At 60.0% G+C, this 43,787-nt stretch carries 40 protein-coding genes; 13 read left to right on the forward strand and 27 right to left on the reverse strand.

What is annotated here, in order from left to right; translation table 11 throughout:
• Positions 1-93: 93 nt before the first annotated feature.
• The 17 genes from JWQ61_RS12275 to JWQ61_RS12355 form a co-directional block, all read right to left on the reverse strand.
• Positions 94-1,515: a mannose-1-phosphate guanylyltransferase/mannose-6-phosphate isomerase gene (locus tag JWQ61_RS12275; RefSeq protein WP_304360774.1), complete on the reverse strand. Its 1,422-nt coding sequence runs from the start codon at positions 1,513-1,515 to the stop codon at positions 94-96.
• 2 nt (positions 1,516-1,517) lie between these two features.
• Positions 1,518-2,648 (reverse strand): NDP-sugar synthase, encoded by a 1,131-nt coding sequence (locus JWQ61_RS12280; protein WP_304360775.1) that lies wholly within the window; start codon positions 2,646-2,648, stop codon positions 1,518-1,520.
• Between the two features lie 70 nt (positions 2,649-2,718).
• Entirely contained in the window at positions 2,719-3,453 is a 735-nt protein-coding gene (locus JWQ61_RS12285; protein ID WP_304360776.1) for a WecB/TagA/CpsF family glycosyltransferase, read from the reverse strand.
• Between the two features lie 66 nt (positions 3,454-3,519).
• A complete protein-coding gene (locus tag JWQ61_RS12290; RefSeq protein ID WP_304360777.1) occupies positions 3,520-4,995 on the reverse strand; it encodes a lipopolysaccharide biosynthesis protein in 1,476 nt (491 codons plus the stop codon).
• 44 nt (positions 4,996-5,039) lie between these two features.
• On the reverse strand, positions 5,040-5,876 hold the full coding sequence (locus tag JWQ61_RS12295; protein ID WP_304360778.1) for a glycosyltransferase family 2 protein: 837 nt from the start codon (positions 5,874-5,876) through the stop codon (positions 5,040-5,042).
• A 33-nt stretch (positions 5,877-5,909) separates the two neighbouring features.
• Positions 5,910-6,917 carry a glycoside hydrolase family 5 protein gene (locus tag JWQ61_RS12300; RefSeq protein ID WP_304360779.1) on the reverse strand — a complete coding sequence of 336 codons (1,008 nt, stop codon included), beginning with the start codon at positions 6,915-6,917 and terminating at the stop codon, positions 5,910-5,912.
• On the reverse strand, positions 6,914-7,996 hold the full coding sequence (locus JWQ61_RS12305; protein WP_304360780.1) for an acyltransferase: 1,083 nt from the start codon (positions 7,994-7,996) through the stop codon (positions 6,914-6,916). The genes JWQ61_RS12300 and JWQ61_RS12305 overlap by 4 nt, the downstream gene beginning before the upstream one ends.
• A 30-nt stretch (positions 7,997-8,026) precedes the next feature.
• Positions 8,027-9,148, reverse strand: a complete 1,122-nt coding sequence (locus tag JWQ61_RS12310; RefSeq protein WP_304360781.1) for a glycosyltransferase family 4 protein — start codon at positions 9,146-9,148, stop codon at positions 8,027-8,029.
• Positions 9,138-10,439 (reverse strand): polysaccharide polymerase, encoded by a 1,302-nt coding sequence (locus tag JWQ61_RS12315; protein ID WP_304360782.1) that lies wholly within the window; start codon positions 10,437-10,439, stop codon positions 9,138-9,140. Before JWQ61_RS12315 ends, JWQ61_RS12310 begins: the two co-directional genes overlap by 11 nt.
• 17 nt (positions 10,440-10,456) lie before the next feature.
• Complete coding sequence (gene epsG / locus JWQ61_RS12320) at positions 10,457-11,329, reverse strand: chain length determinant protein tyrosine kinase EpsG (protein ID WP_304360783.1); 873 nt, start codon at positions 11,327-11,329, stop codon at positions 10,457-10,459.
• Positions 11,330-11,358: 29 nt separating this feature from the next.
• Positions 11,359-12,750, reverse strand: coding sequence for a chain length determinant protein EpsF (gene epsF, locus JWQ61_RS12325; protein ID WP_304360784.1), 1,392 nt, complete (start codon positions 12,748-12,750; stop codon positions 11,359-11,361).
• Between the two features lie 46 nt (positions 12,751-12,796).
• The gene (gene epsE, locus JWQ61_RS12330) at positions 12,797-13,585 is read right to left on the reverse strand and encodes a polysaccharide export protein EpsE (RefSeq protein WP_304360811.1); all 789 of its coding nucleotides are present in this window, start codon (positions 13,583-13,585) and stop codon (positions 12,797-12,799) included.
• Between the two features lie 47 nt (positions 13,586-13,632).
• Positions 13,633-14,550 carry an EpsD family peptidyl-prolyl cis-trans isomerase gene (locus JWQ61_RS12335; RefSeq protein ID WP_304360812.1) on the reverse strand — a complete coding sequence of 306 codons (918 nt, stop codon included), beginning with the start codon at positions 14,548-14,550 and terminating at the stop codon, positions 13,633-13,635.
• Between the two features lie 151 nt (positions 14,551-14,701).
• Positions 14,702-15,199: a hypothetical protein gene (locus tag JWQ61_RS12340; RefSeq protein WP_304360785.1), complete on the reverse strand. Its 498-nt coding sequence runs from the start codon at positions 15,197-15,199 to the stop codon at positions 14,702-14,704.
• Between the two features lie 126 nt (positions 15,200-15,325).
• Positions 15,326-16,708: an undecaprenyl-phosphate glucose phosphotransferase gene (locus tag JWQ61_RS12345; protein WP_304360786.1), complete on the reverse strand. Its 1,383-nt coding sequence runs from the start codon at positions 16,706-16,708 to the stop codon at positions 15,326-15,328.
• Positions 16,709-16,718: 10 nt separating this feature from the next.
• The gene (gene epsL, locus JWQ61_RS12350) at positions 16,719-18,008 is read right to left on the reverse strand and encodes an XrtB/PEP-CTERM-associated polysaccharide biosynthesis outer membrane protein EpsL (RefSeq protein WP_304360787.1); all 1,290 of its coding nucleotides are present in this window, start codon (positions 18,006-18,008) and stop codon (positions 16,719-16,721) included.
• 260 nt (positions 18,009-18,268) lie between these two features.
• Complete coding sequence (locus JWQ61_RS12355; protein WP_304360788.1) at positions 18,269-18,466, reverse strand: hypothetical protein; 198 nt, start codon at positions 18,464-18,466, stop codon at positions 18,269-18,271.
• 628 nt (positions 18,467-19,094) lie between these two features.
• Here JWQ61_RS12355 and JWQ61_RS12360 point away from each other — a divergent pair.
• On the forward strand, positions 19,095-19,808 hold the full coding sequence (locus JWQ61_RS12360) for a phosphatase PAP2 family protein (RefSeq protein ID WP_304360789.1): 714 nt from the start codon (positions 19,095-19,097) through the stop codon (positions 19,806-19,808).
• A gap of 71 nt (positions 19,809-19,879) precedes the next feature.
• Here JWQ61_RS12360 and ispC read toward each other — a convergent pair whose 3' ends face one another.
• From ispC to ispH, 4 genes are read right to left on the reverse strand one after another with little or no spacing between them, the layout of a single operon-like run.
• Positions 19,880-21,061, reverse strand: a complete 1,182-nt coding sequence (gene ispC / locus JWQ61_RS12365) for a 1-deoxy-D-xylulose-5-phosphate reductoisomerase (RefSeq protein WP_304360790.1) — start codon at positions 21,059-21,061, stop codon at positions 19,880-19,882.
• Between the two features lie 26 nt (positions 21,062-21,087).
• Positions 21,088-21,867 (reverse strand): ferredoxin--NADP reductase, encoded by a 780-nt coding sequence (locus JWQ61_RS12370; RefSeq protein WP_304360791.1) that lies wholly within the window; start codon positions 21,865-21,867, stop codon positions 21,088-21,090.
• A gap of 2 nt (positions 21,868-21,869) precedes the next feature.
• Positions 21,870-23,201 carry a flavodoxin-dependent (E)-4-hydroxy-3-methylbut-2-enyl-diphosphate synthase gene (gene ispG / locus JWQ61_RS12375; protein WP_304360792.1) on the reverse strand — a complete coding sequence of 444 codons (1,332 nt, stop codon included), beginning with the start codon at positions 23,199-23,201 and terminating at the stop codon, positions 21,870-21,872.
• Positions 23,173-24,144: a 4-hydroxy-3-methylbut-2-enyl diphosphate reductase gene (gene ispH / locus JWQ61_RS12380; RefSeq protein WP_304360793.1), complete on the reverse strand. Its 972-nt coding sequence runs from the start codon at positions 24,142-24,144 to the stop codon at positions 23,173-23,175. Before ispH ends, ispG begins: the two co-directional genes overlap by 29 nt.
• Positions 24,145-24,509: 365 nt before the next feature.
• Here ispH and JWQ61_RS12385 point away from each other — a divergent pair, with 365 nt between their 5' ends.
• From JWQ61_RS12385 to JWQ61_RS12430, 10 genes are all read left to right on the forward strand, one after another.
• Positions 24,510-25,385, forward strand: a complete 876-nt coding sequence (locus JWQ61_RS12385) for a polyprenyl synthetase family protein (protein ID WP_304360813.1) — start codon at positions 24,510-24,512, stop codon at positions 25,383-25,385.
• 68 nt (positions 25,386-25,453) lie between these two features.
• Complete coding sequence (locus tag JWQ61_RS12390) at positions 25,454-26,392, forward strand: cyclopropane-fatty-acyl-phospholipid synthase family protein (RefSeq protein WP_304360794.1); 939 nt, start codon at positions 25,454-25,456, stop codon at positions 26,390-26,392.
• An 81-nt stretch (positions 26,393-26,473) separates the two neighbouring features.
• On the forward strand, positions 26,474-27,586 hold the full coding sequence (locus JWQ61_RS12395; protein ID WP_304360795.1) for a terpene synthase family protein: 1,113 nt from the start codon (positions 26,474-26,476) through the stop codon (positions 27,584-27,586).
• 79 nt (positions 27,587-27,665) lie between these two features.
• Positions 27,666-29,588, forward strand: a complete 1,923-nt coding sequence (dxs, locus tag JWQ61_RS12400; RefSeq protein WP_304360796.1) for a 1-deoxy-D-xylulose-5-phosphate synthase — start codon at positions 27,666-27,668, stop codon at positions 29,586-29,588.
• A gap of 30 nt (positions 29,589-29,618) precedes the next feature.
• Entirely contained in the window at positions 29,619-30,386 is a 768-nt protein-coding gene (locus tag JWQ61_RS12405; protein ID WP_304360797.1) for a dUTP diphosphatase, read from the forward strand.
• Positions 30,383-31,486 carry a hypothetical protein gene (locus JWQ61_RS12410; protein ID WP_304360798.1) on the forward strand — a complete coding sequence of 368 codons (1,104 nt, stop codon included), beginning with the start codon at positions 30,383-30,385 and terminating at the stop codon, positions 31,484-31,486. The genes JWQ61_RS12405 and JWQ61_RS12410 overlap by 4 nt, the downstream gene beginning before the upstream one ends.
• Positions 31,487-31,511: 25 nt before the next feature.
• On the forward strand, positions 31,512-32,645 hold the full coding sequence (locus tag JWQ61_RS12415) for a hypothetical protein (protein ID WP_304360799.1): 1,134 nt from the start codon (positions 31,512-31,514) through the stop codon (positions 32,643-32,645).
• A 60-nt stretch (positions 32,646-32,705) separates the two neighbouring features.
• Positions 32,706-33,836 carry a Rieske 2Fe-2S domain-containing protein gene (locus tag JWQ61_RS12420; protein WP_304360800.1) on the forward strand — a complete coding sequence of 377 codons (1,131 nt, stop codon included), beginning with the start codon at positions 32,706-32,708 and terminating at the stop codon, positions 33,834-33,836.
• A 51-nt stretch (positions 33,837-33,887) separates the two neighbouring features.
• Entirely contained in the window at positions 33,888-35,012 is a 1,125-nt protein-coding gene (locus JWQ61_RS12425; protein WP_304360801.1) for a Rieske 2Fe-2S domain-containing protein, read from the forward strand.
• 129 nt (positions 35,013-35,141) lie between these two features.
• Positions 35,142-36,125, forward strand: a complete 984-nt coding sequence (locus tag JWQ61_RS12430; RefSeq protein WP_304360802.1) for a helix-turn-helix domain-containing GNAT family N-acetyltransferase — start codon at positions 35,142-35,144, stop codon at positions 36,123-36,125.
• A gap of 30 nt (positions 36,126-36,155) precedes the next feature.
• Here JWQ61_RS12430 and JWQ61_RS12435 read toward each other — a convergent pair whose 3' ends face one another.
• The gene (locus JWQ61_RS12435; protein WP_304360803.1) at positions 36,156-36,947 is read right to left on the reverse strand and encodes an enoyl-CoA hydratase; all 792 of its coding nucleotides are present in this window, start codon (positions 36,945-36,947) and stop codon (positions 36,156-36,158) included.
• 74 nt (positions 36,948-37,021) lie between these two features.
• Positions 37,022-37,978, reverse strand: coding sequence for a cation diffusion facilitator family transporter (locus tag JWQ61_RS12440; protein ID WP_304360804.1), 957 nt, complete (start codon positions 37,976-37,978; stop codon positions 37,022-37,024).
• Between the two features lie 240 nt (positions 37,979-38,218).
• On the opposite strand from JWQ61_RS12440, the gene JWQ61_RS12445 reads away from it, so the two are divergent.
• Positions 38,219-38,770: an NADPH-dependent FMN reductase gene (locus tag JWQ61_RS12445; RefSeq protein ID WP_304360805.1), complete on the forward strand. Its 552-nt coding sequence runs from the start codon at positions 38,219-38,221 to the stop codon at positions 38,768-38,770.
• Positions 38,771-38,778: 8 nt separating this feature from the next.
• Here JWQ61_RS12445 and JWQ61_RS12450 read toward each other — a convergent pair whose 3' ends face one another.
• Both JWQ61_RS12450 and JWQ61_RS12455 read right to left on the reverse strand, forming a co-directional pair.
• Positions 38,779-39,825, reverse strand: coding sequence for a DNA topoisomerase IB (locus JWQ61_RS12450; RefSeq protein ID WP_304360806.1), 1,047 nt, complete (start codon positions 39,823-39,825; stop codon positions 38,779-38,781).
• Positions 39,826-39,836: 11 nt separating this feature from the next.
• Entirely contained in the window at positions 39,837-40,178 is a 342-nt protein-coding gene (locus JWQ61_RS12455; protein ID WP_304360807.1) for a plasmid stabilization protein, read from the reverse strand.
• A 342-nt stretch (positions 40,179-40,520) separates the two neighbouring features.
• Between JWQ61_RS12455 and JWQ61_RS12460 the strand changes: the two genes are divergently transcribed.
• Entirely contained in the window at positions 40,521-41,834 is a 1,314-nt protein-coding gene (locus JWQ61_RS12460; RefSeq protein WP_369684893.1) for a cation:proton antiporter, read from the forward strand.
• 1 nt (position 41,835) lies between these two features.
• Here the strand turns inward: JWQ61_RS12460 and JWQ61_RS12465 are convergent, their stop codons facing one another.
• Positions 41,836-43,209: an LLM class flavin-dependent oxidoreductase gene (locus tag JWQ61_RS12465; protein WP_304360809.1), complete on the reverse strand. Its 1,374-nt coding sequence runs from the start codon at positions 43,207-43,209 to the stop codon at positions 41,836-41,838.
• A 2-nt stretch (positions 43,210-43,211) separates the two neighbouring features.
• On the reverse strand, positions 43,212-43,787 hold a 576-nt coding region (locus JWQ61_RS12470; RefSeq protein ID WP_304360810.1), incomplete at its 5' end, for an acyl-CoA dehydrogenase family protein.

A 43,787-nucleotide genomic window follows, 5' to 3' on the forward strand; every position in this document is an offset into this window, starting at 1 on the left:
CGTCTAGGGTTTTACCGACGATTCCGCGAATGTCGTAAGCCTTGAATATGGAATTTTGAATCGGGAGCATAGTGTTGTACCAGGTTGGCTGCCTTAGCAGCGTTTATAGATGTCTTCGAAACGCACGATGTCGTCTTCCCCCAGGTAGCTGCCTGACTGCACCTCGATCAGGTGCAGCGGCAGTTTCCCGGGATTCTCCAGCCGGTGCCGGACGCCGATCGGAATGTAGGTCGATTCATTCTCGGTAAGGAATTTCTCCTCGTCGCCGCAGACAATGCGCGCCGTACCGCTGACCACTACCCAGTGTTCGGCGCGGTGGTGATGCATCTGCAGCGAAAGTTTCCCGCCCGGATTGACGGTAATCCGTTTCACCTGGAAGCGGTCGCCGCCGTCGATGCCTTCATAACAGCCCCAAGGCCGGTAGACACGTATATGGTTCATGTGTTCCGTGCGACTGTTTTTCTTCAGGGCTTCGACGATTTTCTTGACGCCTTGCACCTGGTCCTTGTGCACCACCAGCACCGCATCCTTGGTTTCCACCACCACCGTGTCCTGCATGCCGATCACCGCCACGAAGCGGCTTTCGGCACGGATCATCGAATCGCGGACACCGTCTGTATACACATCGCCGCGCAGCACATTGCCGTCGGCGTCGCCGTCCAGTATCTGCCATAAGGCTGACCAGGAACCGATATCGCTCCAGCCGATGTCCGCCGGCACCACCACCGCGTGCCGGGTATTCTCCATGACTGCATAGTCGATCGATTCCGCCGGACAGGTGGCGAAGGCGGCCTCATCCAGGCGGCAAAAATCGAGATCATTGTAAGACGCCTGGAAAGCCTGGGCGCAGCTCTCGGCGATCGCCGGCCGGTACTCGCGCAGTTCCGCCAGGTAGCGCGCCGGCTGGAACAGGAACATGCCGCTGTTCCAGCTATAAGCGGCATCGGCGGCAAATGTCTCGGCGCGCGCCTTGTCCGGCTTCTCGATGAATTTCTCGACCGCGTAGCAACCGTCGATGCCATTGAATGCAGCCTTGGCGCGGCGAATGTAGCCATAACCGGTTTCGGCAGCGCTAGGCACGATGCCGAAGGTCGCCAGCGAGCCTTGTTCGACCGCCTGGGCTGCGCACTGGACGGCCTTGTGGAAGGCTTGCGCATCGCCGATCACGTGGTCGGCCGGCAGCACCAGCATGATGGCGTCCTTGTCATGCTGGAGCAGGAAATGCGCCGCCACCGCGACCGTCGGCGCGGTATTCTTGCTTTCCGGCTCCAGCAGGATCGCCAGCGGCGCCATGCTGATGCCGCGCAACTGCTCCGCCACCATGAACCTGTGTTCATTGCCGCAGGTGAGCAGCGGCGGCATCAGTTCCGGCCAGTCCGCCAGCCGCAGCAGCGTTTCCTGCAGCATCGAATGCTGCGAGCGCAACGGCAGCAATTGCTTGGGCATGGCTTCGCGCGAGAGCGGCCACAGGCGCGTGCCGGAACCTCCGGCCAGGATCACTGGATATATTTTCATGGTCAGCTCACCGTGCTTTCATTTTCCGGCAGCCGGTCGCGGGCATCGCCCCAGTCAGGTATGCCGGCTTCGGGCAAACGGCGCATCTGGCCGGCGCGGTCTACGCTGTATTGCTTGAATACGATCGCCTCGTCCAGCTGGGCGCCGCCCAGGATCCGGGTGTATTCGAACAATACGCTGCGCACTACTTGCGCGCCGGAGCATATATGGCTGCCATGCCCGATCCAGGTCGGGCCGACGATCTTGCTGCCGGCATCGATGCGGCAGCCTGAGCCGATATAAACCGGCCCTTCGATAGTCGTGCCGTCCCAGTCTATGCTGGTGTTGAGGCCGGCCCAGACGCCATCGGCGATCTGCTTGCCCGGCATTTCCAGCTGCGCCACCTGGCCCAGCATCACATTCTGCAAGACGCTCCAGAAATCGGTCACGCTGCCGATGTCTATCCAGTTGAAAAACCGCTGCTGCGCATAGAATGGCAAGCCCTTCTTCGCCATCAGCGGAAACAGCTCGGAACCGATGTCGAACATCGTATCGGCCGGAATCAGGTCTATCACTTCCGGCTCGAAAATGTAAATGCCGGTGCTGGCGAAATTCGACAAAGCTTCGTTCTGCTTCGGTTTTTCCTGGAACGACTCGACCCGGCCCTCCTGGTCCATCACCACGACGCCGTAATTATCGACCTTGTCCCATGGCACCTCCTTGGTAATGACACTGGCCAAAGCGCCCTTTTGCTTGTGCTCGAACAGCGCAGAACTGAGATCGAGGTCGATCAAGGCATCGCCGCAGATCACGATCACGGTATCGTCGAAGAATTGACCAAACTGTTGGATCTTCTTGATACCGCCGGCCGAACCCAGGGGTTCCGCCGTCACCTCGCCGAAATCATTGATATAACCCTCGAAGGAATAGCCTATCTGCACTCCGTACTGGCTGCCGTCGCCGAAAAATTCTTCAATCTTGTGGTGCAGATGGCTGACGTTGACCATGATCTCGCGCACGCCGTAACTGGCAAGATATTCGATCAGGTAAGCCATCACCGGCTTGCCCAGGATCGGGATCATGGGCTTCGGCAGGTCGTAGGTCAGCGGGCGCACGCGGGTGCCTTTGCCGGCCGCTAGAATCATTGCTTTCATGTTTCACCTCACACAAGTTGAATCAAAAATCGGCTTCAAGTTTCCCGCATAAATTCTACGGGTAAGTTTTCTAACTGCCGCTTTTCTTGCGGCACAGCAGCAGGAACATCAGAATGTCGAAGGTATAGCGGCGCAACAGCCGCCGCGGTTCCAGGCACAGGCGGTACAGCCATTCCAGCCGCAGCCTTTGCACCAGGTGCGGCGCGCGCGGCTTGTAGCCTCCCCAGAAATCGAACAGGGCGCCGACGCCGACCACGACTTTGGCGTTGAGCGCCTGGCGGTTGACCAGGATCCACTCTTCCTGCATCGGATTGCCCAACGCCACCAGCACTACTTCCGCCTGCGAGCGATTGATCAGGGCCACCAGGCCGGCGCGCTGCTCTTGCAAGCCGCGATAGCCGTCGCAGCTGCCGACCACGATCTGCTTCAACGGCCCGCCCACATGCGCCACCGCCTTGTCCAGGATTTCCGGCCGGCCGCCCAGCATGAACACCCGCTTGGGCGCGCCCGTCCCGCACAGGAGGTGCGGGATGAAATCGGTGCCGTTCAGGTTTTCCTTGAACGCCTCGCGGCCGAACAGGAAAGCCGCGATATCCATGCCGACGCCGTCGTTGACGATCGTCACCGAGGCATTCCGCATTTTCTCCAGCAGATGGTTGCAGCGCACGATGAAATTCGTATTGGCGAAAAACAGCGTTATTTTTTTGTTGACCCACATCGCATGCTGCAAGTACCTGGCCAGCACGGAGGCGGTTGTCTTGACCACCGGGAAACCGGCGATCGGGATTGTCTTCTTTGTGTTCATGAAAAAACTCTCCTAAACAGCGTCTCCAGAAAACCCGGAAGACGCTTGAACCCACTTCGCTGCCGTCTATCGTGCGCGGCCCAGCCGCATAGCCGACAGCAATAATCCATGCCACGAAGCGTTGACCGACCTGATCTGCCAGCCGGTGACAACCACCATGAATGGATACAACAAGCAGGCGATAAGGACACCGCCCGCGACCAAGGTCACATTGCTGATTCCCGGCGGCACCAGCAACAGGTATGCCGTCAGCCCAAGGACCAGGAACGTGCTGCCCACCAGCGGCGGCGCCAGCGCGTACCAGACCTGGTGCGCGTTGAGGCCGAGCTCGCGGTTGAGCCGGATTTGAGACAGGGGAAAAACCAGCAGGTAGGCGCCGCAAAACGACAGGCTCATGCCAAGCAGGCCAAAGCGGTAGCAGCTCACGGCCAGCACGGTCGCCAGCGTCAATTGGGCGATGCCGAACAGCACCGGCAGGCGGTTTTTTCCTATCGCGAAAAACAGGTAGTCGTTCAGGTGCACGATGGACGACAGCAGGTACAGCAGCGCCAGCACGCTGACCACGGGCGCCGCGGGCAGCCATTTGGCGCCGAACACCGCAGCCACCAGCGGTTCGGCCAGCACGGCCTGGAAACACAGCAAGGGGGCGACGCAGAAAAGCGTAATGCCGAGGATCTTCAGGTAACCGCGCCCCATTGCCGCCATATCCGCGCGGGCGTCGGAAAATACTGGCAACGCCACTTTCTGCATGGAGCTGGCAATCACCAGGTACACCGCCGAGGTCACCCGTTTTCCCAGATTGTACAAGCCGGTAGCGTATGGCCCCAGGAAGATGCTTACCAGCAGCGAATCGCCATTGGTATTGGCAAACTGCAGAATGCCGGTCAGGCCGACCTGGCGGATGTCGCTCCAGTATTTCATGTTCAATCTGCGGTCAAACACGATGCGCGGCAGCCATCGGCTTTGCGCCACCACCAGCACCAGCGCCAGCCCGGATGCGGCAACCTGCTGCACCACCAGCGACATCGCACCCCAGCCGCTGGCGGCAAGCGTTATGCCGACCACGCCGCCGGTCATCACCGAGCCGATCGAGCGGATCGCCAGCTGGCGGAACATCATGTTGCGCACCAGCCTGGCCTCGTAGGCACGCATCAAGCCAAAAAACAGCACCGAAAGGCTCATGCCCTGCAACACTGTTTTCAGCTCCGGCGCCCGGTACAGGGAGGAAATTAGGCCTGCCGAAAAAAACATCAGGGCGGCGAGCAGCAGGCCCGCCAGGGTGCAGCATGTAAACACCCAGGAGTAAAACCTGTCGTCCGGCAGGCCGGCGCGTATCACAGGCATCGCAATCGCATCGAACACCACCAGCCGGGTAAACAGGATGAAGAGATGGGCGACGGTCAGCAAACCGAATGCGTCCGGCGCCAGGAAGCGCGCCAGCACCGCAAAAATCACGAATGAGATGACTTGCTGCGCGAGATTGTCCACGATCGACCAGATCGATCCGGACGCCAGGCCGCCGCCTGTGCTTTTCTGGTTCATCGCATTCCTAGTCTCAGGTCAGGCATGGAGTTCTCCATTGCTTGCTAGCCGCGCCAGCCGCGCACGCGCGCCAGCACGCTCAGGTATTTGAAACGCGCCTTGAGGAAATCGCCGCTGGCCAGCGCCAGCAAGATGCCGCCGCAAGTCCTCAGGCAGGTAGTCGGGAAATACCAGAACGGATACTCGTTGATCCGCATCACGCGGCCGATTCCGGTTTCGTATTTTTTCTGGCGGCGGCAGGCGCTGGCATCGAAATCCGTGGTCTTCACCGGATGATGCAAGGTCATGTCGACCAGGAATTTCAGCTTGAATCCATGCCGCAGGCTGCGCAAAAGGTAATCGGTCCCTTCCGCGGCGCCCCATACCGTGCCGGCGCCGACCCCCAGCGATTCGTCGAAGCCGCCGACCGTATTGACCACGCGCCGGCGCAGGAAAATGCTGAATTCGATCGCGCCGCGCCAGACGTTATAACGGTTCAGCAGCATGCTGCTCTCCAGCCAGCGCCCCTCGACATTGCCGTCACCGTCGGTGAAGCGGCCGGTAATGCCATCCAGCTCCGGATGGCTGGCCAGCACCGTGACCACCTGTTCCAGCAAACCGTCCGGATACCAGCAATCGTCGTCGGGGAAAGCGATCACGTCGCCGTCGGCCAGGGCCAGGCCGGCATTGCGCGCGCGCGAGGCGCCAAGCGCAGCCGAACGCACGTGCCGCAGCGGGAATTTGCGGCGATACAGGTCCAGCAGCGACACCAGCCTGTCGTCGCCGTTCTGGTCGACAGCGATCAGCTCAAAATTCCGGTAGTCTTGCGCATCCAGCGATTCCAGCAAGCGGGCAACTTCGTCAACCCGCCCTACCGTAGCCAGCACCAGCGAAAATTTCATTTGCATTCCTTTTCAGTCGTGTCCCGGGCACTGCTACATGCCTTTTTTCAGGATCGTCATTTGCGGCCGTTCGCCGTTGCCATCGGGCTGCAGGCTGAACGGATAAGTCCCCAGCCACTGCCCGGCGGCCCAATAAGTCCAGCCGCCCCAGGCCGGGTTGCCCTTGATGGAATCCACCATTGCCGTCAAGGCTGCCAGGCATTGCTGGTTGGCCGGCACCCCGAACTCGCCAAGAAACAGCCGGCGCCTGGTTGACGTGGCCCAAAGGGCGACGTTGGCCATGATTGCGCTCAGGCGGGCCGGCTCCACGCAATCGTTGCCGGTGCCGGAAAAATTCGCATCGGCATATTGATGGACTTCGATCATGTAGTTATCAGCGGGATCATGAAAGAAACGGAAAGCGTCTGCATTCGACACCGCGCCGTCTTTGGCATACCAGGAATGGGCCCCGCTCCAGCCGCCGCCCGGAACCAGGATCAGGTGCCGTGCGCCTTTCTTGCGCAAGGCATTCAGCGTCTCTTGCGCGGTTGCCGCCCACTCCGCGGTCGGCAGCTTGGCCGGCTCGTTCATCAAGCCAAAGGCGACGTTCGCCGGATCCTTGAAATTGACCAGCAGGCGCTGCCAGAGGTCGGTCAGAGCCGCGCGCGGCACCCCGGGCGAACCGATAGGCTGGCCGCGATATTGGCCATAGTTGTGCACATCGAGGATGATGCACACGCCGATCGAGCTGGCGGCCGCAACGCTGTCCTTGATCCTTTGCAGCTCTGCCTGGTCCAGTTCGCCGAACAGCTTCGGCTGCACCCTCTCCCATAGAAACGGCAGGCGGAAGGTGTTCATGCCCATGGATTGGAACAGGCGCATTTCATCCAGGTCCGGGTACACGTAGTCGGTAAATACCTTGCCCGGCAGCTTTTCCGCGGCGAATTCGGCGCCGCTCAGGTTGACGCCGGCCATCGGCTTGCCGTCCAGGCAAGCGGCGAACGTCGTCTGGCCAAACAAGGCGCACGCCAGGGTCAATGCGGGGAACAGGAATTTGATCATCTGGTGTCACCTCCTAAGGGCATTGACCGGGATCCGGCCGCCAGCGGAAACGCGGTAAGGAATTTCCGTTTGAACAGGCCGCCCGCGGATTTGATCAGGCGCGCTCCGGGTTTCTCGACCAGTTGATAGTTGAGCCATGAAAACAGGAGAACAAGAACAGCCACAGGCAGCAGGATGAACATTGGAAACGGCTCCGGATGGATTTTCCGTAGCAGGTAAATAATCGGCATATGCAGCAGATAGATTGAGAAACTCCATTCACCGCACAAAACCATGGCCCGGTTTGCGAAAAAAACATTACCGACAGCAGACGGAAAGGACAGGCCGAATACCAGAAAGGCGCCGAAAACGGCGGTGAGGATGCTGCTGTAGAACTCCTGGTTGCCGGCGAATGGCAGCACCACCCAGCCGGCTGCAATCGATACCAGCGCGGCGACCGACACCGTGTGCAGGACTGCGAACCATTTCCGGTTCTGGTCCTGGCTGTCGACATGCGAGCGCACCACGCCGGCAATCATGCCGAACAGGAAATAATGCAATTTCGAGCCGATGAAGGTGCCCGGGAAAATATCGCGGTACGACAGCAGGATCAGGCTGGCGAGCCCCAGGAACAGCAGCCCGGCAACATCGGACCGGCCCAGGAACCGGCTGCCCGCGGCCCAGGCCAGCAGGAACAGGAAGTAGAACTCGACTTCGGGCGTGATGCTCCAGAATACCGACACATTGCCCGAGAAGAAAACATGGCGCAGGATATTTTTCCCCGATATCCCATAGACAAAATTCGGATCGAGATTGACGTAGATGAAATAAGAAACCAGGAGAATCACGAGATAGGCGGGCGCAATCCTGGAAAAACGGGAAAATGCATAGTCGGCCACGTTGATTGCCGAAAACCGCTTCCCGAGATACAGATAGGCCATGAGAAAGCCGCTCAAGGAAAAGAAAATCGCCACGCCGACTTCACCGAACAGGTGGTTTTTCCAAGGCAAGGCAAACCAGTCCAGCGCGTGGCCGTATACCACCAGCAGCGCCGCCAGCCCGCGCAAGCCCGTGATTGCGTCAATTTTTTCTCTATCCATGGAAAATCCCAGATGCCTTGGGCTGCCGCCTCAACGCACCAGCTCCTTGTATACGTCGATATATTTTTCCGCGATGCGCCGCCAGTTGTAGCGTTCCACGAACTGCTGCATCTGCATGCGCCGCTGCGCGTAATCGGCCTGCATCTCTTGATGCAGCATCAGCAGGCTCGCCACGTTTTGTTCCTGGGTCGGCGCAGACAGCAGCAGCCCAGCCCTCGATTGTTCAAGCAGGTTGCGGAACGGCGGGATATCGCTCAATACCGGCGTCAGGCCGGCGCTCATCGCTTCAATCGGCGCGATGCCGAACCCTTCATGCCTTGACAGGCAAATGAAGTAGCTGGACTGCGCAATCAGCGCCGCCAGTTCATGGTCGGCAGGATTCGCCACGATTTGCACCGCATCCGCTAGGTCATTCTGTTTGGCCCAGGCACGCAGTTCTTCGGCGCTGTGGTCATATTCGCGGCCGGCGATGATCAGTTTCCAGCCCGGCTGGCGCTGCGCCAGCTGCTGGAACAAGGCGAGGGTTTCGAGCAAGCCTTTGTTGACCGACCAGCGGCCGAAATAGATCAAGGTCCGCGTCAGCGCCGGCGCCGACTGGTTGCTGTATTTCTCCACATTGACGCCGTTTTCAATCACCGCCAGTTTCGGCGGCTTGACGATGCCGGAAAACATGTCGCCATCGTTGTCGCTGGTGGCGATGATCTTGTCGTACGCCATGGTCGAAGCGCGCGTGACTGTGTTGAAGTAGACTTTCTTGAGCCCTGAAGCGAAGCTGGTGTGGAAAAACCCGCCATGGGTCGACGCCACCAGCGGCCGCCTGTGCAAGACACGGGTAAGCGCCATGTAATCGAAAAAGAAATCGATGCCATGCACATGGATCACGTCGGCGTCCGCCACATGCTCCAGCACGCTGGGACACAGCGGATACCTGCTGCTGCCGTGGAACGGCAGGCGCACCACGGCGACGCCGTTGACCAGAGCCTCGGAACTGAGGAATTCAGCGGAATTCCTGAACAGCCGGTTGAGCGTGACCACCTTCGGCAGCTGGCCGTGGTGCTCGCGCTGCTGCCTGGCGATATTCTGCACCACGTCTTCCATGCCGCCGATCGAGGGAGAATACTGGCGCACAATGTGCGTAACTTTAATGGGCATGTTGTTGCTCCTTTGTTTTTCCCGATGATCGTGTGGCCGCGCCGGCAGGCGATGACGAAGAGTCAGCCGCTCTTCCTACAGTGCATCCGACCAGGAACCAGAGGATGCCGGCGGTTTTCAAGGCAAACAGCGAGGTGCCGCTGACGCACAGGATCAGGGAGATGTACAGCGTGATATAGACGCGGAAGCGGTTGCCCCGCTCGTCCTCCATCCTCAGCATCCAGAACGGCAGCCACAGCAGGAAACACAGCGGCAGGCCGAGCCGCGTCAGCAGGGAGGGGTAACCCATGTCGCCGAAATTGGTGTTGTAGCCGTCCAGGCCCAGCAGCATGCCGATATCCAGGTCCAGCAGCGTGCGGCCGCTTACGTACAGCCGGCCCAGGAAGCTGTCGCTGTACCGGCCGTCGAAGAAAGCCCCGATCAGCAGCAGCATCAGCGCGCTCAGCAACGGCAGCACGATCAGCCAGGCGTTGCTGCTCTTGGCCAGCGGCGAACAGCGCAGCGCGATCAGCACGGCGACCGTGATCATGCCGTAACGCGAATCGCTCATGATGATCATGAGGGCCGCGGACAGCAGGAAAAAAAGCATGTCCTTGAACTCTTCACGTCGTTTCGACAAGCCCCAGGCAGCGATGATCACCGCAAAATTCCCGAGCGAAACCGGTTCCAGGAAAACCGAGGATATGCGGTGGCTGCCGAGCAGCGACGGCAGTATGGTGCGGCCGATCCCCTCCGGCCTTATCCCGTTCAGCCCCAGCACGCTGTCTTTGGCCCAGTTGGAACCGGCAGCCAGGCCGCCCTGGTTGACGTAATAGGAAAAAATATTGAAGATGCGCGAATAAAAATCAAGGAAAAACCATTCGGCAAAACCGAAAGCCAGCACCAGCAGCACCGCCAGCTTGAGCAGGCGGTCGGCATACCGGATATCGCCGATCTGGCGGCCGATACCGTAGAACAGGATAGGAATCATCACATCCCGGAATCCTTTCGGATCCAGCTGGTTGCGCATGATCGCCAGCAGGAACAGGTAGGCCGCTGCCAGGGCGGCGATGGCGACCAGTTCCAGCCTGATGTTCTTGCTCAGCACCACCATGCACAACAGGTAGATGACAAATTCCGAAAACACCACGCCCGCAGTGGAGATGGCATGGACGTTGGTATGGATAGCGCACAGGGCCGCCTGGTACAGCAGCGCGGCCATGAGTATCCAGAACGTCAGCCGTTCGGCCGGCACCGACAGGCCGGCCGAGCGTGGAAAAATGTAATCCCTGATGTTTGCAAAATTCTGCATGCGCTTGGTTCCCTTTATCAAAAACTCACCAGCACCGAACCCACCACTTCCGTGCCGCTGCGGCGCAACTGGTCGCTGAAGGCGGTGAGATCTGCCACCCGGGTACGGTCTTTGCGCACCACCAGCAGCACCCCGCCGGCGCGGGCAGCGATAGTCAGGACGTCAGCCGCGCTAGAGCATGCCGGCGTGTCATACAGGATGACGTCGAAACGGCTGCGCAAAGTCTGGTTCAAGGCATTGAAGCTGGAGCGGTTGATCAGTTCCTGCGGATTCGGCACCGACGATCCGGCCGGCAGCAGCGACAGGTCGGCGAACGACTCGGCAACGGCGAGCGGTTCCAGGCCGGCGCGTCCGGCCAGCACATCGGCCAGCCCATGCCCCGCCGCCAGGTTGAATATCCGCTGCTGGCGCGGCTGGCGCAGGTTGGCGTCCACCAGCAAGGTCTGCAAGCCCAGCTGCGAGAACACAATGGCCAGGTTGGCGGCCATCAGGCTGGTGCCGTCGCCCGCGTTGACGCTGGCGATAGCCAGCGTCTTGCGGCTGACGGTGAACCAGCGCAGCATCAATTGGCTGCGCACCGAACGCAGCATTTCCACTTCGGCGCTGAAAGGCTGGTAGGCGGCGACCAGGGCGGCCGGATAATTTCCCGCGCTTTCCTGGTAGGGATAGTCGAACTGGCGCGACAGCACTTGCTGGATATCCAATTCGCTGACCAGTCCCAGCCGTTGCGCCGCTTCGCCGAAACGCAGTCCCTGTTCCTGTTGCAGCCGCCGCACGCGTTCTGCCTGCTCGGGCGTGAGTTTGCCTTGCTCTACCAGCATGCGGCCCATATTGCCGTCCTTGCGGGGCGACATTGCGCTGTCAAAGAGAGGACTGACCGGTTTATTCATTTTGTTTCACCTTTCCGGTTGGCGCGCGATCATCGCGATAAAAACAGCTGGGGGAATGCAATCCTGCGTGCCGGCTTGTGCCACACGATGGTGCCCAGCACCGGCGCATCCAGCACGTTGAGCAGGTCGTTGCCGGTCCTGACGCGCCGGTTCGCCAGTTCCGCCAGCACTGCCAGGGCCAGTCCGAGCATGCTGCCGAACAGCAGCGACAGCACCATGTTGAGCGGGATATTCGGGCTGGCGGGACGGCTCGGCACCATGGCCGGACTCAGCACGGAGACGTCGGACTGGTTCGACTGCCCTTCCAGTTCGGTCTGGCTCAGGCGCTGGGCGGCGGCATCGTAGGCATGCTGCGCACTCTCGACATCCTTGGCCAGCACCGACAGTTCGTCGCGGGCGCGGTTGAGCTGCAGCACCTTGGCGGTCTGCGCCGTCAGCGCGGCGCGGATTTCGCCCGTGCGCTGGCGCTGGATACGGGCGTTGTTGGCGGCGCCGGCGTTGGTGGCGCTGATGCTGCTGTTGAGTTCGGAGCGCAACTGGTCGACCTCAGCCTTGGCGGCCTGGTACTGCGGGTGGTTGCGGTCCAGGTTCTGCGACAGCAAGGCGAATTTCCCTTCCGCCGTCGCCAGCGACGCTTTCAGGTTCTGCACCAGCACGTTGGAAATCACGTCCGGCGAATCGCGGCCGCCGCTGCCCATCGCCTGGCTGCCGCGCGACGAGGCTTCCGCCCCCTGCCCTTGGGCCAGCACCAGCTGGCTCGATAAATCATTGAGGCGCGTGGTCTCGACGTCCAGGTGGCCATCGGCGCTGACTAGGCCATGCTCTTGCTGGTAGCGCGACATTTTTTCCTCGGCCTGCTCCAGCGCGGCGCGCAAGGTCGTGGTCTGCTGCGTGAAATACTGGGCTGCCTGCCGCAAAGGTTCGACCTTGATCTGCAGGTTCATCTGCTGATACGCTGCCGCAATGCCGTTTGCCGCCTGCGCCGTGAATGCCGGATCGCTGCCCTTGGCCGTGATTTCTATCATGCTGCTTTCACGCGAAGGCGCCACATCCACCATCTTTTGCAAGGAATCGGCCAGCCATTCGCGGATCGAACCCTTGCCGTTCGCCGCTTGCCGGAAGCGTTGCTGAGTGAGCGGATTGTCGGCCAGGCCCAGCATGTCCACCGCCTTCAGCGCCACGCCCCTGCTGCCGACGATATCGACCTGGGTAGCGACGTAGCCGGACACCAGCTGCGCCGGCAGCACCCGGCCCGACACCGGATCCGTGCCCTTGTAATTAAGCAGCAGCGTAGTCGAAGTCCGGTAGACCCTGGGCAAGGCGAAGCTCACCGCGGCAGTGGCCACGACGGCAATCAGCAAGGTCAGCAGGATGACCTTGTAGCGTGCGCGCAGGATGCTTAGAAGCTGTGGGAAAGTCATGAAAGCTCCTTTCGAGTGGCGGCGTGAGAATGACAATGGATCAACATCAAAACAGGCTCTCTTTCACATACACGACATCGTCCGTCTGCAATACTTCGTCGCGCTTGGCGTCGATCATCACGGTATTGCCGCTGCTGTCGCGCCGCTTGATGCGCACCCCGCGCTCGGTGCCGCGCGGCGTCAGGCCGCCTCCGATCGACAAGGCCTGGGCGATGGTCATGTTGCGTTCCAGCCGGTAGCCGCCGGGGTGCTGCACTTCGCCGTAGATATAGAATTTCGGCGCACGGTCGACATAGATCATGTCGCCGTTGACCAGGTCCAGGTTCGATTTCATGTCGACGGCCTGGATCATTTCCTGCAGGTTGACCACCTGCTTGCTGCTCTTGCCATTACGGGTGCGGATCACCACGGCGGTATCGCCGCCTTCCGGTCCGACGCCGCCGGCCATCGCCAGCATGTCGGTCACGCTGCGCTTGCCTGCGATCGGGTAACGGCCCGGATGCAACACCTGGCCGAGCACCGATACCTGCTGGCTCTGCAGCTCGGTGACCGTGACGTTGACTTCCGCCTTGCGCAGGAACCCGCCGCCGGTCAGCATGTCGGAGATTTTTTTCTCGGCTTCCGCAGTCGACAATCCGCCGATGCTGACCGCGCCTATCAGCGGAAACGTAATGTTGCCGGCATCGCTGACCTTGGTTTCCAGGCTCAGGTCAGGATTCCCGAACACCGAGATCTTCAAGCCGTCGCCGGCGCCGATCGGCGTATCCGCCGCGCTGGCGGAATTGCTGGAAAACGCCAGCAGCAGCACCAGCAAGCATATGTAGATTCGTCTCATCATGATGGCCATCCCATTCATTTATTGTCCCTTCCGGCACAGGTTATTCATTTGAGCCCCGCGACGCCGGACACCTCGATGCTCCTGCGCACCACGGCTTGCTGCTTGCCTGGCGAGGTTGCCGTGACCGGCAAGGCATTGTTATCGATATCGCCGGCCGGTTTCTCCGCGGGTTTCTCTATGTATTCAAGCTTGGCGGCCGCCCGCAAGCGGGTGATTTCCGCAATCGCCGTTTCCTGCATCTTCTTGTTCACCAGGTAGCGTTCGATCTGCGGTTCGGCGGCGTCCGGCGCCACCGGACTATCCCTCAGTTCAGTCAAGGCGCACAATAAATCGCGCTGCCCGTCTTTCATGACAAACAGGCGGTTCCTGCCCAGCGCCTGGAGCCTGCTGCCGACCTCTGGCGGCAGCTCGGCGCTGCTGTAGGAATACTGCCTTTGCACATGCGCGATCTTGCGTTGCCGGAGCCAGGCAGCCACCTGGTTCAGCGATTTCGAGGAATCCATCACGGCTTTCAGCGCCGCGCTGAAATCGCGGTCGGCGATGATCAGCTGTTCAACCTCGAAGACCTTGCGGCGCGCAAACATCTCCGGATGCGCATGAAAATAGCTTTCGATTTCCGCCTTGCCGGGCTGCTCCTGGTTTCCGGCCTTGGATTCGAGGTAAGCCTGTACGATGGCCTGGGTCTTGAAACGTTCAATAATCTGTATCAACGCCGGATCGCGGTCGATCTTGTTGCGCAAAGCCTCGTCCAGCAACAGCTGGCGGTCAATCAGCGCCTCCATGGCCTGTTCGCGCACGGCTTGCCGCGGCGCGGCGCCGTCCTGCTGCAGCCGCTTTGCATATTGCAGTTCGGCTTCAAGCTGCGGCGCGCTGATCTCTTCGCCATTGATCCTGGCTACCACCTGGCCGTTTTTCTTTTTCTGGTCGTCGCAGGCCGATAAATTTATGACTGTAAGCAGCATCAAGATGCCTATTCCTTTCACGCCTAGCATGTTGTCGATGAGAGACCTACGGCCGATACGTTCAGAGCACATCAAGATCCGACTCCTGTTAACGAGACAATGTCCATCGGCGCAGTTGCGGCCGGCGCGCCGATATGGTCGCCGTGTGCGATCAGGCAGCATGTTGTGCAGCCAACCGCGATGCTGAACCGAAACCGATAGAGGTGCGCATCGGGCGACGGCGAATCTGGTACAGCAACAAGCTGAGCGCGATCAAAAGCATCGCCCAGCGCGCAGGTTTTTGCGGCGGTTTTGCCCTGAAATCCTTCAGGAAATAAAACAGCAGGTCGTCCGGAGCATTCACGCCAACCGCCATTTTCCTGGGAGCTTGGAGCAGCCTGGGGCCGGTCGAAAATGCCGCGGGAACAATGCCGGCTGCAGGCCAGGCGTGACCGGTGCGGGCGGCAAAGATGTCCGGCGACGCCGCTGCGTCGGGCTGCGCCGCTTCCATCTCGGCGATCGCCGAAGCGGAAGCAGAAGCGGCAGCCTCGCTTGCCGGGTGATAGCCATACACCGCCGACGCGCTGCCCGGTCCCGGCTGTCCGTCCAGCTGGAAAACCGGCGCCGCCGCCAGGCTGGGGCCGCAATAGGCGGCCAGCAACAAACTCATCGAAAGCACAATTCCTCGCATGATTCTCTCCAGGTAAAATCCATCACATTTCCTGAACTGCCTGATACAAAAAACAGTCTCCGCCGGCGCGCAGTTGCGCCTCGTAGTTACGCTTCGCAGTTGCGCTTAATAAGCGTTATCTTTCTTCAGCACCTCTTTGACGGTACGCACGATGATCCACAGGTCCAGCGCCAGCGACCAGTTGCGCAGGTATTCCAGGTCGAATTCGATCCGCGAACGCATTTTGTCGAGGGTATCGGTCTCTCCGCGGTAGCCGTTCACCTGGGCCCAGCCAGTGATGCCCGGCTTCACCTTGTGCCGCAACATGTAGCCTTTGATCAGCTTGCGATACATCTCGTTGTGGGCGACGGCATGCGGACGCGGGCCGACGATGCTCATGCGGCCTTGCAGTACATTGAAGAACTGCGGCAATTCATCCAGCGATGTGCGCCGCAGGAAACCGCCAAAGCGCGTCACGCGGACGTCGTTCTTCTTTGCCTGGTCAACCACCGCGCCATCTTCGGCAACCGTCATCGAACGGAATTTGTAGACGATGATTTCCTCTCCGTTCAGGCCGTAGCGGCGCTGCGCAAAAATGATGCGTCCGGGCGAAGAAAGTTTTACGCCGATCGCAATCGCCAGCATGACCGGCAGCAGCATGATCTGGATCAGCAGCGCCAGGATGATGTCGCTGCCGCGTTTGAGGACGCCGCGCAAGCCGATAAAGGGCGTTTCACAAATGCCGATCACCGGAATTCCCGCAATGTGGTCGAGCCGCGCCTGTATCAGGCCGAAGGTATAGATGTCGGGCACGAAATAGACGGATGCCGTGGTGTCGCGCAATTCCTCCATCAACGCCAGCACCCGCGGCTGCGCCGACATCGGCAGGCAGATGAAGATGGTCCGTATCTTGTGGGCGCGCACATAAGGACCGACGTCCGAGATCGCACCGAGGTGCTGGCAATTCATCCCTGCCGGACGGACGACCTGGTCGCGGTCGTCGAAAAAACCGCGCATGTCGATACCGGCATTGCTGCCGGAAGACAGGCACTTGAGGACGTCGTCGATCGGATCGTTGGAGCCGACGATGATTGCCGAGCGCAGCCTCAGCTCGCGGCCGAAATGGAAGGCCAGCATATATGCCGTGAGGCGGCTTGCCAGCAGTGCGAAAGGCGCCAGCGCAAACCAGGCCAGGATGACGCGGTCCGAGAATTCGTAGCGCAGCCCGGTTCCCTGGCCTATCAGGATAAGGATGATGACGGTGATTGCCCAGCCCATGAAGATATCGCCGGCATAGGCGAGCTGCTTGCCGATATGCAGGGTGCGGTACAGGTCGATCTGTTCGTAGACGTAGGAGGAAATGAAGAAGGCGATAATCATCAGCACCAGGTAGTCGCCGGTGAATATTTCGTCCTGGGTCATGACGATCAGGTACAGGGAGCCAAGGATAATGAGCGGGTCAAGCAGGCGCTTGAAAAACGAAACCAGCGGAATGTCGTTCTCAGTCATTTCCCTACCCCTAGAATGCGTAACGCGTGTTGAGCGTCACGCCGTTGCTGACATAACCGCCCGGCCCGCTTTTCACGGTCTGAGTGCTGCGGATGCCGGAGAGCTGGACACGCCAGCGCTGCGTCGGGTTGTACACCACGCTCAGCGCGGTATCGCGCAATACGTCGTTCTGGTTGATATTGCCCAGGGTGCCGGTCCCGGCCGATGGGCCGAAATCCCGTTTCTGGTATTTGACCTGGGCCACCAGCCGTACTTTTTCCGAGTACTGCCAGGCCGAGGCGAGGCTGGCGCCACGGTTCAGGGAATAGACAGTGGACAGATCATCCACTGCGCCGATCTCGCGCCAGCCGGACACGGTGACGCCTATTTTCCCGGTCGGCGACCAGTCCGCGGAGAGACGGGAATTGACGCCGCTGAAATTCCTGACCGAGGCCGCATCCTGGTTCCTGCTGACCCAGCCGCCCAGGAAGTGCAGCTGCGTCTTGCCAGTGAGCAGCCAGTCGATCTTGGCTTTGACTTCATCCTGGTTATAGCCGTTGAACACCTGCAAGCCGTTGTTCAGTTCGGGATTCGGGAAATCGGCATGCGTATGGCGCAGCTGCAGGCCGATGGTGCTGCCGCTGGCGGCGAGATAATCCAGTCCCAGTTCGGTCTGGTTGCGCGTGTTGTCGAGCGGTTGCTGCGACTCCAGGTCGTACTTCAGTTTTGTGTAAGTCAGCCCGCCGCGCACGCGCCAGCTCGGATGGAACAGCCAGGAACCGTCAGCGTAGGCGCTTTCCTCTGTCCGTATATTGCGTTCCAGCAGATGGAAGTCGATGAAAGGCGTCAGTCCCTGCGAATAACTGGCGCCGATATTTCCTTCGAAATGATCACTCGCATGCCAGTTCCAGTTCGCGGCCAGGTTCTTGTCGTAATGATCAAGTTCGCCGAAGCGGTCGTAGTCGACTTTGGTCACATTCATGTTCGCTGTCAGGTGCTGCCGGCTGAGCGTCTTGTCGACGGCCAGGCCGAACAAGTAGCGTTGCGTGGTATCGGACAGGTCGCTGCCTATTCCCAGCGCTTGCGCTGCCGCGGAATTCTGCAGCCTCAGCAGGTTGCTGTCGTAGCCGACGCTGTAGCCGGCATAGGGAGTAATCGCGTCCGCCGGCGGCTGCACGATGTCGGCGGGCGGCATGATGTCGGTCGGCACCAGGTCGCTGGCGCCGGCTTGTGTGGCGACACAAGAACATATCGGCAGCAGGATAACGATCTTCCATGGCGTTCGGTAAAACTGGGCGCTGGGTTTTGAACGTCTATTCATTACACACCTCTCTAACGCAGCAACTGCGTCAACAATGCATCGATCCAAACCGGATATTTGTATTTTTTTTGCCGGGGAAATGACACAGCGGAAATTCCCGCTTATGGATCGATTCGCCTTTTGGAGAACCAGCCAGCGATCAAATATTGAATCTTTCGAAAAAACCGGGTCTTGCGCCCTCATCGCGGACGGATTCCCGTCCCGGCGATCAGTTAAAAAAAAGCTAAAACTGCGCAGCAGGCAACAATGCCTGCCTGTATTCAAGCTGTCACAGACAGCTGCGGCATCGAATGAAATATGAGCGGGTGGAAAGAAAAACAGGAAACGCCAGGCGTCGGCGCAATGCCCGGCATGCGGACACCGGTTTGCAAGGAGCGGGTTTTATCCTGTGCATCTGTGGCAAAGGACGCTCCAAAGTGATCAGGATTCTCACAGAGAGATTGAGCGGTTTTCAGCATGATATTCCCCTTAACAAGATGCTCATCGAGCCCACTGCGGCCCATACTGCAATCTGAATAAAGTTGAAACTGTTGGTCGGTTTCTGACAATCTGAGAACGCCAGAATTCGGTCGGCATTTCTGGAAAAATCGCACTGCGAACGCATGTTGCAGGACAACATAATGACACCGACATGAGAAACTTAGTTCGAAATTGAAACGATTTGTTACATGTTTCCACTCGTCAGTTCTCACGTTGACAACTACTTCGTTGACTGTTTGAAAATACAGATAAACACTAAATTTCCAATTCAACAAATTTCTTTACACATCCCTTGCAAGCCAATAAACATAAGGCTTTCACAAGACAAGACATTAATCTCCGCAAATTTATCAGCGCTCTGATTGGAGTGCCTTGGAAAAATTTCCAGACGCCTATCCGCATGCCTTGAGGATTTTTGACAGTCATCCATCGACGCTAGTTTCATTCAAAATCATTTCATTGTGCGTGGCAGCAAATTTATCGTAAAAATCCTCTTTACATAAATGGTTTCTGCGGATTAAATCAGATCACTTCGAGAAATTTTATAAATCGTATGTCCATTAAAACGAATTTCTTTTTCCGAAAAATCGCGAAAGGAAAATTAAAATGTGGAACAACTACATGGATCTCGCGGTAATGCATTGGCTATCCCAATTCACCGCAATGTCGGCTCCCTTCAACCAGATCGTTCACTACATTTCCGGATCGAACCTGTTCAAGGGCCTGCCCATCATCGGCATACTCTGGTATTTCTGGTTCAGGGATGCCGATCCCAAATCAGACAGCAGGCGCATCATCGTCGCCACCTTGATCGGCTGCGTGGTTGCAGTACTGATCGCCAGGACCGCCAACAATCTCGGCCCATACCAGCCGCGTCCTTTCGCCAACACGGCGCTTGCCTACCATGAGCACATCGGCTTGTCGGTGCCTGAGAGCCAGGCCTTGTATATATGGAGCTCTTTTCCCAGCGACCACGCTGCCTTGTTCTTCAGCCTGGCCACGGGAATTTTCCTGATTTCAAGATCCGCCGGTTCCCTGCTCTATCTGTATGTGCTGGTCTTCATCGCATTGCCCAGGGTGTACCTTGGCTTGCACTATCCCACCGACATTGCGGCAGGAGCAATCCTGGGAATAGCCTGTGTCGTTCTGTCGACGCGCAGCGGCGTGAGCAAGCTGTACGACGCGCGCAGCGCAGCGCTGCTGGAGCGATATCCCGCGGCCTATCAGACAGCGCTGTTCATCGTCAGCACTGAAATAGGCATGATGTTCGGGGATGTGCGACTGCTTCTGGAAGGGATAGTGAAATACTTTCCCAAGTAGGACTGCAGATGCCGCCGGCGGCCGGCATCCACACATGGATCATACGGCAGCCCGTTGCTGCGGCCGTCTATTCAGCCAGACAGGTGCTTGACCGTCGCCTGCGCTATTTCCCGCGCACGCCGGTCCATTTCCAATACACCCTCGATGCTGCTTGCGTCGGCGGCCGGCATGCCCTGCAGCGTCGCGCCTATCACCCGTTCGATTTCGGTAAACCGGATGCGCCCTGCCAGGAATGCCGCCACCGCCACCTCGTTGGCGGCATTCAGCATGGCGCTGGCGCCGCCGCCGTTGCGGATCACATCGAACGCCAGGCGCAGGCAGGGAAAGCGCGCCATGTCTGGCATCTCAAAAGTCAGTGTAGCGATTGTCGCCAGGTCCAGCGGCGCCACGCCGGAGACAATGCGTTCGGGATAAGCCAGGGCATGCGCGATCGGCGTGCGCATGTCGGGATTTCCCAGCTGCGCCAGCACCGACTGGTCGCTGTAGACGACCATTGAATGGATGATGCTTTGCGGATGGATCAGGACGTCGATGCGCTGCGCAGGCATATCGAACAGCCAGTGGGCCTCGATCACTTCCAGGCCCTTGTTGATCATGGTCGCCGAATCCACGGAGATCTTTCTCCCCATGACCCAGTTGGGATGGGCGCAAGCCTGGTCCGGCGTGACATCCGCAAGCGTCGCCAGCGGCCGCGTGCGGAACGGACCGCCCGAGGCCGTCAGGATCAGCCGTTCGACGCCAAGACCGCTGCCGGAGGAATGCGGCAGGCACTGGAAGATCGCATTGTGCTCACTGTCGACCGGCAGCAGCACGGCGCCCGATTCGCGCACCGCACGCATGAACAAGGCGCCGGACATGACCAGGGCTTCCTTGTTCGCCAATAATATCTTCTTGCCGGCTCGGGCCGCGCTCAATGTCGGTAGCAAGCCGGCAGCGCCAACAATCGCCGCCACCACCGTATCGCAGCCACCGGAACCCGCGGCTTGGCATAGCGCGTCGGCGCCGTGCGCCACTTCGGTACGCAGTTGCGCCGCACGCAGCCGCGCCTGCAGCTGCATGGCATCCTCGGCTCCGCCCACAATCGCCAGGGCTGGATGAAACGCCTGGCATTGCTGGAACAGCTTATCGATGTTGCGGTTGGCAGTCAGTGCGTGCACCGAAAAACGCTGCGGATGGCGCGCCACCACATCCAGCGTGCTAGCGCCTATCGACCCGGTCGATCCGAGAATAAGCAGGCGTTGCAACGTAGACATGCTGCCTCCGCGTAGTTGTCACGGCATCAGTCGACGAACGCACGCTCGACCACAAAATGCCCGGCTTCCCTCAATGTCCCCTCATTGAACCCGCGCTGCACCAGCATGGCGCGCAGATCCGTCAGCATCGCCATGCTGCCGCAGATCATCACGCGGTCGCAGGCCGGATCGAGTTCGGGCAAGCCGCTGTCGGCAAACAGTTTGCGGTTTTCTATCAGCTCGATGATCCTGCCCTGCACCGGAAACGGTTCACGGGTGACGGTCGGATAATAAATCAGCTTCTGGCGCACCGTGTCGCCCAGGAATTCATTGCCAGGCAAATCCTGGGTCAGGAAACGGGTATAGACCAGGTCCGCTTTTTTCCTGGCGCAGTGGACAAGCACCACCTTGTCGAACAGTTCATATGCATCGGGATCCTTGACGATGCTCAGGAACGGCGCCAGCCCGGTCCCCGTGCCGAACAGGTACAAGCGCTTGCCCGGCAGCAGGTTGCGCAGCAGCAGGCTGCCGGTGGGCTTGCTGCCGACCAGCAGCGTATCGCCGGTCCGCACCTTTTGCAGGCGCGACGTCAACGCGCCGTCCTGCACCTTGATGCTCAGGAACTCGAGTTTCTCTTCATAGTTGGCGCTGGCAAAACTGTAAGCACGCATCAGCGGCACGCCGTCCGGATTCGGCAAGCCGATCATGGTGAACTGGCCGTTTTCGAAACGCAGCGACAACGGCCGCGTGGTCTCGAATGAAAACAGGCGTTCGGTCCAATGATGCACATTGATGATTTTTTCTTGAGAGAAGGCGCTCGATTTCATCTTTACATTCCGTTGATTTCGGCCAGCCGCACCAATGGCGGAAGCGAACCCTGCGGTTTCGCGTCCGCCGCGCCATGTTTCATCGCCTGCGCCAGCCGCTGCGCCGCCAGCTGGTCGCCGCCATATTTTGCCGCCACATAATCGTTCACCAGCTGCTTGAAATCGTCGGCGATGGTATCGCCTTTCAGCGTCAGCGCCCTTGCGCCGTCAATGAATACCGGCGCCGACGGATGCTCGCCGGAGCCTGGCAGCGAGATGCCGATGTCGGCCAGCTTGCTTTCGCCCGGCCCGTTGACCACGCAACCCATGACCGCCACATGCATCTGCTCGGCGCCGGGAAAGGTGTTTTTCCAGAGCGGCGCCTGGGCCCGCAGGTAAGCCTCGATCTGGCTCGCCAGTTCCTGGAAAAAAGTGCTCGTGGTCCGCCCGCAGCCGGGGCAAGCCACTACCGTCGGCGTGAATGTGCGCAAGCCCATGGATTGCAATATCTGCTGCGCCACCACGACTTCCCTGCTGCGGTCGCCATTCGGCTCCGGCGTCAGCGAAATCCGGATCGTGTCGCCTATGCCCTGCTGCAGCAGCACACCCAGCGCCACCGACGAAGCCACGATACCCTTCGAACCCATGCCGGCCTCGGTCAACCCCAGGTGCAAGGGGTAGTCGCAGCGCCGGCCCAGTTCGCGGTACACCGCAAGCAGGTCCGGCACATTGCTGACCTTGGCCGACAGCACTATCCGGTTGGCCGGCATGCCGACCATCACCGCCCGCGCCGCATTCTCCAACGCCGAAACAACCAGGGCTTCCCGCATCACCGCCGCGGCGTCGCGTGGCTGCGGCAGCCGGGCGTTGTCATTCATCATGCGCGCCATCAGCGCCGGATCCAGGCTGCCCCAGTTGACGCCGATGCGCACCGGCTTGTCGTAGCGGCAAGCCGTCTCTATCATGCTGCAAAACTGTTCGTCACGTTTGCTGCCCTTGCCGACATTGCCCGGATTGATGCGGTATTTGGCCAAGGCCTGGGCGCAATCCGGATAGGCCGATAGCAGGCGATGGCCGTTGAAATGAAAATCGCCGACCAGCGGCACCGCCACATCCTGACGGTCGAGCTGTTCGCGGATGCGCGCCACCTGGGCCGCGGCCTCGTCGTTATTCACCGTGATGCGCACCAGCTCGGCGCCGGCGCGCGCCAGCTCGGCTATCTGGCGCACGGTGGCGGCGGCATCGGCGGTATCGGTGTTGGTCATCGCCTGCACCGCAACCGGCGCATCGCCGCCGATGCGCACATGGCCGACATGCACTTGCCTGCTAGCGCGGCGCGGCGCGATTTCGTTCATCTGTGCTCCCTGAATTTTCCACATCCATCAACCCGGGCGGCAGCCGGAACATCACCTTCTCTTCCAATCCCGGCAGCACCGACAACTCGACCACGGCCAGCTTGCGCAGCGCCGCCACCACATCCTGCACCATGCTTTCCGGCGTCGATGCGCCGGCGGTGACGCCGACAGCGGCGGCATTGCGCACCCAGTCCGCCTGCAGCTCGCCGCCGTTCGCGATCAGGTAGCCAGGAATCCCGTTGTCCTTGGCGATTTCGCACAGGCGCCTGGCGTTCGAACTGTTTTCCGAACCGACCACCAATAGCACGTCGACCTGCTTGCTCAGTTCCCGCGCAGCGTTCTGGCGGTTCTGGGTGGCATAACAGATGTCGCCGGCATTCGGTCCGAGCAGGTCGTGGAAACGGCGCTTCAAGGCGTCGATGATGGCGCGCGTATCGTCGACGCTCAAGGTGGTCTGCGTGACGTAAGCCAGCGGCGTATCGGCCGGAAAATCGAGCTTGCCGACCTCGGCGACACTCTCCACCAGCAGCACTTCTCCCGGGATCTGGTCCATGGTGCCGACCACCTCCGGATGGCCGGCATGGCCGATCAGGATCAGCCTGCGCCCGGCTGCGGCATACTGCTTGCCCTGCTTGTGCACCTTACTCACCAGAGGACAGGTCGCATCGAACACTTCCAGCCGCCGCTCGCGAGCTTGCGCTTCAACCGTCTTGCCGACGCCATGGGCGCTGAAGATGGTGACGGCGCCCGGCGGCACATCCGATAGCTCTTCTACAAACCTGGCGCCCTGTTTTTTCAGGCTGTCGACGACGTGCTTGTTGTGCACAATCTCGTGCCGCACGTACACCGGCGAACCGTGCTTGTGCAGCGCGCGTTCGACAATGTCGATCGCACGGACGACACCGGCGCAAAACCCTCGGGGTTGGGCAAGGATGACTCGCATGTACGTGAACTCCTTCGCTGGCCAGGTCCTGAAAAACAAAATCCTGCTCAAGCAAGCTTAGCCAGAGTTCAGCGGGATTCAACCTATCACTAATGACAGGTTGCCGTACGGCAATTGTTTACCTAACCTCAATCCCACTAGCTCTCGCCTTCAATTTTTTCCGGTGCTGCTTCTTCGACATGGAAGCAACGGCAATCCCGGCAGAGGCGGCGACGATTGCTTCGTCACGCGGAAACCCAAACACAGCAAGCACTCTGGTCCGGGAGGATCACATGGGACAAACATTCTCTGCAGCGATTCCGGTTTCGTTCGAGCCAGCTATCAAAACGACGCTGGCGATTGAAGACACCGATTTCAGCAACTGGATGACATCGATACGGATACGCACCGAGGACGCGCTTGATTTCAACCTGGCCGCGCCCGGCGTCGTTCCCGACCGCTTGCACCAGGCGATGCGCTACGCGGCGCTGGGCGGCGGCAAACGCATCAGGCCGCTGCTGTGCCATGCCGCCGGCGCCGTGGTCGGCGCGGCGCCGGAAGCGCTGGACGCCGCCGCCGTTGCGCTCGAAATGATCCACGTGTATTCGCTGGTGCACGACGACATGCCGGCGATGGACAACGACGTGCTCCGGCGCGGCAAGCCGACAGTCCATGTCCGTTATGACGAAGCCACCGCCATGCTGGTGGGCGACGCCTTGCAGTCGCAGGCTTTCGCTACGTTGAGCGATGCTCCCTTGCCAGCGCAGCAACGCATCGCACTGGTGCGCGAACTGGCGCAGGCGGCCGGATCGCTGGGCATGGCAGGCGGCCAGGAAATCGACCTGATGAGCGTGGGAGCCAGGCTGAGCCGCGCCGAACTGGAGCAGATGCATCGCATGAAGACCGGCGCCATGTTCCTGGCTGCGGTGCGCATGGGAGCGCTGTGCAGCGTCAGCCCGGGCCACGACGGCGACCGCCTGCTGCACAAGGCGCTGGACGGTTACGCGCGGGCCGTCGGACTCGCTTTCCAGGTGGTCGACGACATCCTCGACGTCACCTCGGACGCCGCCACGCTGGGCAAGACTACGGGCAAGGACCAACAGGCTGGCAAGCCGACCTACGTGTCGCTGCTGGGCCTGCCCGCCGCGCGCGCGCTGGCGCAGCAGCTGCACGACAACGGCCGCGCTGCGCTGGAGCCGCTCGGCAGCCGCGCCGGACTTCTCAACAAATTGGCAGACCTGGTGATCGAGCGCGTTTATTGACCCGTGCCGGACAGGGCGCAAGACGCGACTTGCCTCGGCAGCCGGCAAACATCCAAAAGGAAACAGCAATGAATATCCAAGCCCAGCAACAAACCGCCCCGGAGCTCCGCACATCTTATCGAGTCATCGAGGGTCCCAATATCGACACATATCAGGACAAGGTAGTGCATGCCTACGGCGACAGTCCTGACGACTGGCGCAAGGCGATAGGCGATTGCCTGTGGTTCCAGTTCGGCGTCTATGACGACCCGCGGTCGCCGCAACCGATCAGCCTGGATGAATCCGGCATCCGCTACTTCGAACGGCAGCTTAAATTGGCGGGTTTCGACGAACCGGATCATCCTCCTGTCAAACGCATCCTTGATATCGGCTGCGGCTGGGGCTCGGTCCTGATGTACCTGGCCGAGCGTTTTCCCGAATGCCGGCGCCTGGATGGCGTCAATGTCAGCCGCCGCCAGCTGGACCACTGCGCGCAGGTTCATGCCGAGCGCGGCTTGTCGGACCGGATCCACCTGTACCAATGCAATGCGCAAGATATAGATCTTTTACCCGATACCGATCAGCTCTACGACCTGGTGATCATGCGCGGGGTTATCTCACACTTTCCCAACGACCTGTACGAAAACGTCATGGACAAGCTGTGGCAACGGGTGCAGCCAGGCGGCAGCGTCATCATTTCCGACAACCTCTACAATATCGATCTTGAAAAATATGCGTCCGACACGCCCGACACTGTCGACAGACTCGCGTGCAAGCACCGCAAGACCCCGGAATATTTTTCCAGTGTGCTGGAGCAAAGCGGCTTCATCATCCAAGACATGCGCGCGTTGCCCAGCAATGCAGACGCAACACGCTGGCTGCTGGATATCCGGACCAACATAGAGATGCATTTCCCGGCAGGCGTCACCGGTGCGCTGGAAGAATTGCGCGTGATGTGCGAGAGCCTGGCGGTAGCGATAGTAAAAAACAAATTTTCGATTTACAGCGCCATCCTGAAACGGCACTGACGTGTGGCATCCGGCCATACGCCGCTTATGCGTCAATACCCTTCTCCAATAACACGGCAATCCGTCACCAAGGAACCAGTCATGTCCCAAGCACCCAACTTCGTCCAGACTTTAAGCGGCCGGCCACAGCTAGGCGAAAAAATATACCATCCGGACTTCCACCTGACATTGAAGCCTCTGTGGCACCCGGATCATGACGCTGCGGAAGCACAGGTTGCGCTCACCGACAGTCCTTACATCCTGGCTTATTACGGCAGCCAAAAGGCGGTCGACCACTATTTGTCGATGAGCATGCCGTCCTATGGTGGTCTCGCTTATCCGCATACTAAAAAAGACCGCATCTATAATCTGGAACGGATGATGAGCATCACCACGCTGATAGACGACACCACCACCAATCCCGACGTACTCGCCGACCAGCAGCGGCAATCCGAATTGCGCCAGCATTACTTTGATGCGATAGCCGGTATCCGGCCGCCCGCAACCGTTCCTATTGCCCAGCTGCTGTATGAAGGGCTGCTGCCTATCAAGGAGCAGCTGTCGTCGAAACCGCGCGTGTGGAAGCGCCTGGAAGAATCGCTGCACACCATGATCATCAGACAGACCGATTCACTGGCCCTGCAGATGGACACATTGACTTTCGATCGTTACCTGGAGTTGCGCCGCGTCGACAATTACGGCGAGTGGGCCGCCATGATGACGGAATATGCCATCGACGTAGACATGACAGATGCACTTGCTGCCGACGAGTCGCTGGCAACCGTCAGAACTGCGGCTATCGATTCGATCACACTGGTCAACGATCCCTATTCGTTTCGCAAGGAAATACACATTGCCGACTCGGTAAATTCCGTGTGGCTGCTGATGCGCATAGAAGGACTCACGCTCCAGCAATCGCTCGACAAGCTGGCGGTCATCGTTCTGGAAAACGAGCGCAAGCTGATTGCCGCTCGCGACAGGGTGCTTGCCGGGCCATTCGGAAAACAAAACGACGTGCGCGAATACCTCACCGAGCTGGAGCACCTGGCGTCGGGAAATGCCGAATTCCACGCCATCAGCACACGCTATTTCGGCAAGGACTTTAAAGGAAAACGATTTATCTCTGGCGAAGTGACCATCAAGCCGTTGCCGTCTACCGATGAAGTCGCTGCTGCCGATATTGCAGAGAAACAGGCCAGCAGCGCGACATCGTAAAAAGGCCATCCAGTCTCCGTATTGATTCATCCGGGCCTTGAGCAAGGCGCCAACGCCCTATCCACGGAAGGAGTGCAGCATGTTCGAGCTGCTCAGCACCATCGACACGCCGGCCGACCTGCGTGCCTTGCACACGGCGCAGCTGGCGCCGCTCGCGGACGAACTGCGCGCTTTCATTGTGCATAGCGTTGCCAGCACCGGCGGCCATTTATCGTCGAACCTGGGCTCGGTCGAACTCACCGTCGCCTTGCATTATGTGTTCGACACCCCGCACGACCGCATCGTCTGGGATGTCGGCCATCAATGTTACGGACACAAGGTTCTGACCGGACGCCGTGGTTCGATGCCTACCCTGCGCCAGCTCGGCGGCATCTCCGGCTTTCCGCGCCGCGACGAGTCGGAATTCGACACCTTCGGCACGGCGCATTCCAGCACCTCTATTTCCGCCGCACTGGGGATGGCCCACGGTGCGCGCTGCAACGGTGAAAAAAGGCATGCGATTGCCGTTATCGGCGACGGCGCATTGACCGCCGGCCTCGCTTTCGAGGCAATGAACAATGTCGGCGCATGCCGGGAACTGCCAATGCTGGTCATACTCAACGATAACGACATGTCGATTTCGCCGCCGGTGGGCGCTTTGAGCAATTATTTCGGGAAGCTGATTTCCGGCCAGTTCTATTCCTACGCAAAAAAAACGGCGAAGCTGGCCTTGTCGGTTGCGCCGCCGATGCGCGAATTGGCTCATCAGCTTGAAAAGCATGCAAAGGGCCTGGTCACTCCGGCAACCCTGTTCGAGGACTTCGGCTTCAACTACACCGGCCCCATCGACGGCCACGATCTGGAGGCCCTGATTCCGGTGCTGCAGAACCTGAAAACAATGCAAGGACCGCAATTCCTGCATATCGTCACCCAGAAGGGCCACGGCTATGCGTTCGCCGAGACCGATCCCCTGCTCTACCACGGCCCGGGAAAATTCAATCCGGTCGATGGCATCGCGCCAGCCAAGGAAGGCAAGAAAACCTATACCCAGGTGTTTGGCGAATGGCTGTGCGACGAGGCCGAACAAGACCAGCGCGTGGTGGCGATCACGCCTGCCATGCGCGAAGGCTCGGGCCTGGTTGAATTCGAACGCCGTTTTCCAGCACGTTATTTCGATGTCGGCATCGCCGAGCAGCACGCGGTGACCTTTGCCGCCGGCCTGGCTACCGAGGGCTTGAAACCGGTAGTCGCGATCTACTCGACTTTCCTGCAGCGCGCCTACGACCAGCTGATCCACGACGTCGCCCTGCAAAAGCTGCCGGTAGTGTTTGCCATCGACCGCGCCGGCGTGGTCGGCGCCGACGGCGCTACCCACATGGGCGCCTATGACCTGGCTTACATGCGCTGCCTGCCCAACATGATCGTGATGGCGCCAGCGGATGAAGACGAGTGCCGCCAGATGCTGCACACGGCGCTGCAGCAGGACGGCCCGGCGGCGGTGCGTTATCCGCGCGGCGCCGGCCCCGGCATTTCTCCGCTCAAGAGATTGACTACGCTGGAACTGGGCAAAGGGGAGATCCGCCGTTCCACTTCGCTGCCGGCCGGCCGCCGCCTCGCGATCCTCGCCTTCGGCACCATGCTCGCTCCCGCTCTGGCTGCTGCCGAGCCATTCGACGCGACGGTCGCCAACATGCGTTTCGTCAAGCCCCTGGACGACGAGCTCGTCAAGAAACTGGCGCAGACCCACGACATGCTGGTGACCATAGAGGAAGGCTGCATCATGGGTGGCGCCGGTTCCGCCTGCCTGGAAAGCCTGGCTCGAGCCGGTATTGCACTGCCGGTGCTGCAACTGGGATTCGCCGACAAATTCATCGACCATGGCGACTCTGCAAAATTATTGAGCGCTTGCGGCCTGGACCAGGCCGGAATCAGTGCATCGGTACAGCGTTTCCTTGCCGAGCACAGTGTCCGTCAAGGCGCGCCCAGCGCTGCCTTGCCGCAGAAAATTTCCGCCGTCGCCTGAGGGCGTGCGATCCCCCATTGGAAAATCACGATGCATCTTGCCGCCACGCATAGCAATGTCGAAACAAGCGCAATCAGAGCCTTGCTTGCTCCAGGCGAGACCGTATCGATAAAAAAAATCGGCTATGCACAGGCCTTGAGCCTGGTGCGCCTGCAGGACATTCACAACCGACGAGCGAACGAAAACTGGATCATGTCTGGTTTCCCGCAATTGCGCGGCATGCTGGTGGAGGCCGTGGAAGCGCTCGACCATCATGGCTGGAAATGGTGGAGCAGCCAGCCCTGCGATTTTCCCCAGATGCAGGTGGAACTGGTCGATATCCTGCATTTCCTCCTGTCCCATGTCATCAGCGAGTGCGACGGCGACCTGGAAGCGGCCGCCGCTGCGCTGGTCGAATATTCGAATCCGGGATTAAGCAGCTGCATTTTCGATGGACGCGAGTATGTCGTCAGCAGCTGCGACATCCCGCAGCTATTGGAACTGATCGCCGCTTTCGCCATTTGCAGGCGGACCAACCTGCCCTTGCTGGAGGCGACATTCAACGCCTGCGGCCTCAATTGGGATAGCGCCGTCAACCTGTATACCTCCAAGCATGTGCTGGCCATCTTTCGCCAGAACCACGGATACAAGGAAGGTTTCTACACAAAAATATGGGCCGGCAGGGAAGATAATATTCATCTGGTCGAACTCGCCTCTTTCCTGGATTCCGCAGCGTCGGATTTTCAGCTGCGGCTCTACCAGAAACTGGAAGAGCGCTACGCCTCTCCCTCGTTTTCTGCAGACGGAGCAGAACCATGAACATCCCGGAAAACATTTCCCTTGCCGCCGCAAATACAGCTGGAAATGCTGAAATGCCAGCATATTCTCCGATGCAGGCATCAGGGGAACAGGTAAGGGCCAGGCTCTTGAGTGAACTTGAATCGATAAGTATTCCGGATTTCGAATTCCCCTGGCCCTGTGCTTGCTCTCCCGACGCTGAAAGCGTCGAAAAGGAAACCAATGCATGGGCAGCCGCGCACAAACTGTTGCCCGACGAACGCTACCGGGCCCGTGTCGCAAGGACAAAATACGGCTGGCTCGCTGCCCGCTGCTACCCCAGGGCCGGACGGGCATTGCTGCAGACGATTGCGGATTATTTCACCTGGTACTTTCTGGCTGACGATCTGTTCGTCGATCGCGTGGAGCTGGTTACGCCGGACACTGTACCGAATTTGACGGCGATGATCGACGTGCTTGATTTCAATTGCCTTGGCCCCGATCCACTATATGGCGAAAGCGCATGGCTGGACGTCTGCCGGCGCCTGCGGCGGCAGCTGTCCGCCGAACATTTTCAGCGATTCGCCAACGGCATGCGGATGTGGGCCAGCACCGCAGGCTTGCAGATTCTCAATCATACACACTCCACACCGCTCAGTCTCCGGCAATACCAGACGGTACGACGCCATACCAGCGGCATGAACCCATGCCTTGACCTGGTCGACGTCGCCAATGACGGGCCGCTTTCCGCCGCCGAATATAACCTCCCGGCAATACAGCAATTGCGCCGGCACACCAATAATGTTGTCTGCTGGAGCAACGACATACAAAGCCTGGCAGTCGAACTGCGGCAGCCCGGACAGCACTGGAACATGGTCGGGATTTATGCGGCGCAAGGGCATTCCCTGCAGGAGAGCGTCGATTACACGGTGATGAAAGTGCGCACAGAGATCAATGGATTCGCCGATCTGGCCGGCGCCATGGAAATTCATGCGGGCCCGGCGTTGAGGGGCGCTATCGCCGGCATGAAGAACTGGATGCGCGGCTACCAGGACTGGGTCGAATCCGATACCAAACGTTATTCCGAGGAATTCGCCGGGCAGGACGCGGATGACCGTGGCATGCTGGCGCCTCGAAATTAGCCGCAGCGGACGAGCAACACTTTTCATGACGCCATATACGATGAAACTGCCGCCTTTATATTGTCCGTTTCCCGCCGAAATCCACCTCGATATGGATCAGGTAACCCAGCCTGCCGTGGCATGGATGGAAAAATTCGCATTGTGCGCCAGCTCCGCGGAACGCGTGCAGCTGGCCAACTGCGGTTTCAACCGCGTCGCCGCCAACCTGTTTCCGCATGCGCCGCGCGACAGGCTTCAATGGACCGCCGACTTCCTGCTCTGGCTTATCGCCTTCGACGACGAATATTGCGATGAAGGCCCGCTGAGCAGGCAACCCGGCCAGCTGGCCGGAGTGGCGGCATGCATCTTGCGTAATATAGAAACGCCGGAGCAGGCTTTCGACGACAGCGATCGCTATGCAGCTAGCCTGCGCGACCTGCGCCTCCGGCTCGACGCCTTTGCCACTCCGGCGCAGGTAAGGCGATGGGTGGAAGAGATCCGCAACTGGTTCCTGCATGCGGTGTGGAAGGCCGGCAACGTGGTGCGCGGCATTACGCCTTCCCTGAATGATTTCATGGCGTTGCGCATCTACGACGGCGGCAGCATGGTGATGCCGACGCTGTTTCCCGTCGCGGACGGCTATGAACTTTCCGCTTCCCTGATCGAAGATCGGCGTCTCCGCGCACTGACTGAAATGAGTTCCCTGGTCGCCATTTGGGATAACGACATTTTCTCCTACGCCAAAGAACAGGTCCGCGCTCCGGACCGCCATAACGCGCTTGACGTCATCCGCAATGCGCACGATTGCACGGTGGACCAGGCCGTCATGCGTGCCGTCGCCGTCCGTGACCGCATTGTGTGCCTGTTTCTGCGTGTGCAAAAAACGGTCACGTTGGACGCCACGCCAGAACTGAAGCGCTATCTTGCCAGTCTCGGACTGCAGATCCGGAGCTCCGCCGCATGGTGCCAGGACTCGGAGCGATATACCCATCCTTCCGGCCCGGCCGCCCTGCCGCTTTTTTACCCAGGCGGCTGGGCCGATGCCCCCGCCGATGACAGCAGCACGCCGTTGCCCATACCGGCAATCGCATGGTGGTGGCAGTATGATCCGGCCCGGACCGCGAGCGCACCCGAAATCATTCCGCGCCAGGATTTACAGCGAAACCTCATCGAGACCTGATCAAATTCATAGATAGGAAAATTCGAGACAACCTCGAGGCAACTTCGACAGGAGCATTTCATGGAAACGCCCGATCACACCAACGATGCCGATCTCTCCGCGTTCGCCTATCCGGATGGCTGGTTCGTGATAGCCACCGCTGATGAACTCAAGCCTGGCGGCATCATCACAAAGCCGTTCATGGGCAAGGACGTCGTGCTGTACCGCACCAAGTCAGGCCTGCCGCGTGCTGTCGCACCCTATTGCCCGCATCTTGGCGCCCACCTAGGCGATGGCAAGGTCGAGGGCGAAGACATTGTCTGTCCCTACCATAAATTCGCGTTTGCCACGGATGGCCGCTGCGTCCGTACCGGATGCGGCGACAAGCCGCCGCAGGCCCAGCTGGAGAGCCGCCACGTGCGGGACTGGAACGGCTTGATTGCCGTCTGGCAGGGAGCCGACGGACGCGTTCCTGAGTGGGAACTGCCGGAATTCGACTGGACCGGTTATTCCGCGCCGATCAAGGGTGTCCGCACTCATCACGGCAGTCTTCAGAATGCCACCGAAAATGCTTTTGATCCGACGCACCAGCAAACTCTCCATGGCTGGGAGAGCAACGATGTGTCGCAACTGCCGCAAACCGATGGCCACCACATTCACCTGGTCACTCGCCTGACTGCGAAAGGACTGCCGGTGACCCTTGATTTCAAGCTATACGGCCTGGGCTTGATGTGTGTGGAAATGAGCCTGGAACGGGCAGACGTGCGGGCCAAGTTCCTCGTCGTTCCAGCCCAGGTCGGCCCTCTGAAATGGACGTACCGGGAAACCATGAGGCTGCGCATCTCCTGGCTTTCCAGGTGGCCGGCATTTGCACAGAAAATGGTATACGGACTTCTCTCCCCTGCCCTTTTCTATCTTTGGTACCTGCCGCAGCTGCAGCAGGACATGGATATCTGGGAAAAGCGGAGCTACGCTCGCTACCCGAAACCATCCGCCACCGAAGGCCCGCTGGTTGCATACCGGCGCTGGGCGGCGCAGTTCTATCCGACTGTTGAAAAAGACCGTCCAGATAGCGCCACGTCCGGAAAAATTGTGTCCCATGACCGGCCTGGCGCGCCGAACGATCCCGACAATATAAGAACTGCCATGGCTGCCTATTCGGCAGGAAATGGCGCCAGCATTCCGGAGCCGCAGTTCGAAAAATCAGGTTGACTTGCGCCACTTCTTCCACGAATAGATCGTCAATTTCGACAGGAGTATTTCATGGAACCACCAGATCATACCAACGACACAGATCTCTCCGCGTTCGCCTATCCGGATGGCTGGTTCGTGATAGCCACCGCCGATGAACTCAAGCCTGGCGGCGTCATCACAAAACCGTTCATGGGCAAGGATGTCGTGCTATACCGCACCAAGTCAGGCCTGCCGCGCGCAGTCGACCCCTATTGCCCGCACCTTGGCGCCCACCTCGGCGACGGCAAGGTCGAGGATGAAGATATTGTCTGTCCTTATCATAAGTTCGCGTTTTCTCCAGATGGCCGCTGCGTTCGCACCGGATGCGGCGACAAGCCGCCGCAGGCCCAGCTGGAGAGCCGCCACGTGCGGGATTGGAACGGATTGATTGCTGTCTGGCAAGGAGCCGACGGACGTGTTCCTGAGTGGGAGCTGCCGGAATTCGACTGGGCCGGTTATTCCGCGCCGATCAGGAGCGTGCGCTTCCTTCCCGGCAGCGTTCAGAATCCGACCGAAAACGGCTTTGATCCCAATCATCAGAAACCTCTGCATGGCTGGGGCAACTCGGTAGCGCAGCTGCAGCCTTGCGACGGCAGCCACCGTCTTGATGTGATCGCTCGCCTGACCTTGAAAGGGCTTCCGATCATCATAGATGTAAAACTGCATGGACTGGGCTTAATGGCAGTGGAAGTAAGCCTGGAACGAGCCGGCCTGCAGGCTAAATTCCTCGTCACGCCAGCCCAGATTGCGCCCTTGAAATGGACGTATCGGGAAACCATGAGACTGCGCATCTCCTGGCTTGCCAGGTGGCCTGCGTTTGCGCGGAAAACAATATATGCGCTTCTTGCCCCGGCTGTTTACCATCTTTGGTATGTTCCGCAACTAAAACAGGACATCAGGATCTGGGAAAGACGGAGCTTCATTCGCTACCCCAGAGCAATTGCCGTCGATGCCCCGCTGATTGCGTATCGGCGCTGGGCTACACAGTTCTATCCGGCATGTAAAACCGGAGTCGCCCATAACGGCAAGCAGCCGTCGGAGAATCGCGAGGCCGTCCACCGGTTTGCAGATGACGGCGAGCGCGCCCATGCCGAGCATCCGGTGCATTTCGTGCTGCCATCCCGCACGGCAGCCAAGGTGCCGGTGCCGGACTAGAGAAAACCGCATGCCACGTAGTATCGATGGACCAATTTTTTACATTTTCACAACCATCGATATTCCAGCTTGATAAAGTTGCGTTGCGCAAGTATATTGGTTGCACTACGCAACTTTATCGAGGATGCCATGAGCTACTTCAGCTTCCCTGCCAAACCCCGGGAACAGACCATCTTGGAGCTGCGCGAGTTTTCGCGGAAACTGGTGCGTGAGCTGGGTTTCATGCGGCCGTCCCTGGCCGAGAGCGATCTTGCGCCCTCGGCCGTGCACGCCATCATCGAAATCGGCCTGGTGCCCGGCATCCAGGCGCGCAACCTGGCTAGCGTGCTGCGGCTGGACAAGTCGAATACCAGCAGGCAGGTGGCAAAACTTGAAACACTGGGATTGATAAGGCGTGAGAACGCGGACGACGACGGCCGCTCTTTGATGCTCTATCTGACCGGCGAGGGCCAGAAACTGCGCAAGAAAATCGACCGTTTTGCCAGCGACCAGGTAGCCGGCGCATTGCGGCAGCTGACTCGCGCCGACCAGCAGACCCTGGTGCGCTCTCTTGCGCTTTACACCGATGCGCTGACGCAGAACAACGCCGGCAAGGCGCCGCCGTCGGGCGCATCGATAGACCAGCAGATCCTGCAAGGCTACCAGCCCGGATGCATAGGCGATATCGCAAGCCTGCATGGACGCTACTATGCACAGACATCCGGCTTCGGCGTCTTCTTCGAAAGGAGAGTGGCGACCGAACTGGCCGCATTTGCCGAGGAGCTGCCCTGCAATGGCAAGGCGCTCTGGCTCTACGTCGAAAACGGCAAGACGCTGGGCTCGATCGCGATAGACGGCGACACGACCACCGGCATCGCTCACCTGCGCTGGTTCATCGTCGATGATGCATTGCGCGGATCCGGCGTCGGCCGCCGCCTGCTCTCGCTTGCCATGGATTTTGTCGACGGCAGCTTCGACGAGACATACCTGTGGACCTTCAAAGGCCTCGACGCGGCGCGCCACCTGTACGAGTCGTCAGGCTTCAAGCTGACCGACGAAGCTGAAGGATCGCAGTGGGGAACCATGGTTATCGAACAAAAGTTTAGCCGCCGCTCCGCAAAAAAACGACGCTGATATGCATGGCGGGCCGAGGCAGCAGCATCTTCAGAATGCCCATACCGGCTGGCGCTTGCCCAGGAAGGCCTCGATCCCCTCGCTTGCATCCTGCTCCATCATGTTGCGTGCCATGACCTCGCTGGCGTAATCGTAGGCCTCGTCCAAGGCCAGCTGCCGCTGGCGGTAGAACATCGATTTACCGTAGCGCACCGCCGCCGGGCTTTTTGCCACGATTTCCCCCACCTTGCGGGCTATCACGGCGTCCAGTTCTTCTTCGGCTACGGCTTCATTGATCAGCCCCCAGTCAGTCGCCGTGGCAGCGTCGATGAAACGTCCGGTGACCAGCATGTCGAATGCGCGCTTTGGTGAAATATTGCGCGACAGGGCAACCGCCGGCGTCGAACAGAACAAGCCGACATTGATGCCGGAGACGGCAAACCGCGCAGTCTCCGAGGCGATCGCCAGGTCGCAGCTGGCGACCAGCTGGCAGCCGGCGGCAGTGGCGACGCCATGCACCCGCGCAATCACCGGCACCGGCAAGGCCTGGATGCTTTGCATCAGCCGGCTGCAGCGAAGAAACAGCTGCCGGTAATAGTCCAGTTGAGGATGGCTGCGCATTTCCCGCAAATCGTGCCCGGCGCAGAAGGCCTTGCCGGCGCCGGCCAGGACGACGCAGCGGATGGCGGGATCGGCGGCGATGGCATCGATCTCGTGTTGCAAGGCATCGAGCAGCGCTTCGGACAAGGCATTGAATTGCAGCGGCCGCTGCATCCGCAGCGTCGCCACACCGTTGCTGTCTTCCCTCTGCAGCATGGTTTCTGTCAAAAGATTAGCTTCCATCGATATGCTCCCGAGCCGGCTGGTTGATCCTGTCATGCGCCGGATTATTTTACTGCGCCAATCGATTGCCCCTATTAAATTTCCACCTGGTCTCGCTGTTCGGTTTCTTTGATGTGGTGCGACGTCTGCGGCTTGATGAACAAGGCAACCACCGCCGGATGTTTTGCCAGCACGCGCTTTTCCAGTTCAATCACACAAGCTTCTATGTCAGGCGAACGGAATTCATCCGCGAATTCCAGGCTGAGCGCGGCCAGTATCTGCTGCGGCGCCAGGTGCACGGTGACCAGGTGATGGGCGTGCACCACGCCATCGACATCTCCCGCTATGCGCAAGATTGAATCAAGCGTACTCTGATGCGCGCTTTCGCCGATGAGCAAGCCCTTGGTTTCGCGCGCCAGTATCAGCGCGGTGGCCGCCAGCACAAGGCCGATCAGTATCGACGCGACGCCGTCCAGGACCGGAAGTTGCAGCGCGACCGAACAATACACGCCGATAAAAGCGATCAGCAATCCGACCAGGGCGGCGCTATCCTCCAGCAGCACGATGAAAGAAGGCGGATCCTTGCTGCGCCGGACCGCCCGGAACAGGCCGATGCCGGGCCTGCCTTGTTTGAACTTGCGCAGCGTGAACCACCATGAACTGCCTTCGAACAGGGCCGATAGCGCAAGCACTGCATAATTGACATGCACGTCCTCAATCGCTTGCGGGTGCAATATATGTGTCACACCTTCGTAGATGGATACCCCGGCGCCCAAGGTGAAAATCAGAAGTGCGACCACGAAACTCCAGAAGTAAATCTCGCGGCCATGGCCCAGCGGATGATCGCGGTCAGGCCCGCCGGCGCTGCGACGCATGCCATACAGCAGCAGGATTTCATTGCCCGTATCGACCAGCGAATGGATACCTTCGCTCAGCATGGCGGAACTGCCGGTCCAGGCCGCGGCCACGAACTTGGTGGCGGCGACCAGCAGGTTGCCGGCAAGCGCAACATAGATGATCGTGCGCGATGAATTTCCTGAGGGAACAGCCATGTTATTCCAAGAAATGCGTCCAAGAAATGCGTCCAAGAAAACGCGAGCGCTGAACCGGATGATATTCAGGCAACAGAACCTGGCTCCATTGCCGTTTCTACCGGTAGATGCCAATACGATATTGGATAACCGTGCTCCGGTCTGTACGCTAAGTAACAAAAAGACCGGGCAAAGACACGCAGCCGTTTTCCGGATAAAGTAGTTCGGGCGTTTCCCCACCATCACTTAACGGAGATCGTCATGAGTCAATACAAGATCGCAGTAGTCGTCGGCAGCCTGCGCCGCGATTCGTTCAACCGCAAGCTGGCCACCGCCATTGCCAAGCTGGCGCCGTCGGACTTTGTATTCGAGCAATTGCAGATCGATGACCTGCCCCATTACAACCAGGATGACGACGGCAACCAGGCGGCGCCGGTCAAGCGGCTCAAGGCGGCCGTCAGCGGCGCCCAGGGCCTGCTGTTCGTGACGGCCGAATATAACCGCTCGATTCCCGGTGTATTGAAGAATGCGATCGACCAGGCCTCCCGCCCCTATGGCCAGAGCGCCTGGAAAGGCAAACCTGCCGGCATCCTGGGAGTATCGGTCGGCGCCGTCGGCACCGCGCTGGCGCAACAGCATTTGCGCAATGTCCTCGCCTATCTGGATGCACCCACGCTGGGCCAGCCCGAGGCTTTCATCCAGGCCAAGGATGGCTTGTTCGATGACACCGGCAATATCGGCGAGGACAGCAAGAAGTTCCTCCAGGCCTGGATGGACAGTTATGTCGCCTGGGTAAAAACACACAACGCCTGAGTCAGGTCCTAGGCCGGAGCATGCAAAAGCTTGAGAAAACGGCGTTCGGCGACGCTCAGGCCTGACTTGCGGGGCGGCCGGTCCGGCGGCAGCCAGCGCGCCGGCGCGGCGCCCGTCAGCAACGCCAGCACCCGCGGATGGACGTAGGATTTGCGGCAGACGGCAACCGTATTGCCAAGGCGGCCGGCCACCTCGGCCAGCAACTGGTTCACGATCGCCTTGCCGGGATCGGGATTACCGCCGGTTGCAAGGCCGCGCCAGAGCTGCAAGGCGTGCACGCTGCCATGCCAGGTGCGGAAATCCTTTGCGGTGAATTCGCCGCCGCTGACGGCCTGCAGATACTCGTTCACATCCGCAGAGCCGACGCTGTGGACGACGCCGTCATCGTCCAGGTACTGGAACAATTCCTGGCCCGGCAGTATCTGGCAGCGCTTCACTACGCGTGCGATGCGTTTGTCCTCCAGCCTGACTTCGTGTGCAATCCCGCTTTTCCCGCGGAACCGCAGCCGCAGCTTGCTGCCGCTGACCGCAACATGGCGCTTGCGCAAGGTGGTCAGACCGAAGGAAGCATTGCTGCGCGCATACTCGTCATTGCCGACCCGCATCAGCGTCGTATCCAGCAAGTGCACGATTGCAGCCACCACCGTCCGATGTAAAACCTGTGCGCCGGCGAGCGCTTCCAGGTCGCGCGTTACATTGGCCCGGATGCGCGGCAAGGCGGCGCCGAAATCGGCCATGCGGTCGAATTTGGTCTCGTCGCGCGCCAGGCGCCATTGCGGGTGATAAAGGTATTGCTTGCGGCCACGCGCATCGCGCCCGGTGGCCTGGATGTGGCCGCGCGCCGACGGGCAGATCCAGACCGCGGCGTATGCCGGCGGGATAGCCAGCTTGCGGATGCGCTCCAGCTGCCGCGCATCGCTCACACGCATGCCGTCGGCCTGGCGGTAAGTGAAGCCCTTGCCTTTACGCAGGCGGCAGATGCCGGGAGTATCGTCGCTGACATATACCAGCCCGGGCGGCATTGTCCGCACTTCGCCGGCGGCAGCCTCGCCCATGCGACTCAGGCTCAGGCGCCGGCGCGGCGGCCGCCCAGCGCATGCTCCAGCTGCGCCTTGTTCATCTTGGAGCGTCCCTTGACGCCGCGCTGCTTCGCCTCATTGTAAAGTTGCGCGAAAGTGCGGCCGCCGGCGCCGCGATGCGAACGCAGGCCGCCGCGCCGGCCGGCCGATATGTCCCTCACCGACGAGCTGCTGGCCTGTTCCGCCTCGCCATGCTGCGCCCTTTCCTTGTTGACGGTGCGGGCGGCGATCTCTTCCGCCAGCTGTTTGCGTTTGCCGTGCTTGAGCAGGCTTTCCTTTATATGCGCGTACTGGCGTTCGCGCTTCTTGCTCCATGCATTTGCTGGCATGACAACTCCTTTCAAAAAAACTGAATGATTTTCCCCGGCGTCGATGACGGCACGCCGCCAGGATCCGATGCCCGATAAGTCACGTTATAAAACGTATCGCGCCTTGGATCGGTGCGTTATTCAACATTGCATTGAATCTTTTTCGCAGTAATGGCAAAACCAAAAGAAAGGAAACCTGTTTTCCGCGCGCTTTGTTGGCTAGCGTACAGATCATTCCGCACAGGCTTCCCATACTGAGAGCTCCAGCGGCAGCTGCCGGTTTGCAAAGTCATCTTGAATTAACAACGTTTTCCTGTAGCGCGAGGAGGTATTGCCATCGATCAATCAATCATCTGGTACCTGATCGTCGGCGCCTTGCTGTTGTCCATGGGCCTGATGGCTTCCCTGCTGGATCGCCTGCCGGTCAGCCCGGCCATGTTTTACCTGCCTGTCGGTTACATCCTCGGGCCTGCCGTGAGCGGCCTGATCAATGTCGCGCCCGCCCAGCACGCCGAATTGCTGACCACGCTGGCCAAGCTGGCGTTACTGCTGTCCCTGTTTACTGTCGGCCTGAAACTGCGCCTGCCGTTCCGCGACCACATCTGGCGCCTGCCGCTGCGGCTGGGCGTGCTGGCGATGCTAGTGACGATTCCGCTAGTGACGCTGGCCGGCCTGTTCATCTTCAATTTGCCGCTGGGCGCGGCAATCCTGCTGGGCGGCATCCTGGCGCCGACCGACCCGGTGCTGGCTTCCGACGTCCAGATCAAGCACGTCAGCGACCGCGACCGCATCCGCTACAGCCTGACCGGTGAAGGCGGCCTGAACGACGGCACCGCCTTTCCGTTCGTCATGCTTGGCTTGTCGCTGCTCGGCGTACCCGCGGCTGCCGCTTACACCAACGACTACACCATGCTGCATATCGCCTGGGGCGTGGTCGCGGGACTGGTCGGCGGCTGGTTCCTCGGCTGGCTGCTGGGACGCCTGGTAGTCGGCTTGCGGCGGCAGTTCCGATTGGCGCTGGGAATGGAAGAGTTCCTTGGCATCGGCCTGATCGCGCTGGCCTACGGCGCGACTGAGCTAGTCCACGGTATCGGCTTCCTGGCGGTGTTTGCCGCCGGCCTGGCGATGCGCCGCATCGAATCGACCAACAGCGGTCAGCAAGGAGTGGACCCCGATCAATCCCCGACCGTGTCGCATCTCCCCCAGGCGAGCGATAAGGAAGAAGTGGCGACCCATCCGGCCAAGGCTTCCGCCTACATGACGGAAACGGTGCTCGGCTTTAACATGCAGCTGGAGCAGTTTGCCGAATTCCTGATGGTGACCCTGACCGGCATCCTGCTGTCGCATATCGGCTTTTCGGCGGCAGGAGCACTGCTTGCCCTGCTGCTGTTTTTTGTGATCCGGCCGCTTTCGGTTGCGCTGGCCCTGGCAGGCGCCGACGTCACACCCCTGCAGCGGCGCCTGATGGCATGGTTCGGCATCAAGGGCATAGGCTCCCTGTATTACCTGGTGTTCGCGCTGCAATACCACTGGACCGCGCCCGACGGCTACCGCTCTGCTGCGCTGGCGCCGCACATCAGCTCGATGGTGTTGACGGTGGTGGCGATGTCGATCGTCATGCATGGCATTTCGTCGACACCGCTGATGGACATGTACCAGCGCCGCCGCCGGCGCTGAATCAGGCCAGGCCGGCTTGGCGGTAGCTTGCGGCTGGATGCCTGGCGGGCAAGGTAGGTTGACCTGCTTCGAACAATTTCTCGCGCAACGTGCCTTCTTCGTACTCCAGCTTGTAAGAGCCGCGCGCCTGCAATTCAGGGATCACCAGGTTGACGAAATCTTCGAAACTCTCCGGCGCCACCGTGCGCGTCAGGTTGAAACCGTCGATATCCGTATCTCTTACCCACGCCTCCAGCTGGTCCGCCACCTGTTGCGGCGAACCGACGATGGTCACATAACGGCCGCCCAGCGCCAGCTGATCGAGCAGCTTGCGCACCGTCCAGCCGGCGTCGGCCGCCGTCACCGCCTTGGCGGAAGACTGGATCGCGTTGCTGCTGGCCGGTTTGATGGCTTCATCGATGCCGTAAGCCGAAAAATCAAAACCGGTGCCGCTGGCAAAATGCGCCAGGCCCGCTTCCGGGTTGGCATGGCGGCAGTATTCGGCATATTTCTCGCGCGCCTCGGCGGCGGTCGGCGCAACGATCACGGAGATGCCCATGAAGATTTTCAGGTCATCGCGGCGACGGCCCGCCAGCTGCGCCTGGTCGCGCAAATCGCTGACCAGCTTGCGCGCGGCTTCCGGCTTCTGGCTGGAAATGAATACGCATTCAGCATGGGCCGCCGCGAACTGCTGGCCGCGGTCGGAAGCGCCGGCCTGGTACAACACCGGCGTACGCTGCGGCGACGGTTCGCTCAGGTGATAGCCATCCACCTGATAATGCTCTCCGCGATGACTGATGCGATGTACCTTGGCAGGATCGGCATATACCCTGCGCTGACGGTCGCGCAACACGGCGCCGTCTTCCCAGCTGCCTTCCCACAATTTGTACAGCACTTGCATGAATTCTTCGGCGCGCTCGTAACGCGCATCGTGTTCCGGCTGTTGGCTCAGGCCCATGGCGCGCGCTGCGCTGTCGAGGTAACCGGTGACGATATTCCAGCCTATCCTGCCGCGCGTCAGGTGATCCAGGGTCGACATGCGGCGCGCGAACAGGTACGGCGCTTCGTAAGTCAGGTTGACGGTGACGCCGAAACCGAGATGTTTGGTGACCGCGGCCATCGCCGACACCAGCAGCAGCGAATCGTTGACCGGCAGCTGTATCGATTCGCGCAAGGTGAGGTCGGCCGAGCCCTGATAGACGTCGTAGACGCCGACGATGTCGGCCAGGAACAGGCCGTCGAACTTGCCGCGCTCCAGCAGCCTGGCCTGTTCGGTCCAGTATTCGATGCTGGTGTAGTCGCTGGAGCGGTCGCGCGGATGGGTCCACAAACCATGGTTGATATGCCCTACGCAGTTCATGTTGAACGCGTTGAGGCGGATTTGTTTCTTCGGCATGTTCAGATGGCGCCGTGGCGCGGCGGATTTTTATTGTTCAGGTAATAGTTGCCGACAGCGTGATATTTCCAGCGCACCGGATCGTGCAAGGTGTGAGTGCGCGCATTGCGCCAGTGACGGTCGAGGTTATGCTCGGACAAGGTCGCCTGGGTGCCGGCCAGCTCGAACAGCTTGCTGCCGGCCGCCAGCGAAATTTCAGTCGTCAGCACGCGCGCTTCGGCTACTGCGATCGAGGCGGCGGCGACACTGTCAGCATCCGGCGCTGCTGCGGCACGGTCCACTGCTTCTCCAGCCAGCTCAAGCAAAGCTTCGGCGCCGGCCAGGCGCACCGCCAGGTCGCCGAACTCCCGCACGGTCAACGGATCGTCTATCGCACGCTCGACCTTGCTGTCGATCCAGGCGCGCGAACGCGTGCGCACGAATATCGCCGCGTCGTGCAGCGCCGCGCGGGCGATGCCGACATCGATTGCCGCATGCAGCAATTGCGCCACAGGTCCCAGCGACGTAGGACGTTCGAAGGCGCTCTGGAACGGCAGCACCTCCTCCGCCTCAACCCGCACATTGTCCAGCACCACCGA

Origin of the sequence: Collimonas fungivorans, assembly GCF_028292705.1 — a bacterium.
Taxonomy (GTDB): Bacteria; Pseudomonadota; Gammaproteobacteria; order Burkholderiales; family Burkholderiaceae_D; genus Collimonas; species Collimonas fungivorans_B.

Bases quoted from the DNA above. Each gene is read 5' to 3' on its own strand.
- JWQ61_RS12405 (WP_304360797.1), top strand. From the start codon at position 29,619: ATGCATCTTGCCGCCACGCATAGCAATGTCGAAACAAGCGCAATCAGA.
- dxs (WP_304360796.1), top strand. From the start codon at position 27,666: ATGTTCGAGCTGCTCAGCACCATCGACACGCCGGCCGACCTGCGTGCC.
- JWQ61_RS12465 (WP_304360809.1), bottom strand. From the start codon at position 43,209: ATGCCGAAGAAACAAATCCGCCTCAACGCGTTCAACATGAACTGCGTA.
- epsE (WP_304360811.1), bottom strand. From the start codon at position 13,585: ATGAGACGAATCTACATATGCTTGCTGGTGCTGCTGCTGGCGTTTTCC.
- JWQ61_RS12435 (WP_304360803.1), bottom strand. From the start codon at position 36,947: ATGGAAGCTAATCTTTTGACAGAAACCATGCTGCAGAGGGAAGACAGC.
- epsL (WP_304360787.1), bottom strand. From the start codon at position 18,008: ATGAATAGACGTTCAAAACCCAGCGCCCAGTTTTACCGAACGCCATGG.
- JWQ61_RS12355 (WP_304360788.1), bottom strand. From the start codon at position 18,466: ATGCTGAAAACCGCTCAATCTCTCTGTGAGAATCCTGATCACTTTGGA.
- JWQ61_RS12415 (WP_304360799.1), top strand. From the start codon at position 31,512: ATGACGCCATATACGATGAAACTGCCGCCTTTATATTGTCCGTTTCCC.
- JWQ61_RS12300 (WP_304360779.1), bottom strand. From the start codon at position 6,917: ATGATCAAATTCCTGTTCCCCGCATTGACCCTGGCGTGCGCCTTGTTT.
- JWQ61_RS12360 (WP_304360789.1), top strand. From the start codon at position 19,095: ATGTGGAACAACTACATGGATCTCGCGGTAATGCATTGGCTATCCCAA.
- JWQ61_RS12345 (WP_304360786.1), bottom strand. From the start codon at position 16,708: ATGACTGAGAACGACATTCCGCTGGTTTCGTTTTTCAAGCGCCTGCTT.
- JWQ61_RS12430 (WP_304360802.1), top strand. From the start codon at position 35,142: ATGAGCTACTTCAGCTTCCCTGCCAAACCCCGGGAACAGACCATCTTG.
- JWQ61_RS12440 (WP_304360804.1), bottom strand. From the start codon at position 37,978: ATGGCTGTTCCCTCAGGAAATTCATCGCGCACGATCATCTATGTTGCG.
- JWQ61_RS12340 (WP_304360785.1), bottom strand. From the start codon at position 15,199: ATGAGTTTGTTGCTGGCCGCCTATTGCGGCCCCAGCCTGGCGGCGGCG.
- JWQ61_RS12450 (WP_304360806.1), bottom strand. From the start codon at position 39,825: ATGGGCGAGGCTGCCGCCGGCGAAGTGCGGACAATGCCGCCCGGGCTG.
- JWQ61_RS12455 (WP_304360807.1), bottom strand. From the start codon at position 40,178: ATGCCAGCAAATGCATGGAGCAAGAAGCGCGAACGCCAGTACGCGCAT.
- JWQ61_RS12410 (WP_304360798.1), top strand. From the start codon at position 30,383: ATGAACATCCCGGAAAACATTTCCCTTGCCGCCGCAAATACAGCTGGA.
- JWQ61_RS12295 (WP_304360778.1), bottom strand. From the start codon at position 5,876: ATGAAATTTTCGCTGGTGCTGGCTACGGTAGGGCGGGTTGACGAAGTT.
- JWQ61_RS12420 (WP_304360800.1), top strand. From the start codon at position 32,706: ATGGAAACGCCCGATCACACCAACGATGCCGATCTCTCCGCGTTCGCC.
- JWQ61_RS12385 (WP_304360813.1), top strand. From the start codon at position 24,510: ATGACATCGATACGGATACGCACCGAGGACGCGCTTGATTTCAACCTG.
- JWQ61_RS12275 (WP_304360774.1), bottom strand. From the start codon at position 1,515: ATGAAAATATATCCAGTGATCCTGGCCGGAGGTTCCGGCACGCGCCTG.
- JWQ61_RS12285 (WP_304360776.1), bottom strand. From the start codon at position 3,453: ATGAACACAAAGAAGACAATCCCGATCGCCGGTTTCCCGGTGGTCAAG.
- JWQ61_RS12445 (WP_304360805.1), top strand. From the start codon at position 38,219: ATGAGTCAATACAAGATCGCAGTAGTCGTCGGCAGCCTGCGCCGCGAT.
- ispG (WP_304360792.1), bottom strand. From the start codon at position 23,201: ATGAACGAAATCGCGCCGCGCCGCGCTAGCAGGCAAGTGCATGTCGGC.
- JWQ61_RS12390 (WP_304360794.1), top strand. From the start codon at position 25,454: ATGAATATCCAAGCCCAGCAACAAACCGCCCCGGAGCTCCGCACATCT.
- JWQ61_RS12425 (WP_304360801.1), top strand. From the start codon at position 33,888: ATGGAACCACCAGATCATACCAACGACACAGATCTCTCCGCGTTCGCC.
- JWQ61_RS12370 (WP_304360791.1), bottom strand. From the start codon at position 21,867: ATGAAATCGAGCGCCTTCTCTCAAGAAAAAATCATCAATGTGCATCAT.
- epsF (WP_304360784.1), bottom strand. From the start codon at position 12,750: ATGACTTTCCCACAGCTTCTAAGCATCCTGCGCGCACGCTACAAGGTC.
- JWQ61_RS12310 (WP_304360781.1), bottom strand. From the start codon at position 9,148: ATGCCCATTAAAGTTACGCACATTGTGCGCCAGTATTCTCCCTCGATC.
- ispH (WP_304360793.1), bottom strand. From the start codon at position 24,144: ATGCGAGTCATCCTTGCCCAACCCCGAGGGTTTTGCGCCGGTGTCGTC.
- JWQ61_RS12280 (WP_304360775.1), bottom strand. From the start codon at position 2,648: ATGAAAGCAATGATTCTAGCGGCCGGCAAAGGCACCCGCGTGCGCCCG.
- epsG (WP_304360783.1), bottom strand. From the start codon at position 11,329: ATGAATAAACCGGTCAGTCCTCTCTTTGACAGCGCAATGTCGCCCCGC.
- JWQ61_RS12305 (WP_304360780.1), bottom strand. From the start codon at position 7,996: ATGGATAGAGAAAAAATTGACGCAATCACGGGCTTGCGCGGGCTGGCG.
- JWQ61_RS12335 (WP_304360812.1), bottom strand. From the start codon at position 14,550: ATGCTGCTTACAGTCATAAATTTATCGGCCTGCGACGACCAGAAAAAG.
- JWQ61_RS12395 (WP_304360795.1), top strand. From the start codon at position 26,474: ATGTCCCAAGCACCCAACTTCGTCCAGACTTTAAGCGGCCGGCCACAG.
- JWQ61_RS12315 (WP_304360782.1), bottom strand. From the start codon at position 10,439: ATGCAGAATTTTGCAAACATCAGGGATTACATTTTTCCACGCTCGGCC.
- JWQ61_RS12290 (WP_304360777.1), bottom strand. From the start codon at position 4,995: ATGAACCAGAAAAGCACAGGCGGCGGCCTGGCGTCCGGATCGATCTGG.
- ispC (WP_304360790.1), bottom strand. From the start codon at position 21,061: ATGTCTACGTTGCAACGCCTGCTTATTCTCGGATCGACCGGGTCGATA.